This window comes from Gammaproteobacteria bacterium (assembly GCA_022450155.1).
Classification (GTDB): Bacteria; Pseudomonadota; Gammaproteobacteria; order Arenicellales; family UBA868; genus REDSEA-S09-B13.
This window is the reverse complement of sequence record JAKUQR010000001.1, coordinates 57,672-115,342: the sequence shown is the minus strand read 5'-3', so window position 1 is coordinate 115,342 and position 57,671 is coordinate 57,672. Positions and strand designations below refer to the sequence as shown.

55 protein-coding genes and 1 tRNA gene (2 of these 56 cut by a window edge) are annotated in these 57,671 nt (G+C 54.0%); 38 read left to right on the top strand and 18 right to left on the bottom strand.

Going from position 1 to position 57,671, the window contains the following annotated elements:
• Window positions 1-732: the 3' portion of a hydantoinase/oxoprolinase family protein gene (locus MK323_00555; GenBank protein MCH2480657.1), read on the top strand. The gene continues 1,386 nt to the left of window position 1, outside the view; 732 of the gene's 2,118 nt are visible here — the last part of the coding sequence; the start codon falls outside the window, past its left edge; it ends in the stop codon at window positions 730-732.
• 53 nt (window positions 733-785) lie between these two features.
• Entirely contained in the window at window positions 786-2,111 is a 1,326-nt protein-coding gene (locus MK323_00550; GenBank protein MCH2480656.1) for an aspartate aminotransferase family protein, read from the top strand.
• Between the two features lie 71 nt (window positions 2,112-2,182).
• Here the strand turns inward: MK323_00550 and MK323_00545 are convergent, their stop codons facing one another.
• Window positions 2,183-3,361 (bottom strand): PrpF family protein, encoded by a 1,179-nt coding sequence (locus MK323_00545; protein MCH2480655.1) that lies wholly within the window; start codon window positions 3,359-3,361, stop codon window positions 2,183-2,185.
• Window positions 3,362-3,484: 123 nt separating this feature from the next.
• On the opposite strand from MK323_00545, the gene prpB reads away from it, so the two are divergent.
• From prpB to MK323_00500, 9 genes are all read left to right on the top strand, one after another.
• The gene (gene prpB / locus MK323_00540) at window positions 3,485-4,426 is read left to right on the top strand and encodes a methylisocitrate lyase (GenBank protein ID MCH2480654.1); all 942 of its coding nucleotides are present in this window, start codon (window positions 3,485-3,487) and stop codon (window positions 4,424-4,426) included.
• A 38-nt stretch (window positions 4,427-4,464) separates the two neighbouring features.
• Window positions 4,465-5,247: a TIM barrel protein gene (locus MK323_00535; GenBank protein ID MCH2480653.1), complete on the top strand. Its 783-nt coding sequence runs from the start codon at window positions 4,465-4,467 to the stop codon at window positions 5,245-5,247.
• Window positions 5,244-6,512: an MFS transporter gene (locus MK323_00530; GenBank protein ID MCH2480652.1), complete on the top strand. Its 1,269-nt coding sequence runs from the start codon at window positions 5,244-5,246 to the stop codon at window positions 6,510-6,512. The genes MK323_00535 and MK323_00530 overlap by 4 nt, the downstream gene beginning before the upstream one ends.
• Before the next feature lie 93 nt (window positions 6,513-6,605).
• Window positions 6,606-7,856: a Xaa-Pro peptidase family protein gene (locus tag MK323_00525; GenBank protein MCH2480651.1), complete on the top strand. Its 1,251-nt coding sequence runs from the start codon at window positions 6,606-6,608 to the stop codon at window positions 7,854-7,856.
• Window positions 7,857-7,931: 75 nt separating this feature from the next.
• The gene (locus MK323_00520) at window positions 7,932-8,852 is read left to right on the top strand and encodes a dipeptidase (protein MCH2480650.1); all 921 of its coding nucleotides are present in this window, start codon (window positions 7,932-7,934) and stop codon (window positions 8,850-8,852) included.
• Between the two features lie 152 nt (window positions 8,853-9,004).
• The gene (locus MK323_00515; GenBank protein MCH2480649.1) at window positions 9,005-10,615 is read left to right on the top strand and encodes a hypothetical protein; all 1,611 of its coding nucleotides are present in this window, start codon (window positions 9,005-9,007) and stop codon (window positions 10,613-10,615) included.
• Complete coding sequence (locus MK323_00510; GenBank protein MCH2480648.1) at window positions 10,600-11,325, top strand: DUF3726 domain-containing protein; 726 nt, start codon at window positions 10,600-10,602, stop codon at window positions 11,323-11,325. The genes MK323_00515 and MK323_00510 overlap by 16 nt, the downstream gene beginning before the upstream one ends.
• A gap of 21 nt (window positions 11,326-11,346) precedes the next feature.
• On the top strand, window positions 11,347-12,369 hold the full coding sequence (locus MK323_00505; GenBank protein ID MCH2480647.1) for an Ldh family oxidoreductase: 1,023 nt from the start codon (window positions 11,347-11,349) through the stop codon (window positions 12,367-12,369).
• Between the two features lie 45 nt (window positions 12,370-12,414).
• Window positions 12,415-13,659, top strand: coding sequence for an MFS transporter (locus MK323_00500; protein MCH2480646.1), 1,245 nt, complete (start codon window positions 12,415-12,417; stop codon window positions 13,657-13,659).
• A 47-nt stretch (window positions 13,660-13,706) separates the two neighbouring features.
• Here the strand turns inward: MK323_00500 and MK323_00495 are convergent.
• Window positions 13,707-13,781: transfer RNA gene (locus MK323_00495), tRNA-Glu, on the bottom strand.
• A gap of 141 nt (window positions 13,782-13,922) precedes the next feature.
• On the opposite strand from MK323_00495, the gene pcnB reads away from it, so the two are divergent.
• The 5 genes from pcnB (at window position 13,923) to MK323_00470 (ending at window position 18,211) form a co-directional block, all read left to right on the top strand.
• Complete coding sequence (gene pcnB, locus MK323_00490; protein MCH2480645.1) at window positions 13,923-15,233, top strand: polynucleotide adenylyltransferase PcnB; 1,311 nt, start codon at window positions 13,923-13,925, stop codon at window positions 15,231-15,233.
• Window positions 15,230-15,763, top strand: coding sequence for a 2-amino-4-hydroxy-6-hydroxymethyldihydropteridine diphosphokinase (folK, locus tag MK323_00485; GenBank protein ID MCH2480644.1), 534 nt, complete (start codon window positions 15,230-15,232; stop codon window positions 15,761-15,763). Before pcnB ends, folK begins: the two co-directional genes overlap by 4 nt.
• 102 nt (window positions 15,764-15,865) lie before the next feature.
• Window positions 15,866-16,684 (top strand): segregation/condensation protein A, encoded by an 819-nt coding sequence (locus tag MK323_00480; protein ID MCH2480643.1) that lies wholly within the window; start codon window positions 15,866-15,868, stop codon window positions 16,682-16,684.
• On the top strand, window positions 16,681-17,394 hold the full coding sequence (gene scpB, locus MK323_00475; GenBank protein MCH2480642.1) for an SMC-Scp complex subunit ScpB: 714 nt from the start codon (window positions 16,681-16,683) through the stop codon (window positions 17,392-17,394). The genes MK323_00480 and scpB overlap by 4 nt, the downstream gene beginning before the upstream one ends.
• A complete protein-coding gene (locus MK323_00470) occupies window positions 17,312-18,211 on the top strand; it encodes an rRNA pseudouridine synthase (GenBank protein ID MCH2480641.1) in 900 nt (299 codons plus the stop codon). Before scpB ends, MK323_00470 begins: the two co-directional genes overlap by 83 nt.
• 25 nt (window positions 18,212-18,236) lie before the next feature.
• On the opposite strand, the gene MK323_00465 is transcribed toward MK323_00470, so the two are convergent.
• Complete coding sequence (locus MK323_00465) at window positions 18,237-18,749, bottom strand: pyridoxamine 5'-phosphate oxidase family protein (GenBank protein MCH2480640.1); 513 nt, start codon at window positions 18,747-18,749, stop codon at window positions 18,237-18,239.
• A gap of 90 nt (window positions 18,750-18,839) precedes the next feature.
• Window positions 18,840-19,970 (bottom strand): class I SAM-dependent methyltransferase, encoded by a 1,131-nt coding sequence (locus MK323_00460; protein ID MCH2480639.1) that lies wholly within the window; start codon window positions 19,968-19,970, stop codon window positions 18,840-18,842.
• A 254-nt stretch (window positions 19,971-20,224) separates the two neighbouring features.
• Between MK323_00460 and MK323_00455 the strand changes: the two genes are divergently transcribed.
• Window positions 20,225-20,386 (top strand): hypothetical protein, encoded by a 162-nt coding sequence (locus tag MK323_00455; GenBank protein ID MCH2480638.1) that lies wholly within the window; start codon window positions 20,225-20,227, stop codon window positions 20,384-20,386.
• Window positions 20,387-20,442: 56 nt separating this feature from the next.
• Window positions 20,443-20,790 (top strand): NIPSNAP family protein, encoded by a 348-nt coding sequence (locus tag MK323_00450; protein ID MCH2480637.1) that lies wholly within the window; start codon window positions 20,443-20,445, stop codon window positions 20,788-20,790.
• Between the two features lie 23 nt (window positions 20,791-20,813).
• On the opposite strand, the gene MK323_00445 is transcribed toward MK323_00450, so the two are convergent.
• Both MK323_00445 and MK323_00440 read right to left on the bottom strand, forming a co-directional pair.
• Window positions 20,814-21,833: an amidohydrolase family protein gene (locus MK323_00445; GenBank protein MCH2480636.1), complete on the bottom strand. Its 1,020-nt coding sequence runs from the start codon at window positions 21,831-21,833 to the stop codon at window positions 20,814-20,816.
• Window positions 21,834-21,903: 70 nt separating this feature from the next.
• Window positions 21,904-23,112 (bottom strand): mandelate racemase/muconate lactonizing enzyme family protein, encoded by a 1,209-nt coding sequence (locus tag MK323_00440; GenBank protein ID MCH2480635.1) that lies wholly within the window; start codon window positions 23,110-23,112, stop codon window positions 21,904-21,906.
• A 140-nt stretch (window positions 23,113-23,252) separates the two neighbouring features.
• Between MK323_00440 and MK323_00435 the strand changes: the two genes are divergently transcribed.
• The 6 genes from MK323_00435 (at window position 23,253) to MK323_00410 (ending at window position 29,910) form a co-directional block, all read left to right on the top strand.
• Complete coding sequence (locus MK323_00435) at window positions 23,253-24,389, top strand: amidohydrolase/deacetylase family metallohydrolase (protein MCH2480634.1); 1,137 nt, start codon at window positions 23,253-23,255, stop codon at window positions 24,387-24,389.
• 102 nt (window positions 24,390-24,491) lie between these two features.
• Window positions 24,492-25,685, top strand: coding sequence for an L-2-hydroxyglutarate oxidase (gene lhgO / locus MK323_00430; GenBank protein ID MCH2480633.1), 1,194 nt, complete (start codon window positions 24,492-24,494; stop codon window positions 25,683-25,685).
• Window positions 25,686-25,907: 222 nt separating this feature from the next.
• Window positions 25,908-26,804 (top strand): tripartite tricarboxylate transporter substrate binding protein, encoded by an 897-nt coding sequence (locus MK323_00425; GenBank protein ID MCH2480632.1) that lies wholly within the window; start codon window positions 25,908-25,910, stop codon window positions 26,802-26,804.
• Between the two features lie 78 nt (window positions 26,805-26,882).
• Window positions 26,883-27,383: a tripartite tricarboxylate transporter TctB family protein gene (locus tag MK323_00420; GenBank protein MCH2480631.1), complete on the top strand. Its 501-nt coding sequence runs from the start codon at window positions 26,883-26,885 to the stop codon at window positions 27,381-27,383.
• A gap of 27 nt (window positions 27,384-27,410) precedes the next feature.
• Window positions 27,411-29,102: a tripartite tricarboxylate transporter permease gene (locus MK323_00415; protein ID MCH2480630.1), complete on the top strand. Its 1,692-nt coding sequence runs from the start codon at window positions 27,411-27,413 to the stop codon at window positions 29,100-29,102.
• Window positions 29,086-29,910, top strand: a complete 825-nt coding sequence (locus tag MK323_00410; protein MCH2480629.1) for an aspartate dehydrogenase — start codon at window positions 29,086-29,088, stop codon at window positions 29,908-29,910. The genes MK323_00415 and MK323_00410 overlap by 17 nt, the downstream gene beginning before the upstream one ends.
• A gap of 33 nt (window positions 29,911-29,943) precedes the next feature.
• On the opposite strand, the gene MK323_00405 is transcribed toward MK323_00410, so the two are convergent.
• Window positions 29,944-30,702: an SDR family oxidoreductase gene (locus MK323_00405; GenBank protein ID MCH2480628.1), complete on the bottom strand. Its 759-nt coding sequence runs from the start codon at window positions 30,700-30,702 to the stop codon at window positions 29,944-29,946.
• 253 nt (window positions 30,703-30,955) lie between these two features.
• Between MK323_00405 and MK323_00400 the strand changes: the two genes are divergently transcribed.
• Window positions 30,956-31,927 (top strand): D-glycerate dehydrogenase, encoded by a 972-nt coding sequence (locus MK323_00400; GenBank protein MCH2480627.1) that lies wholly within the window; start codon window positions 30,956-30,958, stop codon window positions 31,925-31,927.
• Between the two features lie 12 nt (window positions 31,928-31,939).
• Here the strand turns inward: MK323_00400 and MK323_00395 are convergent, their stop codons facing one another.
• The gene (locus MK323_00395; GenBank protein MCH2480626.1) at window positions 31,940-33,715 is read right to left on the bottom strand and encodes a dihydroxy-acid dehydratase family protein; all 1,776 of its coding nucleotides are present in this window, start codon (window positions 33,713-33,715) and stop codon (window positions 31,940-31,942) included.
• 152 nt (window positions 33,716-33,867) lie between these two features.
• On the opposite strand from MK323_00395, the gene MK323_00390 reads away from it, so the two are divergent.
• Both MK323_00390 and MK323_00385 read left to right on the top strand, forming a co-directional pair.
• Window positions 33,868-34,140: a hypothetical protein gene (locus MK323_00390; protein ID MCH2480625.1), complete on the top strand. Its 273-nt coding sequence runs from the start codon at window positions 33,868-33,870 to the stop codon at window positions 34,138-34,140.
• Window positions 34,137-35,108 (top strand): aldo/keto reductase, encoded by a 972-nt coding sequence (locus tag MK323_00385; GenBank protein ID MCH2480624.1) that lies wholly within the window; start codon window positions 34,137-34,139, stop codon window positions 35,106-35,108. The genes MK323_00390 and MK323_00385 overlap by 4 nt, the downstream gene beginning before the upstream one ends.
• Window positions 35,109-35,181: 73 nt before the next feature.
• On the opposite strand, the gene MK323_00380 is transcribed toward MK323_00385, so the two are convergent.
• Window positions 35,182-36,489, bottom strand: coding sequence for an MFS transporter (locus MK323_00380; GenBank protein MCH2480623.1), 1,308 nt, complete (start codon window positions 36,487-36,489; stop codon window positions 35,182-35,184).
• A gap of 55 nt (window positions 36,490-36,544) precedes the next feature.
• Window positions 36,545-37,357, bottom strand: a complete 813-nt coding sequence (locus MK323_00375) for an alpha/beta hydrolase (protein MCH2480622.1) — start codon at window positions 37,355-37,357, stop codon at window positions 36,545-36,547.
• 338 nt (window positions 37,358-37,695) lie between these two features.
• Here MK323_00375 and MK323_00370 point away from each other — a divergent pair, with 338 nt between their 5' ends.
• From MK323_00370 to MK323_00350, 5 genes are read left to right on the top strand one after another with little or no spacing between them, the layout of a single operon-like run.
• Window positions 37,696-38,556, top strand: coding sequence for a xanthine dehydrogenase family protein subunit M (locus MK323_00370; GenBank protein ID MCH2480621.1), 861 nt, complete (start codon window positions 37,696-37,698; stop codon window positions 38,554-38,556).
• Entirely contained in the window at window positions 38,556-39,029 is a 474-nt protein-coding gene (locus MK323_00365; protein ID MCH2480620.1) for a (2Fe-2S)-binding protein, read from the top strand. Before MK323_00370 ends, MK323_00365 begins: the two co-directional genes overlap by 1 nt.
• Before the next feature lie 2 nt (window positions 39,030-39,031).
• Entirely contained in the window at window positions 39,032-41,347 is a 2,316-nt protein-coding gene (locus MK323_00360; GenBank protein ID MCH2480619.1) for a xanthine dehydrogenase family protein molybdopterin-binding subunit, read from the top strand.
• Between the two features lie 39 nt (window positions 41,348-41,386).
• Window positions 41,387-41,632 carry a MoaD/ThiS family protein gene (locus MK323_00355; GenBank protein MCH2480618.1) on the top strand — a complete coding sequence of 82 codons (246 nt, stop codon included), beginning with the start codon at window positions 41,387-41,389 and terminating at the stop codon, window positions 41,630-41,632.
• Between the two features lie 48 nt (window positions 41,633-41,680).
• Window positions 41,681-42,949, top strand: a complete 1,269-nt coding sequence (locus tag MK323_00350) for a M24 family metallopeptidase (GenBank protein MCH2480617.1) — start codon at window positions 41,681-41,683, stop codon at window positions 42,947-42,949.
• A 37-nt stretch (window positions 42,950-42,986) separates the two neighbouring features.
• On the opposite strand, the gene MK323_00345 is transcribed toward MK323_00350, so the two are convergent.
• Window positions 42,987-44,597: a thiamine pyrophosphate-dependent enzyme gene (locus MK323_00345; protein ID MCH2480616.1), complete on the bottom strand. Its 1,611-nt coding sequence runs from the start codon at window positions 44,595-44,597 to the stop codon at window positions 42,987-42,989.
• Window positions 44,598-44,807: 210 nt separating this feature from the next.
• Between MK323_00345 and MK323_00340 the strand changes: the two genes are divergently transcribed.
• Both MK323_00340 and MK323_00335 read left to right on the top strand, forming a co-directional pair.
• Entirely contained in the window at window positions 44,808-45,977 is a 1,170-nt protein-coding gene (locus MK323_00340) for a pyridoxal phosphate-dependent aminotransferase (GenBank protein MCH2480615.1), read from the top strand.
• Window positions 45,978-46,029: 52 nt separating this feature from the next.
• Window positions 46,030-47,073, top strand: coding sequence for a zinc-binding dehydrogenase (locus tag MK323_00335; GenBank protein MCH2480614.1), 1,044 nt, complete (start codon window positions 46,030-46,032; stop codon window positions 47,071-47,073).
• Between the two features lie 39 nt (window positions 47,074-47,112).
• On the opposite strand, the gene MK323_00330 is transcribed toward MK323_00335, so the two are convergent.
• A complete protein-coding gene (locus MK323_00330) occupies window positions 47,113-47,919 on the bottom strand; it encodes an enoyl-CoA hydratase (protein MCH2480613.1) in 807 nt (268 codons plus the stop codon).
• 231 nt (window positions 47,920-48,150) lie between these two features.
• Here MK323_00330 and MK323_00325 point away from each other — a divergent pair, with 231 nt between their 5' ends.
• Entirely contained in the window at window positions 48,151-49,245 is a 1,095-nt protein-coding gene (locus MK323_00325; GenBank protein ID MCH2480612.1) for a mandelate racemase/muconate lactonizing enzyme family protein, read from the top strand.
• Window positions 49,246-49,285: 40 nt separating this feature from the next.
• A complete protein-coding gene (locus MK323_00320) occupies window positions 49,286-50,221 on the top strand; it encodes a dihydrodipicolinate synthase family protein (GenBank protein ID MCH2480611.1) in 936 nt (311 codons plus the stop codon).
• A gap of 42 nt (window positions 50,222-50,263) precedes the next feature.
• Here MK323_00320 and MK323_00315 read toward each other — a convergent pair whose 3' ends face one another.
• From MK323_00315 to MK323_00290, 6 genes are all read right to left on the bottom strand, one after another.
• A complete protein-coding gene (locus MK323_00315) occupies window positions 50,264-51,256 on the bottom strand; it encodes a zinc-dependent alcohol dehydrogenase family protein (GenBank protein MCH2480610.1) in 993 nt (330 codons plus the stop codon).
• Between the two features lie 16 nt (window positions 51,257-51,272).
• A complete protein-coding gene (locus MK323_00310; GenBank protein ID MCH2480609.1) occupies window positions 51,273-52,358 on the bottom strand; it encodes a malate/lactate/ureidoglycolate dehydrogenase in 1,086 nt (361 codons plus the stop codon).
• A gap of 78 nt (window positions 52,359-52,436) precedes the next feature.
• Window positions 52,437-53,234 carry a phytanoyl-CoA dioxygenase family protein gene (locus MK323_00305; protein ID MCH2480608.1) on the bottom strand — a complete coding sequence of 266 codons (798 nt, stop codon included), beginning with the start codon at window positions 53,232-53,234 and terminating at the stop codon, window positions 52,437-52,439.
• A gap of 101 nt (window positions 53,235-53,335) precedes the next feature.
• Window positions 53,336-54,127: a hydroxyacylglutathione hydrolase gene (locus MK323_00300; GenBank protein MCH2480607.1), complete on the bottom strand. Its 792-nt coding sequence runs from the start codon at window positions 54,125-54,127 to the stop codon at window positions 53,336-53,338.
• Between the two features lie 81 nt (window positions 54,128-54,208).
• Window positions 54,209-55,315: an LLM class flavin-dependent oxidoreductase gene (locus MK323_00295; GenBank protein ID MCH2480606.1), complete on the bottom strand. Its 1,107-nt coding sequence runs from the start codon at window positions 55,313-55,315 to the stop codon at window positions 54,209-54,211.
• Between the two features lie 75 nt (window positions 55,316-55,390).
• Window positions 55,391-56,365: a D-2-hydroxyacid dehydrogenase gene (locus tag MK323_00290; GenBank protein ID MCH2480605.1), complete on the bottom strand. Its 975-nt coding sequence runs from the start codon at window positions 56,363-56,365 to the stop codon at window positions 55,391-55,393.
• Window positions 56,366-56,480: 115 nt separating this feature from the next.
• Between MK323_00290 and MK323_00285 the strand changes: the two genes are divergently transcribed.
• On the top strand, window positions 56,481-57,233 hold the full coding sequence (locus MK323_00285; GenBank protein ID MCH2480604.1) for an SDR family oxidoreductase: 753 nt from the start codon (window positions 56,481-56,483) through the stop codon (window positions 57,231-57,233).
• A 36-nt stretch (window positions 57,234-57,269) separates the two neighbouring features.
• Window positions 57,270-57,671, top strand: partial view of a DUF1932 domain-containing protein gene (locus MK323_00280; protein MCH2480603.1) — the start only. The gene runs 525 nt beyond the window's last position; 402 of the gene's 927 nt are visible here — the first part of the coding sequence; it begins with the start codon at window positions 57,270-57,272; its stop codon lies off the right edge, out of view.

Sequence of the window (57,671 nt, the reverse complement as noted above, 5' to 3'; positions counted from 1 at the left end):
GACCCCAGGGATTACGTCTTGTTCGCATTCGGTGGTAATGGGCCGCTGTTTGCAGGGGCTATGGCGACTATTCTGGGAATGCGACGAATACTGGTGCCACCCGCCCCGGGCGTCTTTTCTGCCTTTGGCCTGTTGTGTGCGGAGGTCGAGCACCATTACTCGCAGACACTCAGACGAGTGCTGCAGAGCGCTGATCCGGTCGAGTTGGAGTCGAGCTGGAAACTCCTGGAAACGCAGGCCGACAACCAGCTTTCACTGGATGGGTTCCCGCCTGAGCAACGCAGATTGATCCGCTCAGCCAATATGCACTACCAGGGCCAGATTTATGAACTCAGCGTTCCTGTGCCTGAGGGGCCGATTGACCAAGCAGCATTGGAAGTGTTGCAGGATGCGTTTGGTGACGAACACGAGAGAACCTACGGGCATCGAGCAGGTCCGGATGAGCCTGTAGAGTTGGTCAATCTGGAACTGGTCGGGCAGGGACTATCTACGGTCTCGCGTGTACCGGAAGGGTTGCATGCAGTACAAAACACGAATCAGCAGAGTAAACCCAGGCAGGCCTACTTTGGCCGGGAACATGCCTGGATGGACACACCGGTCATTGCCCGTGAGGCACTCAGTAAGTCGCATTCAGGGCCGTGTATCATCGACGAGTATGACGCGACGTGTCTCGTCCCACCCGGGGCTAAGGCCAGCCTGGATGACTATGGAAATATCGTGATCGACCTTTGAGAGTGAAGATCCGATTGAACGATTCGAACCCCGGGCAGCCTGGAGAACAGAGAATGGAAATGTCGGCTTATCTGGATCAACAGTCTGAATCCAAACGACTTTACGACCGGGCCCTTGCGGTTATGCCAGGCGGTAATTCCCGCCACACGATCGTTATGGACCCCTATCCGGTCTATGCACGATTGGGCCGAGGGTGCCGGGTAACCGACGTGGAGGGTGAGGAAAGGATTGATTTTATAAATAACTACACAGCGCTGATCCGAGGCCATTCGGACCCCGATGTAACCGCTGTAGTCAGTAAGGTGATCCACAATGGCACTTCATTTTCATTGCCGACGGAGTACGACATACGGTTGGCTGAACTGCTGGTGGATCGAATACCTGCCGCCGAGCAGGTTCGTTTTTGTAATTCCGGCAGCGAGGCTGTGCTGCTCGCCATCCGGGCGGCCCGTGCCTATACCGGTCGCTCGAAAATTGCAAAATTCGAAGGTTGTTACCACGGTATCTATGACTATGCACAGGCCAGTGATTCTTCACGGCCGGGAAATTGGGGTGCACTGGATAGTCCGCAGACGACACTGGAAACCAGCATGGTGCCAAACCTCGGGAAGGATGTGGTCACACTGCCCTGGAACCGGCCGGAAATCTGTGCCCAGCTTATTGAAGACTGTGCCGATGAGTTGGCCGCGGTACTGATTGACCCGCTGCCTGCCGCCCTGGGGTTGTTGTCGCCTGTCGAAGGCTTTCTCGAGACACTGCGAGAACTGACCCGGGAGTTCGGCGTGGTGCTGATCTTCGACGAGGTGATGTCATTTCGGATTGACTACCGGGGTGCCGGTCACGCCAATGGAATAACACCGGACCTGATGTCGATGGGCAAGATCATCGGTGGCGGCTTTCCGGTCGGTGCGGTTGCCGGCAGTACAGCAATCATGTCCGTCTTCGATCATCGCCTCGGCGAGAAAGTACACCACGGAGGCACCTATAACGGGAATCCCGTCACCATGGCAGCGGGCTACGAGACGATGCGATTGATGACCCAGGATGAGTACACCCGGCTGGCCGAACTGGGTGATACGTTGCGTGCGAGCTTATCGGAGATGCTCAAACAGCGTGGCGTTCAACATCAGGTCAACGGGCGTGGCTCTATGTTTTCTTTGTTGTTGAGTGCCCGCCGGCCGGTAGATTTTCGCGAGCTGATCGAGTGTCGGGAGAGTGGGCCGGAACTTACCGGTCTCGACCGCGAAATGCTGTCACGCGGTGTTCTGCTCGGCAGTCGCGGTCTTTTCGGCGTATTGTCGACCCCAATGGGTGAGGCCGAGCTCGATCAATTTGTCGATGCACTTGATCAGTCCTTAAGGGCCCTCGGTGTTTACTGAATTCGTTAGATGACAGACCATTCAGGGTGGCTGAGCCCTGCTGGTCTCGGCAAGTTCGGGGGAGGCTGTTTTTAACAGCCGATTGAATCAAAGTTTCCGGTATCCAGGTTGGCTGTCGACACATAAACATACCCATCCATCAGTCGCCGGGCGGTACGGTTAATGCTGGCTGAACGGGAATGCCAACCATCGCCTTGCCGGACTACCTCGGCATTCACCTCACTTACCCCGGATGGGTGCGCAATGCGAATACTTTGTGTTATTGGCCGCGTCTTAGTTAACTGATTCACCAGTGTCCCCTCGATTCGACCCGCAACAGCAGTGCACAGAGCACCGGTAACAGGCATCGCTCGATGCGGCTGGCCGACTGAAATCATCCGGAGCACCAGGTCGCAGTCGTGCTTGCGGATAGTTTCTGCTGACAAGGTCACCGAATCGGCTGGGGAAGATATAAGCGCTATTTTGGGGATTCCGGGTATTGCTGAGGCTTGATCGATGTTTTGCGCGATGCCCATGGCAACACTGGCACCGAGACGAATTGCTTCCAGCGTGTCCAGGACCTCACTGAACTGTGACAGAGTGTCGGGCAACTCACTGCCGGCCAGACCCAGATCTTGTGCTCGCACAAATACACAGGGGTTACCGGCATCCACCATTGACACCTCAAACCGGGCGCCCTGAGTCTGTAATTCGTCTGTAGGCCGTCCAGTAGGCAGAAGTTTGCCGGTACCGCCGCCACCGGGATTTTCAAATTCCAGGTGGATCGGTGCGCCTGAACCGGCGACGCCGGGCAGGCAGAGGTCACCATTGACGGCCGCCGTACCTTCATCCAGCGAGAATGTTGAACGAATCATGCGGTCCGTATTGACGTTGAAGATACGCACACAGATGCGGTCGCCATTCACCGAAACCAGGCCTTCATCCACAGCAAACGGACCAACGGCTGCGGCCATGTTGCCGCAACTTGCTGAGGAATCGACAACGCGGTTTTGGGAGGACAGCTGGAAAAACCGGTAGTCCACATCGGTATCGGGTCGGTCTGAAGGGGATATCACACAAACCTTGGATAGCGATGATACCCCGCCACCCATACCGTTCAGTTGCCGTCCGTAAGGGTCATCAGCGCCGATAGCAGATATAAACAGGTCTGGCCACAGATGTTGCTGGGCGGGCAGGTCGTGCAGATGAAACATCAGTGCTTTGCTGGTGCCGCCGCGCATAAAAACTGCCGGAATTTTATATTGGGGCATGAGTGCTATAAATAGTTGGAATTTCGGTCTCGATCGTCCATTGGGCCTAAAAGCTGACCCAAAGGCAAGTTTTCGCATATCCTTGCGCTAACGACATGAGATTCAACCGACCGAGGGAAACAGATGACGTGGCTGACTGACAACGATGTACACAAGGAAACTCCCGGCGACAGATTGACACAGCTTATTGCGCAACCGGGTATCGTTCGAATTCCCGGCGCCCACAACGCTCTTGCCGGGTTGCTCGCAAAGCGGGCCGGGTTCGGGTGTCTGTATGTGTCGGGTGCAGCAGTGTCCGGCAGCATGGGCTTGCCGGATCTCGGAATCATGACTCTGGAGGAATTGAGTAGTCATGTCCGGTCGATCTACCGGGCCACCCAGTTGCCACTCGTGGTTGACGCCGATACAGGTTACGGCGAAGCGATCAATGTGATGCGTACCGTTCAGGAACTGGAAAGTGCCGGTGCCGCAGCGATGCAGATTGAGGACCAGGTAATGCCTAAAAAATGTGGCCACCTTAGTGATAAGCGGTTGATATCGACTGAAGACATGTGCGCAAAAGTGGCCGCAGCGCGAAAAGCACGATCCCATCTCAGAATTATCGCGCGTACCGACGCAGTAGATGGCGAAGGCCTGGAATCCGCGATCGAGCGCCTGAATCGCTATGTCGAGGCCGGGGCAGATTTGGTATTCGCTGATGCGTTGAAAGATGAAGTGAGTATACGAACCATAACGCAGCGTGTAGGCGCTCCGGTTTTGGCCAACATGGCAGAGTTCGGTCGCACACCCTACTTCTCAGCCTCCGAGCTAGAAGTCATGGGATGCCGCCTGGTGATCTGGCCGGCGTCTTCATTGCGCATCGCGGCGAGGGCGATGGACCGGCTGTACCAGGACCTGGCCCGGACCGGCACCACGCATCAGTTTATCGACGACATGGTCGACCGCAGTGAACTTTACGATGTGATCGGTTATTTCGACTACGAATCGCTGGATGCATCGGTGGCGCGCAGCGTGGTCCCCGAAAAGAAGCCTGTGCCGTCAGCGCCTGACGGGGGCGTCATCTAGTTCGGAGTTATGGGCTGCACTCGACAGAATAGTCATAGATGCTGAATTTTGCGGCCAATCTCTCGATGTTGTTTGTTGAACATTCGTTTCTCGATCGGTTTTCTGCGGCGGCAGCTGCCGGGTTCACAGCAGTTGAATGCCAGTTCCCTTACGACCATAGTCCGGAAGATCTCGGGGAATGTCTGCATTCGACCGGTCTCGAGCTAATTCTGCTTAACTTTCCAGCAGGTGATCTGACCACTGGCGAACGCGGTCTCGCGGCATTTCCGGATCGTCTGGCACAATGCCGCGAGCAGATCGATTATGGCCTTGATTATGCCGTCCGGCTGGGTTGCCCTCGAATGCATCTGCTGTCAGGGCTGATACCGGCGGGTTTAGCGCACGAGGTGGCGCTGTCGACCTACGTAGACAATATTCGGTATGCCGTTCAAAGGGCCGGACAGGGCGGACCAAAAATATTGGTGGAACCGTTTAATTCAATTGATGTGCCCGATTACCTGGTCCATACGGTCGAGGACGCCAGACACGTGATCGAGTTGGCAGGTTGCGAAGGCGTCGGTCTGCAGTTTGACTTTTACCATACGCAGATGGAACAAGGAGACCTCGCGTCAACTTTCCAGCGTCACTTTGAGCTGGTCAGCCATATCCAGATTTCGGGCGTGCCGGGACGGCATGAACCTGATGACAACGAAATCAACTACGCCTACCTGTTTGGCCTGATAGATGCGTTGGGGTATGAAGGTTATGTGGGTTGTGAATACAATCCGCGCGGCAGTACGCTCGAAGGACTGACCTGGCTGGACGAACACCGGGGCAGATGAGACCACACTCATCGTCTGTGCTGCACTACGGCTGGGTGATTCTGGTACTTGCGACACTGGTCGCTTTCGGTGCCCTGGGACTGGCCAGGTTCGGATATTCCATCGTCTTGCCGGCGATGCAGGTCGATCTGGGTATGGACAATACCCAGGCAGGTGTGCTGGCGACGGCCCATGTTGTGGGCTATCTGATCGCCAGCCTGCTCGGTGGTGTGCTGGCGGCGCGATACGGCCCCCGCCGGGTCATTGCGCTGGGCCTGGGGTTGGCTGGCTTCAGTATGATCCTGACCGGTCTGGCAGACGGTTTTGTTGCGGTAGGATTTTGGCGAGGTTTAGCCGGGGTTGGCAGCGGTATGGCCAACATACCCGTTTACGGAGTGGTGTCAGCCTGGTTCTCGAGCAAACGCCGGGGAATGGCGACGGGTATAGCAGTCAGCGGTTCATCCATTGCCCTGATTGCCTTGGGTCCACTCGTGCCGCACCTGCTGGACGCTTTCGGCACATCGGGCTGGCGGGTGTGTTGGTATTTGTTTGGCTGTTTTACCCTGGTACTCGCTGTAGCAGGTGCTTTCCTGCTGCGGAATGTCCCTGCTGAAAAAGGTCTGAACCCAATAGCTGCTGATGACAGCGAAACAGCAATAGGTAAGGGGTCCGCGAATGATCGCCCGGACTGGTCGCAGGTCTACCGATCAAAGACTGCGTGGCATCTGGGTGTGGTCTACATTGCCTTCGGTTTTTCCTACATTATCTACGTCACGTTCTTTTTCAAGATGCTGGTGGCCGAGGGCGGGTACACCACAACCGGTGCCGGTCGGCTCTTTATGCTGATGGGTTGGTGCAGCCTGCTGTGCGGGCTGATCTGGGGTAGCATGTCAGATGTGGTCGGACGCAGGTACGCTCTGTTGAGCGTTTATCTGGTGCAAGCTGTCGCCTATGCGCTGGTATCCCTATGGCCAAGTAATGCGGGGTACATCGTTTCATCTGTGATGTTTGGCATTACCGCGTGGAGTATCCCGGGGATCATGGCAGCCGCCTGTGGCGATCTCTTCGGGTCCAGGCTTGCGCCGGCCGCACTTGGCTTTATCACGTTGTTTTTTGGTGTGGGCCAGGTGATTTCCCCCGGGATCGCGGGTGCTATGGCCGACGCGGCGGGTTCGTTCAGTTCGGCATTCTCACTGGCTGCAATCGTGGCTACTCTGGGGGCTGTCGGTGCACTTTCGCTGCCGGATGACAGGTCGCGGGGTGCAGCGGTGCCTGACTCACGATGACCGCTCGTGCGACGGACAATCTGGTTGTGACGTCCGACAGTGCCGAGTATATTGCGCTCACGTTCTTCGGGTCTTTATAGAGATTTTTTACATATGCCAATTGAGTCTGTTGCGGCTGCAAAGCAGTCCCATAAATACCGTCAACACGGTGCGATGGAATACACTCAAGCGCCCGTTGACCTCGACACAGTGCGCCAGTACAGGTTGGGACGCCTGCGGCAGCAGATGGTATTAGCGGATGTTGCCGGGTTGCTGTTGTTTGATCAGATCAACACCCGTTATGCAACTGACGCCACCAACATGCAGGTCTGGTGTTCGCATTACGAGACCCGTTGCGTTTTTGTTGCATTGGATGGTCCGGTTGTGCTGTTCGACTACGCAAATCATCCTCATCTTGCCGAGGGGTTACCCGGGATCGATGACTATCGGACAATCCCAGCATTCTATTTCTTCGCAGCGAGCTATCTCAGTGAGTCTCGGGCGAAAGTGTTTGCTGACCAGATTGTCGATCTGATGCGCAGTCATGGGGGTGGAAATATGCGCCTTGCTGTTGACCGGCTTTCGTTCATTGCGACCGATGCACTGCGCGAAAAAGGCCTGGAACTGGTTGACGGCGAAGGGGTTTCTGAGAAAGCGCGGGCCGTTAAATCGGCTGAAGAAATCGAACTGATGCGCGCATCGATGGCGGTGTGTGAGGCGGGCTGCCGCGCCATGGAAGAGGCCCTGGAACCGGGCATCACCGAGAATGCCCTTTGGGCAAAGCTGCATGAGACAAATATCCGGCTGGGCGGCGAATGGATCGAAACTCGGTTATTGTCCTCAGGACCGCGAACGAATCCCTGGTTTCGCGAGTGTTCGATGCGTGAGATCGAGCGTGGCGATCTGGTCAGCTTTGATACTGATCTGATTGGGCCATACGGTTACTGTTCAGACATGTCCCGATCGTGGTTATGTGGCGAGCAACCCAGCGATGAGCAGCGTCGCCTGTATGCCGCTGCCTATGAGCAGATCGAAACCAATATTGCAGCTCTCAAGCCAGGCCTGACGTTTCGGGATGTATCTGAACGGTGCTGGAAAATTCCCGAAGAGTTTCTGTCGAACCGCTATTCGGTCCTGATCCATGGGGTCGGCCTTGCGGATGAATACCCCAGTATCAAGCACTGGGTGGATTTCGATGACAAAGGCTACGATGGAGAAGTACTTCCGGGCATGACTTTGTGCGTCGAGTCTTTTATAGGCTCCGACGGCGGACGGGAGGGGATTAAGCTCGAAGAACAGGTGATCGTTACCGGAACAGGCGTCGAACGCATGTCAATATATCCTTATCAGATCGACTGGTTGTAGGAGATTGTTTTGAGTACAGCGGTCACTATTGATTGTCTGCAATACTGCAACTGGTCCCGGCCTATCTTTGATCAGATGGTGCAGGGCGGCGTTGATGCGGTGCATGTCACCATCTGTTACCACGAAGATTTTCGGGAAACCGTATCGAATATCGAGACCTGGAACCGGTATTTCCAGGTTTATTCGGACCGGATCGTGCCGGGTCGTACGGCCCAGGACATAGTTGACGCAAACAAGAACGGGAAGACCGCCATCATATTTGGTTTTCAGAACTGCTCACCGATTCTTGACGATATCGGGCTGATTGAGATTTGTCATCAACTGGGTGTTCGGTTCATGCAGTTGTCCTATAACAACCAGTCTGTGCTGGCAACAGGTTGTTACGAGCAGGAGGATCCGGGTATCACGCGAATGGGGCATCAGGTGATTAAGGAGATGAACCGCGTTGGCCTGGTAATCGATATGAGTCACTCTGCGGAAAAATCTACACTCCAGGCCATAGAGTTGTCTGAGCGTCCGATAGCGATTACCCATGCCAATCCATCAGCCTGGCACCCAACACTTCGTAATAAGTCAGATCGGGTGCTAATCGCTTTAGCCGAAAGTGGGGGAATGCTGGGTGTCTCGCTTTACCCCCACCATCTGAAGGATGCAGGCGAGTGCACATTAGACTCGTTCTGTCGGATGGTTGCAGAAACGGTTGAAAAAATGGGTATAGAACATGTCGGTTTGGGCAGTGATCTGTGTCAGGACCAGCCTGACAGTGTCGTGAACTGGATGCGCAATGGGCGCTGGACCCGCGAAACGGACTATGGTGAGGGTTCGGTATCGGCGTCAGGGTTTCCATCGCAGCCTCAGTGGTTCGGTAACAATGCCGACTTCCAGAATATCCGAAATGGCCTGGAAAGCGTTGGTTTCACCGGTGCAGAAGCAGACAGCATTATGGGCGGCAATTGGCTCGATTTTTTCCAGCGCTCGTTTGGTCCTGGCGGCTGACCCGCTGGCCACTGGGGTAACGGAGTTCGCTTAATCGTATGGTGCAGAACGAGACTGAGACGCTTTCTACGACCGCTGTCCCATTGCGCCCCCCCGCGACGGTGGCTTCTCTAGCAAGAATGGGGTCGAGTTTCCCAAGTTGTCTGAGTTTTATGCGGTCACTGGTTCGTCGGCTGCACAGCGAGGCGTGGTCGGTGGGGCCTTCGCGCATCGAGCTCGATGATCAAGGCTACGGTTGCATGGTGTATACCGCACACGGTCCGGAGAGGCGCTACAGTCTGGTTGGCTTTTCAAATGCACTCAATGACGACCAGCGTACAGACCGCGTGATCGCAACCGCCTGGGACGCATCCTTTGTTCTTTTCGATGGTGAACCCGGCCACGACGATATTGATCGACTCAGGGATTCGGTGCCTAAACAGGAAGCAGGCCGGTTTGAAGCGACAGAGCTGGTATTGGCAAGGGCCAACCGCAGTATGCGTCTGTTTGAGCATGTCTGCGAATCGTTAGCCAATGGGCGGCAGCCGGATATCAGACTGATCAGTGAAATCGGTTATCTGATGCGAACAACTGCGGTTTACGGAAACGGGAAATTCGGGGTTGCCGATCGGAGCCGAATAGAAACAAGAGCGGAGCTGGCAGGTCCTTTCCAGGCCGAGATGCTCACGCTCTATATGATACGAATGTTCACCACCGACTTGGTTGAGCACATTGCCCGGCGACGTTCGCCAGTTAGTTATGTGCCTTTAGACCGCTCGCTCAAGCGTCATCTGGGTATCGGTAATGCGACTGGCCTGGGAATGGCGCCTTTTTTGGTGACTCACCCACGGCTGCTGAATAACTGGTTGATGGCCAAGGAGACTGCGCTGGCGCGAGTGCGTTCGGTGAGCGATGTGGCGCCCGATAAGACAGAGCGTTTGCACGCTCTACTGGTGCGGGCGAGACAACATGTTGCTGAATGGCGCGTCGATGATAAGCGCCAAAGCGAGCGCATCGATCAGCTCGTATACGATCTTGAAATAGTTACCAGCTGGTTAGGCGAAGAAGAGTTACAGAAAGGGACAGACAAGCCGTGGAACTTGGTTTATGAAAAATCCGTACAAAGTCTCAGTCTTGAGGGCCAAGAACTTCTGGTCAGTCTTCTGATCGAGACTTATCCCGAGTACTGTCAGGACCTGGTTCACAAGATGGCAGCTGATGAGACCTATAAACTGGATGCAAGTGACACGGTGGAACAGATGACCAAACGTCTTAAGTATCAATATGACTGGGCTCTGAACATCGACTTTGACTCTAGATCGCAAACCTGCTATTTCTGGTACGTCTCTGAAAACAAACTCGAGCCCAGGTTTGGACTGCGCTACGAAGAAGCAGGTGCTGATCGCGAGATGCCGCTGGCAGTCGCGCGTGACATTAACTTGCTTTATCAGGATCTGCAATCTTGTTTGCCGATGCAGTCGCTGGCCGAGTTTCTCCTCACCTATCCTCAGCACAGGCAGATTGTAAGGCGGGTACAATCCCTTGATGGTTATCCCTATGGGGAAATACAGGATAACCTGATTGGCAGTGAATGCCTGCCGCTCGATATCCTGCGTTTCAAACTTGCGTTTTTTGGTGCAGCCAAGTTTGATCCCAAGTCAGATTTATGGACCCGGATTACCTTGTACCAGGGCGCACCCCTGTATGATGAACTGGATAAGGCAGACGCAGATGACTGGTGGCTACCGGTATCCCCCGGATCAACTGGATGCGTCAGTCACTAGGTGAGCTGTACAGTACGGTCCGGAAAGCGGCTGTAGGTCGCGGTGTGCCGCATGGAATCGCGGAAGACCTCGCTGATGCGGTGTGCTGGCTTGATTCGCTGAGTCTTGACGGCGTATCCTGTGCCGTGGACTGCCTGTCGCAGTGGCCGTCAAATACGTCAGCAATCCAACTGCAGCATAGCGAGAGCGGGCTGGTCCTTGAGACCGCAAAACCCGATACTGCTGCCTCCGCGTTATTTGCAGGGCCAGCATTGGGCGATCTCTTGCAGGCAGGTGCTGTTCCGGATACCGGGTCCAGCCTATCGGTCGATGTGCCGTTGCTGGTGCTGGCGGCAGTGGCTCAGACCTGCGATCGACTGAATCGACGCGCCTGGCTCATGATTCACTTACAAGGCCAGATTGCGATTGCAGACTGTAGCCAGGAAACCTGTCAGCTGGGCACCGTGAGCCAGCAAAAATCGGTCACAGCACACAAGGCGTCCGAGGTGACCCTTTGGTTATCCCAGCCTGACCAGGGCAGGCGGACCTTGAACTGTCTACTCAGCAAGGAAGAGTTCAGCCGGTGCCGTAGCAGGACTCTCGCAGAAGGGCTGGAGGTGTGCGGCCGCTCGTTAAAGCAGCTCGAGGCCTGGGCTGCGCTGACACTGGTGGCGGAATCAGATCGTTCCCGAGAGTCGGGTGCTGGTGCGGGGTTGCTGGACAATGACTGACCGTTAACAAGGAGTAGTGCTATGGCCAAGATACCGTTGAGGCTGGAGGAGGTGTTTGAACTGGCGCAAGACGCATTACTCGCCAGCGGCGCGTCAAGGACAGCTGCCAGCTCTTTAGCGCACGCCGTTGTGGCCGCTGAGCGCGATGGGATACGCAGTCACGGACTTGTTTACGTACCGATCTATTGTGAACACTTGAGATGCGGCAAAGTTAACACCGATGCTGAACCCGTGGTCCTGTCGCAGGACGGCTCGGTAATCGCCGTCGATGCAGATTCCGGGTTTGCTCACCCGGCAATTGATATTGGCTTTGACAAGCTCGGGCCTTTGGCCAAAGCGATGGGTTGCGCAGTGTTGACTGTGTGCAATTCCTACAATTGTGGGGTATTGGGGTATCACGTTGAACGCCTGTCAGCAAATGGACTGGTGGCAATCGGATTTACGAACGCACCGGCATCCATCGCACCTGCGGGCGGGCGGCGGCCTGTCGTAGGGACAAATCCGGTTGCACTGGCCGTGCCCGGTGTTTCTGGTCAAGCTGCATTTGTGCTGGATCAAAGTGCCAGCGTGGTGGCGAGAAGTGAAATCATGACCCGGGTCAGGGAAGGTCGTTCCATTCCTGAGGGCTGGGCGTTGGATGCTGAAGGCCAGACGACCACGGATCCGGCACAGGCGTTGAAAGGGTCAATGGCGCCCAGTGGCGGTTATAAAGGGTTCGGAATTGGATTGCTGGTTGAGGTGATGGCCGCGGCGCTGAGCGGTGCAACACTGGGCATAGATGCCAGTCCGTTCTCCGGTACTGAAGGCGGTCCTCCAAGAACCGGCCAGTGTTTTCTGGCTTTATCGCCGGACGCGTTCTCTAAGGGTACTTTTAACGATCGGATACACGCACTGACCAGGGCGATTGACGACCAGGACAACGCACGACTGCCGGGTTCGCGTCGGCTAGAAAATAGGCGCCGTAGTGAGTCTGACGGCGTTGCGGTCGACCAGAGTCTGGTCGACAGAATACACAGCATAACGGCTGGGAATGATACGCAGTGAGCCCTCTAGCCTAAGTTGAGATTTGAGTAAATCAAGAGCAGATGAGTGTCAGACCCCAACAGTGGCACTAGACTAGAGTCATACAAGGGCCGCTGGTGGATGCTCCTGGGCGTATGGCTGTTGTATGTTTCTTTTGGCCTCAATATCGCAGCGCTTGCACCTCTGGTTCCGGTGATCGAGTCCGATCTCGGGATGAGTCACTCGGCAATGGGTCGGGTGCTCGGGGCCTGGCAGTTCGTTTTTATTCTTTCAGCGATACCTTGTGGGATTTTGCTCGATCGGCTTGGTCCTCGCTGGGCGATGCTGGGTGGTGCGCTGTTGATGGCTGTATCCGCTTTCTGGCGCAGCATTGCGACTGATGGAATCAGCTTGCTGTTTGCTGTGGCTGTGTTCGGACTGGGGGGGGTGATCATATCTACGGGGGCACCTAAGATTGTCAGTGCCTGGTTCGAAAGCAGGCAGCGTGGGCTGGCCATGGGTATCTATGTCACCGGTACGGGAATCGGTGCAATCGTCGGCTTGCTGTTGACCAATGCTGTTTTGCTGCCCGCGCTGGACAATGACTGGCGGCAGGTTTTGAGGTTATGGGGATGTTTTACCCTGGCCGCCGCACTGGTTTGGTCTGTGATTTCAGCTCGACTGACCTTGGCACCATCGGATCTCCGAAAGTTTCATACAACTGATCTTGGTCTCCTGCCTTTGCTGCGTCAGCCGGTAGTGCGCCTGCTTCTGTTAATGAGCATCGGCGTATTCACAATCAATCATGGTATAGGCAACTGGTTGCCTGAGTTACTCAGAGCAAGTGGCCGGACGATCACTCAGGCTAGCCACTTAGCTGCACTGATGGTGTTGGTGTCGATTTTGAGTGCGTTGACGATTCCCCGTCTGGCGACCCGTCAGTATCGTTTGATTGTTCTATTTATGTTGTGTTTATCCAGTGTCTGTGCGACGGTGCTGCTCAGGGTGCCTACGGGTATACCGCTATTTGCAGGTCTGATTTTGCAGGGAATTGCGACTGGATCGATGATGACGATCATGATGCTGATACTATTGGAAACCCCAGGGATTGGCGAACGGCGCGCAGGAACAGCCGGGGGGCTGTATTTTTCAACGGCTGAGATTGGCGGGGTGAGTGGCCCCGTCATGCTGGGTGTTGTTTATGATGCGACGGGCGGTTTTGGTACTGGACTTGCAGTCTTAAGCTTCATAGGACTTGCCCTGACATTTTGCGTGTGGGTACTTCGGTACTTTGTGGGAAAGGTCACTGCCGCACCCGCTAGAACGGGCTAATGGGCGGACGGATTCAGCAGCGGAATCTCAAGTACGGAAAAATGAAATGGCGCTCCCTAGGGGAATCGAACCCCTGTTACCGGCGTGAGAGGCCGGCGTCCTGACCGCTAGACGAAGGGAGCACTTGGACTGGATTGGCGAGCCTGGAATGCTACCATACGCGCTTACGATGCCACAGTTAATCATGGGTTCGCTTCTGCGCACCAATGGTGCGCGGTTCGAAAAAATAAGTACACACCCTAAATGATGATGCTGTTATAGACATGTCAGTGGCTAGATCCAGTGCGGGGCTTCATGCGCGTCGCGTTCCAGCATCTGATTTAGGGCTGTCAATTTCTGATATCTCTCCTGCTGCAGTATCGATTGTCCAGACCCTCCAGGGCCGGGGGTTCCAGGCCGAAATGGTTGGCGGGTGTGTACGAGACCTGCTTTTGGGATGGTCACCCAAAGATTTCGACGTGGTGACCGACGCGACACCCGAGCAGATCAAGAAACTGTTCCGACGGGCTCGCGTGATCGGTCGGAGATTTCAGCTCGTGCACGTTCGGATAGGGCGCGACGTGATCGAAGTCTCTACCTATAGAGGCAGTGATACAGCCCGTCCGGAGCAGCGCAGGGGTCGAGCGAAAAAGAAGATACTACCCAATAATGTGTTTGGGCGACGGGATGAGGATGTATTGCGCCGGGATTTCACGATTAATGCGCTTTACTACGATCCGGTCGAAGAGGTGGTGACTGACTATGTTGGCGGGCTCGGTCATATCCAGGAGCGGCGGCTTGAACTCATTGGTGATTCCAGGCAGCGTTTCAGCGAAGATCCTGTGAGAATGCTGCGTGCGGTACGCTTTAAGGCCAAACTGGATCTTAGACTGGACGCGAAAATGGAGGAACTGCTGCCCAGGATGGCCGGGGCACTGACAACGGTATCCCCACCTCGCCTGTTTGAGGAGATTATTAAGGTACTGCACAATGGGCATGGTGCGGTTGGCTTCCAGGCGCTGGACCGTTACGGACTTCTGCAATCGCTGTTTCCATCGGCGACCCAGCATTTCAGCGAACAAGACCTAAACAAAAAGAACGGACTCATACCTTGTGCACTCCGGAACACCGATCAAAGGTTGGCAGATAGAAAGCCCGTGATTTCGCCTTTCCTTTTTTCTGTTCTGCTGTGGCGGCAGGTGCAGCAGTACTCGCGCATGAAATCAGGTGGAAATCACGCTATTTTTGAAACCCTGCATCAATCGGCAGACAGAGTGTTACAGGAACTCCATCCCACTGTCAGAATTCCGCGCCGGATCAGTGCTGTGATGATAGAGATCTGGGAACTCCAGATACGACTCGAACAGCGTCGACCCCGCACCATCAAGCGCTTGCTGTCACACAGGCGCTTTCGGGCTGCCTATGACTTTCTGCTTCTTCGTGCCGGTGCCGGTGAGGTCTCGGATTCTCTCGCCGACTGGTGGACCGAGATACAGGAAATGCCACCTGCTGACGTCCAACGGATGATTCAGGAGCTGGGAAAAAGTGGGTCGCAGCGCAAGATAAGCGGTCAAAAAAAGAGAAAACGCACATGACGATCAGTCCGTCGGGTGTTGTGGTCTGGATTGGGCTTGGCTCGAATATGGGCAAAGCGACTGATCAGGTCGAGCAAGCAATCGACGCGTTAACCGATGAACCCGGATTAGAACTGACAGGTAGATCATCACTGTACCGGACCGCGCCAGTGGGTTATCCGGATCAACCCGATTTTATCAACGCGGTTGTCCGTGCAACGTGCGGGATAGGGTGCTATGTCTTGCTCGAGGCGCTTCAGAAAATTGAGAAGCGCTTCGGTCGGAATCGAAATGGTGAGCGATTTGGACCGCGTTCTCTGGATCTTGATCTTTTGATGTACGCAGATCAGACAGTCTCCTCCCCCCAGTTGGAACTGCCGCACCCCAGAATGCATGAGCGGCTTTTCGTATTGGAACCACTGGCTGAAATCGAACGGGATATGACAGTCCCGGGCCGTGGGCGATTGAGCGTGCTGCGACAGGCATGTCTTGATCAACGTGTGGAGCGACTCGGCGATGATGCTACCCTGGGGGCTGCTAGAGGTGATTAAGGTTTCGATAGCGGACGTAGAAGCGGGTACAATTAACGGTCGTGAGTGCAATCTCCTATACAGTACGTCCAAGCACGCTTGAAATCTTTACCTCTGTTCGATATGACTGAACAGCCAGGACAATCGACTGCAGACCCTAAGCAGAGCGAACGGTCGCCTGTGCTGGTTGCGGGCGAAGCACTCCAAAGCTGGCCCGAAGATCTTTACATCCCGCCTGACGCGCTTGAGGTCATTCTTGATGCATTTCAGGGTCCACTGGACCTACTGCTTTATCTAATCCGAAAGCAGAACATCGACATACTGGATATCCCGGTTGCAGAGATCACCCGCCAGTACATGGAATACGTAGAGCTGATGCGTCGACTGCACCTTGACCTTGCGGCGGAGTATCTGGTGATGGCGGCAATGCTGGCTGAGATCAAGTCGCGAATGCTGCTGCCCCGGCCCGAGGTTGAGGATGAAGACGGCGAAGATCCCCGTGCCGTACTTGTTCGTCGTCTGCAGGAATATGAGCGGTTTCGTAGTGCGGCAGAGCAGCTGGATTCCCGTCCTCGTCTTGAGCGGGATCTTTATATCGCCTACGCCCGGATCGATGACCCGGACCCACCAAAGATTGAATCGCTGGTCGATCTGGATGACTTGGTCGAAGCAATGAAGGCGGCCATGCTCAGTGCCCACCGTCGCAAGCACTTACAGTTGGTGCCGGAAACGCTTTCCGTTCGAGATCGTATGGGCCGCATAATGGAACGGGTCCGCAGTGGAGAATACGTTGATTTAAAAGAGTTTTTCGATCCAGACGAAGGAAGGATGGGGCTGGTGGTGAGCTTTATTGCAGTGCTCGAACTGGTGCGCGACGGGGTGCTCATAATTATTCAGAATGATCCCGGCGCGCCGATCCATGTGAAATCAAAAGACAGATGAAGAATAAATTGGAAATCAGTAACACAGTTGAAGCAGCGCTGTTTTCAGCCGAAGAACCGTTATCGATCAAGGATCTACGGGGAATGTTCAAGCCCGAGGATGCCCCAACCACGGATGAGCTCAATGCTATCCTCGATCAGCTGACATCCGATTACCACGGCCGAGGTATAGAGTTGGTCAGCGTTGCAAACGGCTACCGTTTCCAGACGCAGGTTCAGTATGCGACAGCTTTACGCCGCTTAAGGGAGTTGCGGCCGCCCAGGTATTCCCGAGCGTTGCTGGAAACACTGGCTATTATTGCCTACAGGCAGCCAGTGACTCGTGGTGATGTCGAAGAGATCAGAGGTGTAGCCGTGTCGACCGATATCATGCGGGTTTTATTGGAACGCGGGTGGGTAAGGCAGAGGGGTGAGCGGGAAGTACCGGGCCGACCAGTGCTCTATGGTACGACCACAGATTTTCTTGAGTATTTCAATCTCAAGTCGATCCAGCAGTTGCCGGAACTGGCTGATCAGCGGGATCTCGCTGAAATCGCGAGAGATCTTAATATCCTGCTGCCAGAACCCAGACACTCGTCCTCAGAAGAGTCAGAGCCTGCCGAAAGTGACGCCGAGGATTCGACCGATAGTGACGAGAGTCCAGTCACCGATATCGACCGACCAATCAAATCAGATACGTCAACGCAGTCTGCTGCTGACCGTATTGGCTGAAAGAATTCAGAAGTATCTGTCCCGTCGGGGGTTGGGATCCCGGCGGACGATTGAAGGTTGGATCCGAGAAGGACGGATTGAGGTTGATGGTCGAAAAGCCATTTTGGGTTCAACGGTAAGTGATGGCGATCTGATTGCAATAGACCAGCAATCACATCGCGTTAGAGTCGGTCGACGAACAGCACCTCGTATCATCATGTATCACAAGCCAACCGGCGAAATATGCACGCGCGCCGATAGTAAGGGACGGCCAACTGTATTCGATCACTTGCCCCGGTTGCGTTCTGCGCGCTGGATCAGCGTGGGTCGACTGGATATCAACACGTCTGGCCTGCTTCTTTTTACCACCGATGGCGACCTGGCGCATCAATTGATGCATCCCTCGGGTGGATTGCAGCGTGAATACCGGTGCCGCATTCATGGTGAGGCGAGCCGGGAGCATATCGATCGCTTGCGAAAAGGTATCACCTTGTCGGGTTACCTGTGTCGTTTTGAACGAGTTCGAGTACGGGATGGTCACGGAACCAACCGTTGGTACGACGTCGTGGTTCGGGAAGGCAGGTACCGGGAGGTGCGGCGTATGTGGTCGGCTATCGGGTGTACGGTTAATCGCTTGATCAGGATACGTTATGGCGGTCTCAACCTGCCGCTGGATCTGAAACCGGGACACCACCGCCCGCTACACGCCGACGAACTTTCGGCGCTGTTACGGGACGATTCAGTTGAGGAAAGTTCACCTCGGTCCGTCAGAGCAAACAGCAGACGCCAGGCTAAATCGACCCACCGAAAACAGTCGGCAGAAAATAACCGAGCCTAAAACCAGTATGAAGCAGGCTGCCAGGTCAGCTGCTTGACGTATTGTCGGCAGAACTTCCACCCAGGTGTTCGGGTTCTCGAAAGTCCATTCCGCTGAACCCGTAGGCGCGACCAAATCCGGTCACCCACCTGCCTTGGGAGGGCTGAAGTTGAAACAGCACAAAATCGTTTAAACCTGTCAGTGTGTCGATAATCGGGCCAAAGTGGCTTCGGAACAGAGGTATCAGAGTCTGCCAGGTTTGGTCGTCCCGTGTACAAGGCTGGGCTGAACAGGACAGGCTTAATCGTCGACGGGCGTAGATCTGCTCTGAATCCCGCTCATCCTGTATGAATAACAGCGCTGCGGTAGGGCGCTGATACAGGTGCCGTGTGTGGGCGGAAAGTTGGCTGATCAAAATATAGAACATGCTGTTGTGATAGATCACCGGCGAATAGCTCAGATCTGGTTCTCCAGTGCTATCGCTGGTGCCTATCAGTACGGAATCGAACTGGCAGATAAATTCCAGGCACTGATCCGCAAGTTCTTTACGTGAAATCATGACCAAACGTTGAAGTCTTTGATTTTCAACAGTTCGCGCATACTGAGACCCCATCTAGGATAAATGCAGAATCGGTAGCTCTGCTGCTTTTCAGGGAATTTTTTCGATGGCAAGATAGCAGTGAACATAGTCCATTGCATGGCCGATCGGATCAGCGGCGACCCGATCTTCATAGCGCTGATAGAACAGGTCAACCAGTGTTGCACGTTCATCCTCGGGTCGCGCAGTATCCAACGCAGTGGCAAACACGGTTTCACTCCAGGACCGCAAAGTAGGAATATAACTGACGGCAAATTCCTGGGCCGACATGGCTTCACCGGCTGCTTCATAAGCAGCGCGGTAGGGGCACTTCACAACGCCCGTGTGGGCGGACACCAATCGGAGCCCTGACTGGTAAACCCCAGAAGAGGGCTCCACCAGCGGCGCACAGAATTCCTCCCGGGTTCGGTAAAACTGTGAAAAGGTCGCATCAGCCAGCTCGTCGCCGGTAATTAGTCCCTCTTCGTGGAGCCCACACCAGATCTCGCTAAAAGTGTTGAACATGTTGATACCACCAGTATTGCCAAGGTAACACCCATCTTCGTCAATACCAAAGTTCATGAATACCAACCGCCCGCCTGGCTTAAGTTCGGCCGACCGTGACAGCAGAATCCGGTTCCAGTCGTCCCTCGCCTGCAGTGAAAACGCATCGAGTGCATCGCCGGACGCACCAACCATATGCACATGGTTGGGAATTTGGCAGGGCTTTTCAGATATGTAATGCATTGCAGTCGCTGAAAACCCGATATCCAGAGTCTGGTCCGGCATCAACTGGCTGTGGAAGCCGGTGCCACACGCGTATACGAAGACATTGTCAAAATCTTTGAGGTAGTTGTTCCCATCGTCGTCGTTAACGCCGGTGACGTTTCGGAAAAGCGTGGAGTAGTCGTTACCAGGAAGATCGGAGTACGTGACTGTGATCTGATGATGAGGATAACGATCTTTCAGGGCAGATATGGTTCGATAGATGGCGTGTTTTGAGGTTCCACCGTCTGCAGCACCGTAGTCAGCGATCTGGATACTGTGTTCGCCTTCACGCGCAGGCAGCGCAGACACAGCATCCTCCAGCATGCCTACGGCATTATCGATTACATCCTTGGCACCGCGCGTCCTTTGGCTGTAGTAACCCCCGCCTTTCATAGAGACCGTGGCATGGGTGCTTTTGGATGTACGGACAGTCATATTGATAGGTTACCTGCCGATCTCATTGGTCGTGAGCTCATGTCGTGGGATTCTACGTGAATGAAATTGAAGTGGTGTGTTCGTCATAATCTTCGCTTCCGGGACTGACCATGGGAAGTGTTTCTGTTTTCAATTCTTGAACCCAGAGCGGGAACTCGGTTACCCTGACGACCCCTAGACACCATGAAGATAAGCAATCATTCAAAGCATGTTGTTTCCAGTGTCTACTCAGGAACTTAAACAAGGTAAGGGATATGCTTAACGGTACTACACTGGCTTGCTTGAGCTTTGCACTGGCTGTGATCGCTTTGATGATAACGGATGACAAACAGTGGCTCTATCTGGGTTTTGGTATTGCTGTTGTCTTGGTTGTTTTCCAAATGGTCAGAGATAAGCGCGCGAAGTACAAAGAATAAACCAAAGTCCAGGCAGACAGATATTTTCCTGGTTCTAAAACTTAAGGAGAATGAAAATGATATTTGATCATAGGACGTATACGGTTAAGGCGGGTACCATCAAGAAGCAGCTTGAACTGTACGAAGAACATGGCTGGGCGGTGCAGACCCGACACCTGGGTCAGCCGATCGTCTATGCAGGAACTGAAGTGGGTAACGTGAATAGTTATGTCCACATCTGGGCCTATGCCGATGTTACTGACAGGGCTCGGAAACGCGCTTCGATGCAGGCCGATCCTGGATGGCAGAAGTACCTGCAGATCAGTGCAGAGGCTGGTTGTCTGATCGCCCAAGAAAACCAAATCCTGGTTTCGGTGCCGTTCTATACGCCACCCGCTGAATTCAAGGCGCTCGATGACGCGTGAATGTTAGGGTCGGTGGGGTCCGGTCAGTTCAAACGGTAGACTTTTAACGCAGTATCGTGAAAAAGCTGTGACTTCTCTGTAGGTGAACAGGCAGCCGTCAACTTTTTGAATGCGTTCCACAACACATTGTAGCTGCAACTGATTCGGTCGACGGGAAAATTCGATTCGAACATACAACGATCAGCCCCAAACAGATCGATCGTGTGATCATAGTAACGGCGGGTGGCTGTGAGGAGTTCTTCACTCCCTGGCGGTTTATGACGAGTGTGCCAGCCAAAACCATTGATCTCCATGTTCAGACCACCGAGTTTGGCATAGACGTTTGGGCGCTCCGACAGTGGCCGAATGACTTTGCACCATTCAGAAAAAACATCATCCGGCCGGTCAGCGTAGCGCCCAACGCCCAGTGGTCCGCCAAAGTGGTCCAGAATGATCGTGGTATCCGGAAAAGCACTTGCCAGTTGGGTCAGTTCCGGAATCTGGGTATGGTAGCACCACCCTTCGAAACTCAGGTTGCGTGGTGCCAGATGGGCAAAACCCGCTTGAAAAGTTTTGTCCGTGTACAAGCCTCGACGCGGACTGGTTCTATGATCAGGCACCAAGAGATCATCATCTCTTGCCGCTGCCTGCCGGATGCCCTTGAAGCGGCTTCCCCCGGCCGCTAACTGAGCATCAAGTACTGAGGCAACACCGTCCCCAGCGGTCAGGTAAGCGGTGCCAACAATCGCTGCCGCGACCCGTGTTGACCCGTACAGCCCGGAAGCACTCATCGCCGCCATGCCATTGGCAAACTGAGTCTCGCCGACCGGCCGCAAGTCAAAAGGCCCATCGACACTGAACATTGTGCCGCATTCGATAAATACAGTAGCTACGATATTGTGTTCACCGGTATCGATGTCGGAGAGAAAATCATCCAAAAGGTAGGTGTCGGGTACGCTGTTTGGCCGATGATCCCACAGATGGTGATGGGGGTCACAGATCGGCAAGGTGGGATCGATTGTTTCTTCCTGGGTGAGGGTCAGCCAGCCGGCAGTTGGGTTCATCTCGAATAAGCCTGCCTTAGCGTGGTCTCGACGGGTTCATCTGAAGCCAATGGGTCGACCTGCAATCAGATCAACCCATTCCCCGCTCAAAATTTTCACGGCCTGAAGGCGTGGCGGGGTGCTGATGGATCGCGTCGTCGTTCAGATCCGTGCCCCAGCCGATTCTCTCGGAGAGCTTGAGTTCTCCATCCACAATATTCGGGGTGTGGGTAACGATCTCGTCTTTCCAGGGCACATCATCAATGTCGATTTCCATAATCCGGAAATTCGGAATTGCAGCGCAGAAGTGGGCGCTCATCAGGGTCGACAAATGGCCATAAAAGTTGTGTGGCGCCACATTGACCTCAAAGCTTTCAGCCAGTGCTGCGATCTTCAAAGACTGCCATATACCGTTCCATGGCACGTCCACGATTGCAACATCCATCGCTTGGTGTTCAAAGAACGGGCGATAGCCTCGAAGTCCGAACAATGACTCGCAGGATGCGATCGGGGTTCTGACGGACCTGCGGACCAGTGACAGTGCTGCTGGATCATAAATATCAATCTCGAACCACTCTAAGTTCAGGTCATCCAGTGCACGGGTAACCGCGAGGTAGCCCTCGGTGCGGTAGTTAAAGTTGAGGTCGAGCATGATCCCGATATCCGGGCCAGTTCCAGCTCGAAACGCTTCGAGTTGGCTCCGAAGGGACTGGATGATTTGACGATCGGCATTCAGTGCCGGCCAGCCCGGCGCTCTGGCGAACCCCGGCTGATGCATCCGTGGCGTGCCGTCAAAAAGAAAAATATTTGTTTTCAGGGCGCTGAAACCCGCAGCTGAAACTTCTGCACCCAAGCGGGTCAGATCGTCCAATGAGCTGACCGGGGGGCTGTCGAGATGGTGCGCTGTTTGCGCGAGCCGGTAGGTGCCGCAGTGGGACCAATACAGTGGCAGTCTCTCCCGCATCATGCCGCCCAGAAGTTCATAGACCGGCACCTTCAGGTGCCGTGCTTTAAGGTCTATCAGGGCGTTCTCAATGGCCGCAATCGCTTGCTGGGCGATGCCCCCGTGTGCTTGCCGTGTACGCGCATAGAGTTCGGCAGAGATCCGCTCGTGTGCCAGCACATCCTTGCCGACGACCCATTGCAGTAGCCCTTCGATGACCTGCGTGAGGCCTGGACTGCCGTAGGACTCGTTGTATTCGGAAATCCCGGTTGTACCATCCAGTGCCACTAACCGTAGAAATGAGAATTTTCGCCAGCCAGCGTCGCAATGCAGTGTTTCATAGGAATCAAGAATCATGTCAAACTCTCCCTTGAACAAACGAAATAGCCCCACGGCGTGTTGGACGACTGCACAGATGGCTGTTTTTACGGGATATATCCGCCTGTAATTTTACACACTGTGCATCAGACAGCCCACCCGGGCAGGGAGACCCATCGATGTACGATCTGGTTTTGAAGCAGGCACGGGTGATCGATCCCCAGGCCGGTCTCGATGAGGTCTGTGATATTGCGTTCAAAGACGGCTCTGTTGCCATTATTCAGGAGTTTATCCCTGCCAGCGAGGCACTGGAGAGTTATGACCTGACGGGCCGGCTGGTTGTCCCAGGGCTGATTGACCTGCACACGCATGTTTACTGGGGTGGTGCGGCGATCGGTATTGAGCCGGACGCGTATGCAAAGGCGTCCGGCTTGAGCACATTGATTGACGCAGGAACTGCCGGTCCGGGGAACTTTATCGGTTTTCTGAAGCATGTCATCGAACCCGCCGAAACGAGAATTCTTGCGTTTCTCAATATTTCGTTCCCGGGCATATTCGCGTTCAGCAGGGAGGTCATGGTCGGGGAGTGCGGCGATCTGCGACTGTTGAATCCCACCGCATGCCTAAACGTTGCGTCGCTTTATCCCGACGATATCGTCGGGATAAAAGTCCGGGTGGGTATGGGCGCGAGTGACGACCAAGGTGCTGCGCCTCTGGATCTGGCACTGGAAGTGGCAGACGAGTTGGGTTTGCCGGTGATGTGTCATCTCGACCTGCCACCGCCCAGTCGCCTGGAAGTCGTCTCCCGCTTGCGCAAAGGTGATATTCTGACCCATTGTTTTCGCCCGTTTCCTAATGCACCTGCCAGAATGCGAGATGGTGCGGTTCGGGAAGAAATCATCGCGGCAAGGGAACGGGGAGTGATATTCGATATTGGGCATGGACAAGGCTCATTCGGGTTTGTCACGGCAGAGGCAATGATCAATGCTGGTTTTCTTCCCGAGTGCATTTCAAGCGATGTGCATGTGTTGAGCATTGACGGTAGTGCGCAGAGTCAGCTCAACACGTTGTCAAAGTTTCTGGCGCTGGGGGTCTCTTTGAATGAGGTCATCGCAGCCAGTACCAGTGGTCCAGCTGCTGCCATCGGCCGACCCGAACTGGGATCTCTAAAACCAGGCAGTCCGGGCGATGCGACCGTTTTGAATCTGGATGAGGGCAGTTTCGAGTTCACCGATGTGGAAGGTCTCATCCGTACAGGCAATACGCGGCTGACCGGTGATGCAAGGGTGCTTGGTGGGCGCTGGCACAGTGCCTGAATCTTGCACTGTAGTGCTCTCAGAGGGCACCCTTCTGATTCACAAAGCTTATTGAAAGCGGTATGCAGCAGTACCTGTACCGATTAGCCCGAGGGAGGGTTTGTGACGGATTATGATTTTCTGCTGATAGGTGCAGGTATCCTGGGTCTGAGCACGGCACGGGAACTACAGCAGCGCTATCCCGGCAGTCGGGTCTGTGTTGTCGAAAAAGAGCAAGTACCTGCGTATCACCAGACCGGCCATAACAGTGGTGTGATTCATGCGGGTGTGTACTATACGCCCGGTAGCTTGAAAGCGCGGTTTTGTTTTGAGGGAAACCGTGCCATTAAATCCTTCTGTCGCGAACATCGCATCGAATTCGACGAATGTGGAAAACTCCTGGTCGCGACTAACCTAATCGAAGTTGAACGTATGCAGGTGTTGATCGAGCGGTCCAAACAGAACGGGCTGACTATCGACGTTCTGGATCATAAGCAGCTGGTTGAGGCCGAGCCGAATATTTCCGGGCTCAGCGCAATTCGCGTACCCTCCACAGGCATTGTGAGCTACAGCGCGATCTGTCACAAGCTCGCTGAACTGATTGAGTCCGACGGCGGTGAAATTCTGTATGGGAGCCACGTAGATGACCTGACTGAATCCGATAATGATGTCATCGTCCGCAGTAACGCCCGCAGGATAACGACCCGCAAGTTGATTGGGTGTGGTGGTGTGATGGCAGATCGCTTGGTTCGCTCGCTGGGAGGCACGCCGGATTTCCAGATCATCCCGTTTCGTGGTGATTATTATCGTCTGGCGGCGCATCATAACCAGATCATCCGGCACCTGATCTATCCCATACCTGATCCGGCATTACCGTTTCTGGGCGTCCATCTGACGCGGATGATTGACGGTTCTGTGACGGTGGGTCCTAATGCCGTGGTCAATTTTTCACGTGAGGGGTACAGCCGGTTTGCATTTGACAGCGGAGATGCACTGGAGATGGTCAGGTTTCCCGGTTTCCGCAGGGTTGTCTGGAAGAACCTCTCCGCTGCAATGCAGGAACTCAAGAAAGGCCTGTGGAAACCGAGCTTTCTCAAAGAGGTGCAGAAGTACAGCCCCGGTGTACAGTTGGGTGATCTGCAGCCTTATCCACCGGGAATTCGCGCCCAGGCGGTCAGTGCTGATGGACGATTGGTCGACGATTTTCTGTTTTATCACACCGGTAACAGTTTGATCGTGTGTAATGCACCGTCACCGGCTGCCACCTCGTGTTTTCCGATCGCTCGCCATATAGTCGATCAGTTGTCTGACCAGTAGGGAACGCCTTATGCCTTGCATCACAGACCAAACTTGTCAACAATGGCACTTATGTCGGCTGGCTAGCGCAGTACAGTAGCCGGCAAGGAGAATAAGGTTCCAGCAAACGCAAAACGACCGCGGTCAAGGTCGTAACTAATGGAGGACTGTTTCATGAAAATTTTAGTCAGGTGTTTTTGTTCAGTGGCAGTTGTTGCTATGGCCTGGGTATCGGGACCAACAATGGCCGCAGATATTCCTTGTAAGACAGCTAAACTCATCGTTCCATGGAAAGCGGGCGGGGGCACCCATGTCATCTTTTCAATATTTGAAAATACGATTCAAAATCTCGATGTCACGCCTAAGATCAAAGTAGTTACTGTTTCTGGCCAAGGTGGTAACAAGGGTGCGAAGGAGGCTCGAAAGGCAAAAGCTGATGGTTGTACGTTATTTGCAATACATCAGAGTGCTATCACGAGTTACCTAAACGGTCGGATCGATTTCAGCTTTGAGGCATTCGACACAGTCGCCTTATTGACATCCACTCCGGATATCATAGGCGCAGCCGGTAGCGCACCCTGGAACACCCTGGCGGAGTTGGATCAGGCAGCCAAAGCGGCGCCAGAAACCATTCTCACGGGAGCCACGTTCGGTTCAACGAGTCAGTTTATGTGGCTGATTCTGGAAGATCTGACCGGGATGAAATTCAAGTACGTGCCTTTTGATGGAACACGTCAGCGGATGACAGCATTGCTGTCCAATGCTATTCAATTGGGCACACTGAATGTGGCTTCAGGCCGCAAGTACCTTGAGAATGGCGACCTGAAAGCCTACGGCATAGCCGCGGAGGAACGTTCAAAGCACTTGCCTGATCTGCCGACTCTTCAAGAACAAGGTGTTGATCTTGTCTATGCCCTAAAACGGGGAATCGTAGCGCCTAAAGGCACGCCAGCCGATGTGATCGAGCATTGGTCTGGTGTGTTTAAGGCCGCAGCTGAAGATGCCGACCTTCTGGCTCAGATGGATGCGAAGGGTACAGACATTAACTGGGTTGGCCCGGCGGGTTATCGCGCCTGGGCGGACAAAGCCTATGCTGATCATGAAAAGGTAGCCATCAAGATCGGAATGTTCAAGAAGTAATTGCACGACCTCAATGTGTGATATGCGCGGCACGGCGATCGTCGTGCCGCGCGTCTTTTATGACGTTGCCACAGTGGTATGAATCGACTAAACCGGGATACTGTCATTGCCATCATCTTGATGGTTTTCTGCGGAATATTTTTCTGGGCCAGTTTCTCTATCCGCGAACCGGACTACGGTGTGTTGCCGCCGTCGGCATGGCCGCGCGTTGTCTTGGTCGCGTTGTCGGTCCTGACAGTCCTTTATTTTGTTCAATCGATTCGGCGCACCAGGACGTTTGACGATTCATCATCAACAGCTGGCAAGGGATTAAAACACTGGTTTTCGATCTGGCAGAATCCGATCTGGTGTTTTGTCCTGTTTTTCGGTTATGTTGCCAGCTTGCCAGTACTGGGTATGCTGATCGGTGGTGTGACGTTTGTTTTCCTGCTGCAGTGTGTACTCGGAGGATGGTCGCCTCGCAATCTGGTTGTCCACGCGCTTGTTGCACTCGCCACTGTTGGTGGCATGTGGTGCATTTTTACCTTTGGACTGGGTGTTCTGCTTCCGCCGGGCGAGATCTTTAATCCATTTAGGTAGCCCGACAGGACGCATCCTCCAGTAGTTATGATCATCGATAATATCCTGGGCGCTGTGGCTGAACTTGCCACGCTGCAGACAGTAATGCTGATGGTGATTGGTGTCGCTGGCGGGTTGATTGCAGGTGCCATTCCGGGATTTACCATCGCGATGGCCATAGTGTTGACCCTCCCATTTACCTTCGGTATGCCTGCATCACAGGGTTTAGCGACTATGGTCAGTGTATTGGTGGGGGGTCTTTCCGGGGGGTTGATGGCCGGAATCCTGACTGGTATTCCCGGTACACCGTCATCCGTTGCGACGACTTTTGATGGATTTCCGATGGCGAGAAGAGGTGAGCCAGGGCTTGCCCTGGGCATCGGTGTGTGGTCGTCGTTCAGCGGCGGTATCATCAGTGCCGTCCTGTTGGTGACTCTAGCGCCGCAACTCGCCAGGATTGGTCTGGAATTCAATCCCTGGGATTATTTTATGCTGGTGATGTTTGCGTTGACCATTACCGCCAGCCTGGCAGGCAAGGACCTTATCAAGGGACTGATCGCCGGTGCCGTGGGACTGCTGATCCGGACAGTCGGTGAGGACGAAGCGGTGGGCATGGCACGCTTTAATTTTGGCTCTGATGCGTTATTGCAGGGGTTTGATTTTATTGCGGTGTTGATAGGTTTGTTCGCGTTTAGTCAACTGCTCAGTGATGTCCAAGATCGCTCGGCGGCGAGAAAGTCCCTGAGCCAGAGGGGAACTGTTCACGTCCGAATCGAGCACCGGCGGGCGATCCGCGAGGTGCTGAAACGCTGGACAACGGTCGTTCGTTCTTCATTGATTGGTGTGTTTACTGGCATTCTCCCGGGTGCGGGCGGCTCGATCGCCAACATCCTCGCTTATGATCAGGCGAAGAAGGTCTCCAAGCATCCTGAAAAATTTGGAACCGGTATTGCCGAGGGCATCATCGCACCGGAAAGCTCTAATAATGCAGTGGAAGGGGGGGCACTGATTACGATGATGGCGCTGGGTATTCCCGGTGACGTGACAACGGCCGTGATGCTCGGTGCGCTGCTGATACACGACGTGATCCCGAGCCCCACGTTCATCGCAGAGGAGCCGGTTCTGGCCTATTCGATCTTCCTCGCGTTTTTTGTCGCGACGTTTCTGATGCTGGGCCTGCAGTCTTTCATGCTCAGGGCATTCGTACTGGTTACCAAGGTACGAATGTACATATTAGCCAGTGTAATTCTAGGGTTTTGCGGTATTGGGGTTTTTGCAATCAATAACGTCGAATTCGACCTTTGGACCCTGTTGTGGTTTGGGATCCTGGGATTGGTGATGCGGCATTTTGGCTTTCCCCTGGCGCCGATGATTCTTGGCGTCGTGCTGGGCAATATTGCTGAGCTCAATCTGGCCCGGTCCTTTGCGATAACGACAGATCTGTCGCCATTTGTGACTCGCCCGTGGTCACTGCTTTTCTTGGTGCTGGCTCTTTTTTCGGCTATTTTCCCGCTGTACCAAAGTAGCCAGTTCAGGCGCCGGTGGACCTTAGCCTACAGCCCTTGCATGACAGCAGCCATATCGATTCCGGTCTTTATGATGGGGGGAGCTGTCAGATCCAGTATGGGTGTCATATTGCTTGCGATCAGTGGATACCTGGTTTGGCGAAGGGTGCGCTCGGGTTGGCAGTTGCCGACCAACGAACTAGTGGGAGTTGCGCATCGTGAGAACACAGCATAGAGCCCCACTAAAGGTTGGCATTGGTGGCCTTGGCGCTATCGGCCTGACGCTGGCACGCCGTCTGGATGAAGGCTTTGAAGGTTTGACGCTGACTGCAGTATCAGCGCGTGACAAAGACGCAGCCCGACTGAGATTGAGTGGCCTGCGACAGCAGGTTCCAGTCGTAACATTACCTGAACTTGCGAAAGACTGCGATGTGGTGGTCGAATGTGCACCTGCTGCAGTGTTCAGTCAGGTTGCCGAACCGGTAGTACGGCTGGGAAAAGTATTGATTCCGGTCAGTGTGGGGGGGTTACTTGCTAACTGGCATCTGGTCGAAATGGCCCAGATTACTGGTGCCCGTATCAATGTGCCCAGCGGCGCTGTGTTGGGTCTTGACGCCGTACGCGCCGCCGCGCTCGGGGACATTCAGCGGGTCACCATCGTTACCCGAAAACCGCCCGCAGCCCTGGCAGGCGCCCCGCACATCGAAAAACAGCAAATCGATCTGAACTCTGTTGATCAGCCGCTCAAAGTGTTTGAAGGCTCCGCAAGAGATGGCGTGACGGCGTTTCCTGCCAATGTTAACGTGGCCGCTGCTTTGGGGCTGGCCGGTATCGGACCGGATCGGACCTGGCTTGAAGTTTGGGCCGACCCGGCAGTCAATCGAAACACACACTTGATCACAGTGGAATCGGACAGCGCCCGTTTTGAACTCAAGATAGAAAATGTTCCAACCGACGACAATCCCAGAACCGGCAGGATTGTGGCGTTGAGCACACTGGCGGCGTTGAAAAGACTGGTAGATCCGCTGACTGTCGGAACGTGACGATTCAGGACTGCGCAGATACGTGGGTGTCGTTCAACCGCGACCAACAAACGGCATGTTGGTCGCCATCACCGTCATAAAAAGTACGTTGGCATCCAGGGGCAATTCAGCCATATAGACGACAGCGCGTCCGACATCATCGACGTTCATCGTCGGTTCCACCGCAACGCTGCCATCGGCCTGCTGAACACCGGAGGACATTTTTTCTGTCATCTCGGTGAGGGCATTGCCGATATCAATCTGTCCGCAGGCGATGTTATAGGCACGACCATCCAGTGACGTCGAACGGGTCAGCCCACTGATCGCATGCTTGGTGGCCGTATAAGGTGCGGAGTTCGGTCGTGGTGCGTAAGCGGACACCGATCCGTTATTGATGATTCGACCGCCGCGAGGTTGTTGTGCCTTCATCACCCGAAATGCTGCCTGTGTACACAAAAATGCGCCCGTCAGGTTGACATCGACAACGCTCCGCCATTCCTCGATGGTGAGTTCTTCGAGCGGAACAGGTCGCGCACCGAGTCCGGCATTATTGAAAAGCACATCAACGCGGCCAAACTGATGGCGGGTGTTTTCGAATAAATTTTTGACCGACTCAGGATCACTGACATCGGTGGGCACGACCAGGATGCGTTCGCCGTCGTCCTGGGCGAGTTCTACTGTTGTATTGAGCGTGTCAGATCTGCGCCCGGCGAGTGTCACGGCATAGCCTTGCGCATAGAGTGCCAGTGCTGCGGCCCGGCCGACGCCAGACCCCGCCCCAGTGATGATTGCTGTCTTCTTGTCAGAACCCATATTGATAACCCCGGATTGTTGGTTGAGCTAGGTGACCGTGCACGAATGCTCCACTGTACCTGAACCGACGTGCCAGGCAAGGTTTCGAGATTGGCTGTCATCCGGCCAGTTTGCAAATGGTGCTAAATTTTAGTTACAGTGCTGCGCAATCTACCAGGTGAAGCCCCGCCGTACTCCGTCCAGCTAAGTTGATACGCTCGATGCATTTTAATCCGTACAGCGGCTGAGATATGACCGTAGACAGGAGAGAGGAATGACGACACCGGTGGTTGTGGCGACTCGCAGATGGACACAACGCGCCTGCGATGAATTGGCCAGGCAGTTCGATGTACGCCTCAACCAGGAGGATCACCCACTTTCATTGGACGAGGTTCGATCACGCTGTGAGGGGGCCACTGTACTGTGCCCGTGGGGCGGTGACCGCCTGGATGCGGAATTCATCGCGAGTCTCCCAGACACCATAAAGCTGATCGCTTGTATCAGTGCGGGCACCGAACATGTCGATATCGCAGCGGCAACGGCACGCGGAATCGTGGTGGCCAACACCCCGGACGTTGTAACAGAAGAAACTGCGGATATGACATTTGCTCTGCTGCTCGGCTTGTGCCGCCGCCTGGTCCATGGCGACACCCTGATCAGAACCGGCGGCTGGCAAGGTTTAAGTATTGATGACCCTAACTCCGGGAGCAGGGTCTGGGGGAAAACATTGGGTATTATCGGGCTGGGCGGAATCGGGACTGCTGTTGCACGCCGCGCCGCGGCTTTCCGGATGACCGTGGTTTACCACAGCCGGACTCCAAAACCTGAGGCTGAAATGGCGTGCGATGCACGATATTGCGCTACCCTGGATGAACTGCTGCAAATAGCCGATATCGTTTCTTTGCACTGTCCGCTGACGGAACAGACCCGGAACCTGATAGATGCCAACGCATTGTCCAAAATGAAATCTGGCGCGGTGTTGATCAATACGGCACGGGGCGCGGTGGTGGACGAAGCAGCACTGTCTGACGCGCTTATTCAGGGCAAGATTGCCGGCGCCGGCTTGGACGTTTTTCTCACCGAACCGGGGGTTGGCGAGCATCTGACCAGTCTTGACAATGTCCTGCTGTCACCTCATGTGGGGACGGCCACGACTGAGACACGTGACGAAATGGGTCTACGCGTCATCGAAAACATTAAAGCCTTTCTATCGACCGGCCAACCTCGCGACAAAGTCGAACGCTGAATACTGTGTCGGTTAATGTGAGTGACGGGGGATAATGTTTCTCAATTTCTGATATTTTGTAGCCAGTTCAATAATGCCGCCGCTCGATAGTTGTCCTACAGTATCGCGGTAGATCTCCTGCCAGGGTGTTTGATGTTCAGGAATTCGGTTTTCAAGCACAGCAGCGCGTGTCGCAAGTTCCTCATCCGGAATAAGAACATCCAGGGTACCCTGGTTGAGGTCAATTTTCAGAGTATCCCCTGTCTCCAGCAAGGCCAGTCCACCGCCAATGGCTGATTCAGGAGAAGCGTTCAGAATCGATGGACTACCGGAGGTGCCGCTCTGGCGGCCATCACCCAGGGTGGGCAGTTCACGAATGCCTTCCCGGATTAGAGCGTCAGGCGGTTGCATATTGACGACTTCCGCTGATCCGGGATACCCGACCGGACCACAACCGCGGATCACGAGAATGCAGTGTGCATCTACTTTCAGGGCCGGGTCGTTGATTCTTTTGTGGTAATCCTCCGGACCTTCGAAGACGATTGCACGAACTTCAAAGACGTTTTCCTGCCCCGGTTCTGAAAGATAGCGTTGTCTGAATTCATCACTGATCACAGAGATTTTCATAATTGCAGCATCACACACGTTGCCTTTGAGGACAACAAATCCGGCGTTCTCCATCATTGGGTTTGCATACAGTCTGATTACATCGGGATTCAGCGATGGACTATTGGCACAGTTCTCTTCAACGGTCGATCCAGCTACCGTCATGGAACTGCCGTGCAGTTTTCCAGCTTTTAGTAGCTCGTGCATAACGGCCGGTACGCCCCCCGCCTGGTGGTAGGCTTCGCCAAGGTATTCGCCCGCGGGCTGCAGGTTAACCAGCAAGGGAACGGCCAGCCCCACAGTTTCCCAGTCACTGATATCGAGCTCAACATTGGCGTGACGGGCAATCGCATTCAAATGAATGGGAGCATTGGTAGAGCCACCGATTGCCGAGTTAACAACGATTGCATTTTCGAACGCTTCTCGGGTCAGAATCTTTGACGGCGTTAGATCTTCTTCTACCATTTCGACAATACGACGGCCGGTTTTATAGGCTGTTTCGGCCCGTTCTTTATGTGGTGCTGGAATGGCAGTACTGCCTGGCAAAGACATGCCGAGCGCTTCGGCAAGCGAATTCATTGTCGTGGCAGTACCCATTGTGTTGCAGTGGCCAGGAGAGGGGGTGGCATCAGCGACCAACTGTATGAACTCTTCGTCATCGATTTCACCTTCAGCCAGAAGTTTTCGGGCTTCCCATAAGATGGTTCCGGATCCCGCGAGTTTCCCACGCCAGTACCCGTTGAGCATGGGTCCGCCAGACAGTGCGATTGCTGGAATATCCACAGTTGCAGCGCCCATCAGCATAGCGGGAGTGGTTTTGTCGCAGCCAGTTGTCAGCACCACACCATCGAGTGGATAGCCGAACAGGACCTCGACCAGACTGAGATACTGCAGATTCCTATCCAGTGCCGCCGTCGGCCTTTTGCCACTTTCCTGTATAGGATGAACAGGGAACTCCAGGGCAATGCCGCCGGCTTCCCGGATGCCGTCGCGAATCCGGGGTATTAAATCGACATGTATCCTGTTGCAGGGCACCAGATCACTACCGGTTTGTGCGATTCCGATAATTGGGTTGCCTGAGCGAAGCTCCGCGGCGGAAATGCCGAAATTGGTATACCGTTCAATGTGGGTGGCGGTTGCACTGGGGTTGCCGGGGATATCAAACCACTCGCGGCTCCTGAGGCGTCTGGGTGCTCCTGTCATCGATGCTCTCCGTGGGATATTGTTCAGATCGTCGCAGCCGTGCTGGTGAATCAGAGTACATCCTGCGCGCTGTGTTTAGTATAGATCAACAGTACAATAGCGCTTAGTAGACGAGGCTGGGACCTGACCGCTGGCTATATTCTGCCTGACTGATGAATACAGACGATCTTCGGCAAGCTGCACAACTGCTTGTTCCAGCCCATCAGGATGAGCGGCGAACGACAATGTTGCCACCGGCAGCCCAGCCCGCTGATCCTGAGCAAGGTTATCAGATACAGAATATCGTAGCTGCCCGAGAAGCGCGTGGTGGAAACCCTCCGCCCGTAGGGTCTGTTGTTCATGTTGAGGTTGAGAGCTACGGCAGGGTCGAGGTCAATCTCTTACACGGCAGTCAGGCTGCTTCTGATCAGGAGAAGCTATCATGAAAAAGTACTCGCTCGGCAGGACCGGTCTGCAGATTTCAGAACTGGTTTTTGGTGGCGGATTCGTTGGTGGGATTCTGCTGCACGCCAGTGATGAGACTCGGCGGGACGCGCTTCAGGCAGCAGTTCAGGCTGGTATCAACTGGATTGATACGGCTGCTTCATATGGAAACGGCCAGTCGGAAGAGGTCGTTGGCTGGTTGCTGAGTGAACTGCCGGATAAGGATCGTCCTCAAGTTTCTACCAAGGTAGCGGTCGACCCAGAGGGCGGTGATTACACGGGACAGATTCGACAGTCACTGGAGCAAAGCCTGCGCAGATTAAAAATGACGTCGGTGCCACTGCTTCAATTGCACAATAAACTGGGAAGTGGTGATCACCAGCTACCTCTGAACGAGGTGATGAGATCAGATGGTGTGCTCGATGCGCTTGATCGAATCCAGGCGGAAGGTCTGACCGAATTTGTCGGTTTCACGGCTTTAGGTGATGCCAGTGCCTGCCGTGCAGTGGTTCAAAGCGGTCGGGTAGATACCGCACAGGTGTATTACAACCTGATCAACCCCAGCGCAGGATGCGACATTAAGGGGCACTGGCACAGCGAGGATTACACAGGCCTGCTCAACGCGTGTCAGCAATCTGATGTCGGCGTGTTGGGTATTCGGGTATATGCCGCCGGAATCCTTGCCAGTCGGGTGCGGCATGGACGGGAGATACCAGTGACTCGAAATTCGGACTATGACAGCGAGCTAAAAAGGGCGGATATGGTTCGCGAGGTATTAGCAGAGATGGACGGGTCTGATGCTCAAAAAGCGCTGCGTTTTGTACTGGATCAGGATGCGATCCATGGGGCGGTAATTGGGCTCGCAGAGTTGTCTCACCTGAAAGAAGCCATAGAAGCAACACAAATGAGTCCTTTGTCAAATTCGGTGACTGAAGCGTTGCAAGCACTCTGGAACCGGAATTACTGCTGAGGCAGTTGAGAATCCGATAGTTTTGGCGGATTGTTGTTTGTTACGCCGGTGATGTCTGATCACGCCATCGTATTCAGTGACCGAAATCGCCTTTGGGTTCACGAAGGAATAAAGCGACACCTGCAAAGACCAGGGGCATCAGCGCCAGTACTCTAAGGGTGACATCGAGATCCCACGCACGGTCGTAGGCGATGGCATACGGAATCGCTCCAATCGAAGCGCCTACAATACCCACCATCTGTCCAATACCCTGGATGCTGCCAAGATGCCGTCGTCCAAAATAACGCGGCCATAGGAAACCGAAAAATGTCATTGTGACACCGTTGTTAATGCCGAAAATAATCGCAAAAACGACCGCACTGGGTAGGTCACTGACAAAAGTAACCGAGACCAGGGACGCGACCATCACCAACAGACCGCCGCAGAACATCCAGTCGGTGCGGAACTTATCCAGCATTTGACCCACAATGGGCATTGAGACAGCTGCTGTGATTCCAGTAACAGTAAACATCAGTGTGGCGGTCTGTGGCTCCAGACCATGACTGGTCAATATGCCTGTAAAAAATACATGCAGGGTGGTGACCAGCATGGACAATGCAGTCAGGCCGGCGGTGATGATATAAAACGTTGATGTGCGTAAGGCCTCGCCCCGAGTCAGGCCCCAGATTTCTGGTTCTTTCCCGGATTCTGAAGCAGTACCGCTGTTTGTACTGGCGCCATCGGGTTTAAGGCCGAGCAGTTCAGGTTTGCTGTGCGCCAAAAGCAGGATCGGCGGCAGAAATAATACCACGGTGCTAATACCCAGCCATACCCACGAGGTTCGCCACCCGACGAGATCGATCAGCGACTGGCAGATCGGGGGATGCATAGCCATAGACAGCGGAAATCCTAGCGACATGATCCCCAGTGCGAATCCCCGCCTTTGGTCGAACCATTGCGAGACCAGGTTGACGCAGGCCAGCATCAGAGAGCCCTGACCCAGAAAACGCAGAAAACCGAATGCAATAGCAACCACAGCCCACTCACGGGCCAGGCTGAAAAGTGTTGCTGTAACAGCCAGGCCCACGATGACTAGAGAAAGAATTACAGTCGGACCATAGCGATCGAGCAATTTTCCCACATAGGGCAGGAGGAACGCGGCCAGGAAAGTAGCACCACCATAAGCGAAGGTGATCGCTGTCTGACGGTTACTGCCCATCCAGTCGGCAGCAAACGAAAAGGTCATTTCGCGGCTGATGTCTTCGAAATAAAGCCCGATCAGGTGCGACTGGCCAGGTCCGCTGGCAATCATGGCAAAGCAGGTGACTAGGAGAATTACCCAGCCGAAGAAAAATCGGCGATTGATAATGTGAAACAGGGACGTGCGCAGTGAACTTAGCATCAAGGGGTTTATGTAGACAAATAGACAGTGAGGGCTTTGGTGATTCGCAACCGGATTACAGATTGTTTGCGAACTGTTCGAGTTCCCGTATAAGGTCGGCAGGTGCTTCCAGCGGCAGCATATGCCCCGCATCAGGAATGTCTACACGCCGGACGTCTGCTATACGTCGCATCAGTTGGGCAACGACCTCAGCATCGTAGAAGACACGATCCTGAAGACCCATCACCACAAGAACAGGACAATCGATATCTTCATACTTCACATCCCAGTCGGCCGCACCCATGTTGCTGAGCAGATTGTAGGCACCCGAGTTTTTGTCCAGGGGGGTGTAGTCAGCTTCGTCCTGAAGGAAATTACTTCGATTGGCAGACAGCCACGCCGGTCCCCAGATCAGGGGAGTCATGATGTCACCCATCAGTTGTGGTCCGCCGACTTCCATCGTCCGTACCACCGCATCATTGATCCACGCGATCCTGGGGCCGATGGTTCTGAGAGTATTCAGCAGTACCATGCCTGTTGCACCAACGCCGCTTAAGTGTGCCTGCAGTGCAAACAGACCGCCTATAGACAGACCGACGAAAATCGGCTGGTCGATCTCCAGTGTGTTTACCAGATGTGATAAGTCCCCTGAAATCAGTTGGTCGTTAAGGACTGTGCCTTCCTGATAGGAGCTGTCCGCCTGGCCGCGGAAGTTATAGGCCAGCGTACCGTAACCCGCATCACGCAGCGCTGGTGCCACTTCTGCCTGCCAAATATCAACACTGCCCGTAATCGGATTAACAAAAACGAAGGTTGGCGCGCCTGTTTCAGTGGGGTGGTCATGTTCGTAATAAAGCCCGTCGTTCGGGCCAAGTTCGAGCAAAGGCATGAGATTCGGCCTGCGGCAGTGTGGATTATCCGAGCAAGGTGCTGGCGCTAGCTAGGTTCGACCAAGTCCTGGCAACCGATGTTGCTCACAGCACACCTGTTCAATCGGCTCAGATAGCCATTATTGATCCTGACTTCACATGACTACAAGCGGCCAATGGGAATGGTAGGACCAGTTTGGGTGATGGTTTTCTACCAAAAGCCAATTTACGTGGCCGTTGTCCAGGTAGAGCGTTGCAATCGTGTACTTCATCCCTGTGTGGTCGGTAGAATATAGCGCAATCAAGTAAAATAGCTTCAGTGCCGTGTGTTGAAAGAAAGGTTAAGGAAATAACTACCATGCGCTATGAGACACCTGAAACAATCGGTGAGGCGGTGTCGCTCCTCGCGATCGCGGAAGGGAGCGGCCGGGTACTGGCAGGGGGAACTGATCTGCTTGTCCAGTTACGCTCGGGTGTAGTTGAACCTGGGGTCGTCGTCGACATCAAGAAAATAGCCGAGACCCGGGAGATTACCGCTGAGAATGGCGGGTTCAGAGTGGGCGCAGCGGTTACGGGTGCAGAGCTCGATGAGCACAAGGCGCTTAAGAAGTTGTGGCCCGGTGTCGTGGAGGCTGTAGAGCTGATTGGCTCCACGCAGATTCAGGGTCGTGCATCTATGGGCGGTAATCTGTGTAATGCGTCGCCCGCTGCGGACAGTGTGCCAGCGTTGATTGCAGCCGGGGCACTGTGCCACATTGCTGGACTGGACGGGGAGAGAACACTACCAGTTGAGGGGTTCTGCACAGGGCCTGGCATGACTAACTTGAAATCGGGGGAGTTCTTGGTTTCATTTACGCTGCCTTCCAGGCCGCCATATTCTGGCGACGCTTATCTTCGATTTATTCCGCGAACGGAAATGGACATCGCTGTTGTCGGTGTCGGTGTCAGTCTAACGCTCGACTCAAATGGAAACTGTATTCTCGCAAGGGTCGGCCTCGGTGCTGTTGCAGCGACCGCGTTGCTGGTGACAGAAGCGGCAGAGGCATTGATTGGAACAAGCGTGGATGAAGCGGCCATTGAAAACATGATCTCTGCAATTCGTGCTGCTTGCCGCCCGATTGACGATAAGCGCGGTACGATTGCCTATCGCACGCAAGTTTCCGGTGTACTGGCTGGCCGCGCCTGTCGAATTGCATTACAACGAGTGGAGCAGGGTTGATGGCAAAAAAACACATTACTACGACCATTAATGGCGACCCTGTCGAGTTTTTGTGTGATACCGAGCAAACGCTTCTGGACGTGCTCCGAGACGAACTTCGCCTGACCGGCAGTAAAGAGGGGTGTGCATCGGGTGACTGTGGTGCCTGTAGCGTAACGCTAGATGGACGTCTGGTGTGCGCCTGCCTCGTGCTCGCAGCCGAAGTCGAAGGCCACGAAGTAACCACGATTGAGGGTATGGCGGTTGGTGATCAACTACACCCACTGCAACAAAAATTCCTGGATCACGCTGCACTGCAGTGTGGCGTGTGCACGCCGGGGTTTTTGGTGGCCGCAAAAGCTCTGCTGGACCGAAATCTCGATCCCACAGAGGCAGAAGTCAGGTACTGGTTGGCAGGGAACCTGTGTCGCTGTACAGGTTATGACAAAATCGTGCGCGCTGTGCTGGACACAGCCGTAGAAATGAGGGGATAAACATGGTCGCTGCAGTAGAAAAAATATTCAATGACACGATAACGGACCGAGAAACCCGGGAAAAAACCCTGAAATGGGTGGGTACTCGGGCGCCCAGACCAGACGGTGTCGATAAAGTCACGGGCCGGGCCAAGTTTGGCGCCGACACCTATCTGCCGAACATGCTGCACGGCAAGGTGCTCAGAAGCCCGCACGCGCATGCTCGAATCAAGTCTATAGATGTTAGCAAGGCACTCGCACTGCCGGGTGTCAAGGCGGCAGTGACCCGCGACGACTTTCCCGATCAGCCCGCGGGAGCGGTCCAGCCAGCCGGGGAAATGGTGATCAACTACCGGGACATGACCCGGAATATCATGGCCCGCGAAAAAGCATTGTACGAGGGTCACGCTGTCGCAGCGGTGGCTGCTGTCAATGAACGTGTGGCTCGTAAGGCTTTGTCTCTGATTGAAGTTGACTACGAAATTCTGCCCCATGTAATTGACGTAGAGGAGGCGATGAAGCCGGGGGCCCCGCTGATACGCGAGGACCTGATTACTGAAGGCATGGAGCCCGCGCCCAAGGAGCCCTCAAATATTGCCAAACGTGTTGAATTTGGACATGGTGATCTTGACGCCGGGTTCGCAAAAGCAGATGTGGTTATTGAGCGTACCTTCAAGACGCAACCGGTACACCAGGGCTATATAGAGCCGCATGCCTGCCTGGCGAGTTTCAGTGAAGACGGTCAAGCTGAGTTGTGGTGCTCCACGCAAGGTCATTACGTTGCCCGCGGGCACTGTGCGACCTTGCTCCAGATAGATGTATCAAAGCTTCGAGTGACCTCTTCCGAGATCGGCGGTGGGTTTGGTGGTAAAACCGTGGTTTACCTCGAGCCTGTGGCCCTGGCGCTGTCCCGTAAAGCGTGCCAACCGGTGAAAATGGTGATGACCCGTGAAGAAGTTTTTCGGGCAACCGGCCCCGCCTGTGGCTCGAGCATGAAGGTGCGCATTGGGGCGACCCGGGATGGGCACATCACCGCCGGTGAGGCTATCCTTAACTTTCAGGCTGGTGCTTTTGCAGGTTCACCGGTACCAGCCGCTGCGCAGTGTGCGTTCGCACCGTATGATCTTAAAAACGTTCGAACAATCGGTTTTGATGTCTTGTGTAATCGACCGAAGGTGGCTGCTTACCGTGCACCCGGTGCACCGCTTGGCGAATATGCGGTGGAGTCGGTTATTGATGAGCTGGCCAAAAAACTCAACATGGACCCACTCGAGTTTCGTCTGAAAAATGCCGCGAAAGAAGGGTCTGAGTCATCGTACGGACCCAAATTTGGACCCATTGGTTGTGTTGAAACGTTAGAGGCAGCCCAAAAGCACGATCACTATCTCTCACCCCTGAACCCCGGACAGGGACGTGGGGTTGCGAGTGGTTACTGGTTTAATATCGGTGGACAGACATCAGCAACGCTTAATTTATGTGAAGATGGGTCTGTCGCACTGGTGGTGGGAACCCCGGATATCGGAGGTAGCCGAGCGTCATTAACGATGATGGCGGCCGAGTCCCTCGGTATAGAGTTGGACAAGGTGAGACCAATAATCGGCGACACCAGTGCGTTGGGTTACAACATGCTGACGGGGGGTAGCCGGGTTACTTTTGCTGGCGGTATTGCGGTACACGGTGCTGCAGAAGATATGATCCACCAACTGCGCGAACGTGCTGCTGCCACCTGGGATATTCCCATAGAGGATATCGAGTGGCATGAAGGCCAGGCGGTGGCGCTAAATGGACATGCCGATCAGGAAGCTCCACTATTCATGCTGGACCTTGCCAAGGATATGGCCAAGAGTGGCGGCCCAATCGTCGGCCGGTGTTCCACCAACGCTCAAGGGGCAGGCCCAAGTTTCGGTTGTCATATTGTCGACGTTGACGTTGATAAGGAAACCGGGAAAGTGAGCGTTACTCGATATACAGTGATCCAGGATGCAGGTAAAGCGGTTCATCCCAGCTATGTCGAGGGTCAGTATCAGGGCGGTGCGGTCCAAGGAATTGGCTGGGCGCTCAACGAAGAGTACATTTACGATGAAAACGGAAAAGTCGAGAACCCTGGATTTCTGGATTACCGCGTACCGGTGTGTTCCGATGTGCCAATGATCGATACCGTGATTGTGGAAGTTCCGAATCCTGAGCATCCGTACGGGGTACGGGGGGTGGGTGAAACCCCACTGGTACCACCATTGGCGGCGATCTCCAACGCGGTCGAAAATGCTTTGGACATACGCTTTACCGAACTGCCGATGTCCCCACCCCGGGTGCTTGCTGCGATCGAATCCGCAAGTTGAGGATTCGAGCTGAGCTGATCGCCTAAGCAATAGATTGCAATGGCAAGGATTGTCCTGACAGGCAACCTGAAGCTGTATACCGGCGGCGTAACGGAGCTGGAGCTTGAAAGTCGATCTATACGGAGTCTGATCCGGGATCTCCGTCGCCGATATCCTGATATCCCCCAAGATATTGAGGATGAGCTGGCAATTTCAATAGATGGCGTACTTCATCAGGATGACTGGTTCGCAAAAATCGGACCAGACAGCGAAGTCCATTTACTACCTCGAATCGCCGGAGGTTGAGATCGGTCATCCACAGTACACTGATCCTTATCTGCTGGAACGCCTCTCATGATCCCATATCCTCCACGAGCGCTTCCTGAACAGTTATGCAATATCGAACGGTTAGTCGACGCGTTGACGATTCGAAATCTGGACGGTGTCGTCGTGTCTTCTCCGTACAATATGTACTATCTCTCAGGATTCAAGGGGATTGCCCACAAGTCAGATGAACCGCGCCCCTATGCGGTGGTTTTCTCGCGCCATCAACCGGATCACCCAATATTGGTAGTAGCCGACTACTATGTGGGGAGCCTGATTAGTCAACCCACCTGGATTGAGGATATCCGCGCTTTTCGGGCTGTGATGCTCCCACTGGATCTACCGCCTCAAGATAGAGATCTGGAACGTTTTCTCCCTACAGGCATAGATAGTACGTCATGGGCAGGTAATCTACGCGCCCATTATGCCAATAATATTGCCCAGTCTTGTCGTGAGGCGATGGCCGACCTCGGTCTGAGTTCGGGTAGGGTCGCGTTTGACGATCTTCGATTTGGCCAGCAACTGGGGATGGAAACCATCGAAGTAGTCGATGGGTACGATCCAATGATGTATGCCCGCTGTGTGAAAACTGATGTTGAGATTGAGCTCCTAAAAAGAGCAACGACTGTCAACGAAGAAGCAATCTGCCGATCAATCAACGCTTGGAGTCGGGGGATGATGTGGCAGGATTTCAACCATGAATACCATAAATCTGTGGTAGAGATGGGTGGCTTTGTACGAGATCCTGGTGCAATGGTTTGGGGCCATCCCTGCGGTGGGGATCCGGCCGTAACATTGCATTCCAGGTTAGACGATTTTGTGATGGAACCCGGCATGAATATCTTATTTGACTGCCACGGGACACTCGATCTTTATTGCTGGGATGGTGGTAAGACCTGGGTGGTTGATGGAGAAGCAACAGGTGATGCGAAACAGTATGCGAATGCTACTGCGGATGCCGCAACGGCGGTGATGGAGGCAATGCGTCCAGGGGTAACGATCAGCGATCTACAGCGAGTCGGTCGAGCAGTGTATCGAACAAGCGGAGTCGCAGGTGCTGACGACGTTTTAATATTTTTCCATGGACTGGGTCTCAGTCATATGGAGCTCGAACAGTTCGGCGCCGACGGTGTGCCTAACTATGACTGGCGCCTTGAAGCGAATATGGTGGTACCGCTACATATTCTATACCCGGGAGATGAGCATCACCGTATCTGGATAGAGGAAGTGGTTCGAGTGACACCTGATGGTGGAGAGCCGTTTTTTAGTTGGGGCCTTGACCCCTTGATCACCGTCTAAGAGGTAAAGTCTTACGCTGCAGGAAATCTGGGGTCGGTCAGCTACCGGGTCCCGGTTCGACCATCACCTCCAGAAGTGATGGCCCGGTACTTTTGAGACTTTCCGAGAAACAGGCGATGAACTCCTCAGGTTTGTTGATCTGCTTCCCGGGAGTGCCAAGTGCAGTTGAAAGTGCTGCCATGTCAATCGGTGGATCCTTGAAGTCCATACCAATAAACCGTTCGTCGCCATGAAAAGCAATGAGACGCTCTTTTAGAATTCTGTAGCCTCGATTATTAAGGATCACAAAAGTGATCGGCAGCTGTAGATGAGCTGCGGTCCACAGCGCCTGCGGGCTGTACATTGCACTGCCATCTCCAATTATTGCAACAACCCGCCGATCCGGTTGAGCTAACTGGACGCCGATAGCAGCCGCAATGCCCCAGCCGATACCGCCACTGACCATGCCGAAATAACTATAGCGATCGCGCAAGGGCATAAAATCGAGCAGCGACTTGGCGGCTGTAAGGCCCTCATCAACCACAATGCAGTTTTTTGTGAGCTGACTGCTCAACGCCATCATGAGCCATTCTGGCTCGATAGGATGGGTATTAGCATCTTCAGTGGCCTGCTGCATTTTTGCAGCTCGATTTGTCGACCAGTTAGATGATGTTAACGATTCCATTCCTGCAGATGCCCGGTCTTTCAGATCTTGTCCGCCTCGTTGGATCAGAAGAGGCACCAGTGCGCCCAGCGTTTCACTGACATCGTGGCGCAGAGCAATTTTTGCCGGATAGTTTTTCCCCATTTCCCAATCCCGAAGGCCGATCTGTAGGATTTCAAGCTCTGGAGGTAGTGGATCAGTAGGGCTCCAGACAGACATCTGCAAGATGTCACAGCCGATTGCGAGCATCAGATCAAAGGGCGCTAAAGTATTCCTGACCCGCTGCTGATCTCGGGTAAGGCTGCCCATAAATGCAGGGTGTTCAGAGATGAAGTGGGCGCCACTGGGCACCGTCTGCTGGTAGACAGGTGCGCCAAGTGTCTCTGCTAGGCTGGCTACCTCATTTTGAGCATCGCTGGAGACTACTTCGCTACCAGCAACGATTACGGGGCTATTTGAAGCAAGAATCGTGTTAGTCAGCTGTTCTAAAGCATTTTCAGATGGTCGTCCTACGGTATCAACCCGAGTGGGAACGCCGAGTTCGATCTGGCTTTCCTGATTCAGAATATCACCCGGTAGAGAAAGAAATACCGGACCAGTTGGAGCTGTAGTCGCAATTTTTGCGGCTCGGTGAATGATCCGAGGCATATCTTCAATACGAGATATTTCGTGTGCCCATTTGACGACGGGTCGTGCCATGTCAATCATCGGCCCGTACAGCAGGGGTTCGGTCAAGCCGTGGCCTTGTTCCTGCTGCCCGGCAGTGATGATCAGCGGTGAGCCGCTCTGGTACGCGTTGTAGATCGAGCCGATTGCGTTACCTAGGCCGGGTGCAACGTGTACATTGCACGCTGTGACAGTGCCTGAGGCGCGGGCGAATCCATCCGCCATCGCCACGACGACGGATTCTTGCAACCCCAACACGTAGGATAATTCCGGGTGATCATTAAGAGCGTGCATGATCGCCAGTTCGGTTGTTCCAGGATTTCCGAATAGATGAGTCACACCTTCCTGTGCCAACAAAGACAGGAAAAGGTCACGGCCGTGAGGGTTTAGATTATCGATTGCGACTTCTCCAACAGAGTATTCCAGACAATGGTGTATGTTCAGTTGGAATACAGTCTAAAACAATCACTGGATGAGTCATAGAGTGTTTGCCAGCCTGAGTTTGAAGGTATGATTCAGCATTGGTGACCGTTGACAGGAAATTAGGTAATGCTTCAACTTTCGGAAAAGATGAACAGGCTCGGCACTGAAACCGCGTTCGAGGTTCTTGCGCGGGCTGAAGTCCTTTCACGCGAAGGGCGAGATATCATTAATCTGGGGATCGGTCAGCCGGATTTTAAGACGCCGGCGCATATTGTTGAGGCAGCCATAAAAGCGCTACGAGATGGTCATCATGGTTATACCCCGTCTCCGGGCATACTGCCGTTGCGTGAAGCGGTTGTGACTGATCTGCGCCTGAGGCGCGGGATTGAGATTAGTCCAGAACGGATTGTTGTGGTGCCCGGTGGTAAAGTGACGATGTTTTTTGCCATCTTGATGTTTGGCGAACCGGGTGTCGAAATACTTTATCCAAATCCAGGTTTTCCGATTTATGAATCAGTAATTCAGTTCTCAGGCGCGACTGCGGTGCCCACACCATTACTGGAAGAACGGGATTTTTCGTTTGATGCCGAGGCTGTACTGGATCAAATCACACCAGATACCCGTCTGTTGATCCTCAACTCACCCACGAACCCGACGGGTGGCGCCATGTCCCGTGATGAAATCGATAAACTCGTTACGGGGCTGGTTGACCATTCACATGTTGCGGTGCTCAGTGATGAGATCTATTCGCGAATCAGTTACGATGGACGGGAACATGTTTCTCTGCTGGGCTACCCCGAGATTGCAGATCGGCTCATTCTCCTGGATGGTTGGAGCAAGACCTACGCAATGACCGGATGGCGGATAGGTTACGCCGTGTGGCCCGAGGCACTGGTAGAGAGTGCAACTCGACTGGCTGTTAACTGCCACTCGTGTGTTAATGCAGCAACGCAGTATGCCGGTATCGCCGCGCTTGAGGGTCCCCAGGATGCAGTAGACGATATGGTGCGCGCTTTTGACCAGCGTCGCCAGGTCATTGTTGATGGTCTTAATGCAATACCAGGATTCCGATGTCGTACGCCAGGCGGTGCGTTTTATGCTTTTCCGAATGTCGAGGGAACAGGGCTTGATGCACGTTCGCTTCAAAGAAGACTATTGGAAGAAGCGGGTGTGGCTACTGTAGCCGGGACAAGTTTTGGTCATCTGGGAGAAGGGTACATACGTTTTTCCTACGCCAACAGCATCGACAACATAAAGGAAGCCCTGACACGGATAACATCTTTGCTGGCAAATTAATTTACGGGACAGTCGTTCGTATTTCTCAGAATCAATCTTAGGAGGCATCGTTATGCAAGGTGTTGTATTCATGGGAGATCGCAAGCTTGAGTTCATGGAGTTTGCCGATCCAGAACCTGGTCCAGATGAGGTAATTTTAGAGATTAGAGCGTCCGGAATGTGTGGTAGTGATCTTAAGTTTTACAGGGTCAGCGGTGGTGCGGCGGCACTGGGATTAGGGGGCGATGGTAGTCCGGTGATTGGCGGCCATGAACCCTGTGGCGATATTGTGGAGATTGGAGGCAACGTCGATCCCGGTCAGGCAAAGGTGGGGCAGCGGGTGATGGTTCACCACTATAAAGGCTGCGGTGTGTGTGGGCACTGTCAGGACGGTTGGGGGCAGTTGTGTCGAGAAGGTATTGTGGTCTACGGTGCTACAGGCCATGGAGCGCATGCGCAATATATGAAGGTACCGTCGAGCACCTTGGTTCCATTGCCGGATGCTCTAACCTACTCTGAAGGCGCTGCAATTTCCTGTGGCACCGGTACAGCTTACGCTGCACTGGGGCGATTGGAAATTTCAGCTGGTGATACGATTGCAATTTATGGGCAGGGGCCGGTAGGACTCAGTGCGACTCAACTTGCCACTGCTATGGGCGCTCGTGTAGTCGCGATTGACATCAGTGCGCAAAGACTCTTACGTGCAGACCAGTTTGGCGCTGAGATCCTCATCGACCCGGCTCAGGAGAATGCCGTTAATCAGATTCGGGAGTTAACCGATGGAGCTGGCGCGGATCTATCGCTGGATTGCAGTTCAGCCTCTTCAGCCAGACTGGCAGCGGTTCAGTGTGTGCGGACCTGGGGCAGAGCTTGCTTTGTGGGTGAAGGCGGTGAGGTCACAATCAATGTCAGCAACGACATGCTGCGACGTCAGGTGACCGTCATCGGGTCATGGACATTTTCAACATCAGGGCAAGCAGAATGTGCCCAGTTTATCGTCGATAAAGGGGTCGACGTCGACGCGTTGTTTACCGATCGGTATGCGCTGAGCCAGGCTGAAGAGGCCTACTCATTGTTCGATGAACAGCAAACCGGCAAGGGGGTATTTGAGTTCTAGTTGAGCGGTGATTTGAAGCAGGAGATGGGCCCATCAGATTTAGTGGCCTTTGAAAACCGGTTTTCTTTTTTCCATGAACGCTCGCCTGCCTTCGATGTAGTCTTCACTGCTAAAGCAGTTCTCGACCAACTGTTCACAAAGTGCCTGGTCAAAACCTCCAGGTTTGGAAATCTGCCCAACGATCTGTTTGACGGCAGTAATTGTGAGCGGTGCATTGGCACCGATCGACTGGCAATAGTCCTGGACTATCGCTTCCAGTTCCTGATCCGGGACCATTCTGTTGATCAATCCCATGGTCAGGGCTTCCGGGGCCGGTACTTGGCGGGCTGTGAAGAAGATATCTTTGGCAGCCGAAGGCCCGACCAGGTCAACCAGTTTTCGAATACCGCCGTAGCGGTAGCCCACGCTCAGCTTCGCAGCCGGGATACCAAATCTGGATGCCTCTGTTGCAATACGCAGGTCGCAGCTCACAGCAATGCCTGCACCACCGCCAATACAGTATCCTCGGATCATCGCGATCGTCGGCTTAGTGCAGCTGTATAGCCTGTCTGTCGCGGTATCTGCGATATCCTCGTAGTGTTTAGTCGCGGACTCTGAGGACCGGACCTGTTCAAACTCCGAAATATCTGCGCCAGAGATAAAGGCCTTTTCGCCAGCCCCTTTGAGCACCACCACTTTGACGGCGTCATTTGCTTCAAATGTGTCCAGTATCTGGGGAATCGCCTCCCACATTTCCGCCTTGACGGCATTGTGTTTGTCTGGATTGTTGAAAATCATCCAGCCGATATTGCCTTCTGTTTCGGCGATCATGAAGGGTGTTGATGACGCCAGCCTTTGTTTGGGCATGGTTGCTTCCTTTTTAGGGCGCTGGTTTAAGAATGTCTATGCTACCTGAGCAGGGTGTATGGATTCTAGAGTAATATTGCCAACATGAACTGTGGCAGTCTAGCATGAGTGGTGCTTAATAAATTTCTGCGTTGGGTTCTCAACATATAAAAAGTTCCGGTTGCGCACCGACTTTTCATTAACGGACGTCGAGCAGTGATTAGGCCTCCTAGGAAAGATAAGAGTAAAGCTGTGAAAGTTAGCAGTGTCGACGCGATACCTCTGAAGATCCCGTTTACACACGGGGGCCCCTCGATCGCTTGGGCAGGGAACGACTGGCAGGCCCTGGATATTGTTCTGGTGCGTCTGGAAACCGATGCGGGGCTGGTGGGTTGGGGAGAAGCTTTCAGCTATAACTGTCGTCGGGCAGTCGTCGCCATGATTGAAGATGTGGCCGGACCGATGGTGTTGGGCAAGCAGTTGTCGGATCGGGAACAGGTCATTCAGGAGCTGCAGGTTCAGATGCATCTGTGGGGCCGATACGGGATCTCAATGTTCGCTATATCCGGAATTGATATCGCACTGTGGGATCTAGCTGGCAAGGCGGCAGAACAGTCGTTAGGTCAATTGCTTGGCGGAGATAAGAAAAAATTACCTGCTTATGCCAGCCTCCTCAAGTACCACGCCCCCGAGATCGTTGCTGAACAGACAGCTCATGCCATGGCAAATGGATATGGACTGATTAAACTACATGAATCAACCCCTGAACCTGTGAAGGCAGCGAGAGAAACAGCCGGTGCCGAGGTGCCGATCATGCTGGATGTCAACTGTGCCTGGTCGGTCTCGGAAGCTCGGCATATGATCCCGCAATTAGGTGACTGCAATCTGCACTGGCTGGAAGAGCCGGTCTGGCCGCCTGAGAACTTTGCTGCTCTGGCAGCTTTGCGTGCAGATTACAACATACCGATTGCGGCCGGAGAGAATGCGTGTACACACTGGCAGTTCGAATCGATGTTCGATTCTGGTGCTGTGGATTTTGCACAACCCAGTGTTACAAAGGTCGGTGGCGTCACTGAATTTTTGAAAGTCGATGAAGCGGCCCGAAAGCGCCAAGTCTCCGTGGCGCCTCATTCACCTTATTTTGGTCCGGGCTTTCTCGCGACGGCCCAGTTGATCTCGGCTATGACCGGAGACATTCCTATTGAGCGGTTCTACATGGAACCGCAAGCGAGCCTTTATGGGGCGGCCATCGATCCGGTCGATGGGGAGTTCCGAGTTCCTGAAGGGCCGGGACTCGGACTGGATCCCGATCCTGATGTTATCCGTGAATATCGGATAAATGACTGATTTTAGTTACACAATCTATGAACAGCCGGGAGGCGTAGCGATGAGTAGTCAACGATTTAGTGGTGTACTGGTGCCGGTGATTACGCCGTTTAAGAATGATCTGTCTCCAGATGTCGAGGCGTTTGTAACTCATTGCAAGTGGATGCTTGGCCAGGGCGTTGATGGGCTCGCGATTTTCGGCACGACCAGCGAAGCCAATTCGCTGACGGTTAATGAGAGGACTCAATTACTGGATGCGTTGGTTGAAAGCGGTGTACCCGCTGCCAGACTGATGCCCGGTACCGGCGCCTGCTCAATAATGGATGCCAGTGTATTGACTGCTCATGCGGTCAATCACGGTTGTGGCGGTGTCCTGATGTTGCCACCGTTCTATTACAAAGCCGTTGATACGGAAGGTCTGTATGCCAGTTTTGTGGAGGTGATACAGCGTGTCGGTGATGATCGCCTCAAGATTTATCTGTATCACATACCGCCTGTTGCCCAAATTTCTATCGGTCTTGATCTGATCGAGCGATTAATCAACGCTTATCCGGATACCGTTGTTGGACTTAAAGACAGTTCAGGTGATTGGGACAATACAAAGGCTATACTGGATCGTTTCCCGGGTTTCTCAACCTTTGCGGGATCGGAAGGATTTCTTCTCGATACATTACGTCACGGAGGCGCCGGCTGTATCACGGCGAGTGGTAACGCCAATCCGGCGGGAATCCGTAAGGTTTATAGCGCCTGGAAGGAAGGTTCGGCATCTGCAGAGGCGCTTCAGGCTCGTATCAGTCAGATCCGAGTGACACTTCAGACCTATCCCATGATCCCGGCGCTCAAGGCAATGACGGCGCGATTCACGAAGCGACCCAGCTGGGCCTTAACCAGACCTCCGTTGGTGCCGTTGTCTGACAAACAAGCTACAGCGTTGTTGTCTGACCTGGACACAATCAGCTTTGATATTGAGACCAATGGAGACTGTGTGAACGCTTGAAGAGGTCATCCTCCTTGTTCGTGTAGACAATGGAAGGGTTCGTCAGGACATGTTGTTCGGCAGAACCAGGACTTTACCGCTCCTGCCTTCGCGGCCCGCATGAGCCAGAGCATCCTTAATGTCTTCGATGTCGTATGTTGCTTCTATAGGAACATGGAGTACACCCTGAGCGATGTCATCGATAAGTTCCTCGTAGAGCGTTTCCATGCGATTCCGGGGCATGTCCCTGAGCCGTGTCGCGAGCCAGAATCCGGTCAGGGTGAGGTGCCGAAAGACGATCCAGTCGGGCATGATCATGCATGGTTCGCCGCTCAACATGCCGTAGTTGACCATCACGCCACCGTCGGCGAGACAGCTGCCAAGGTGCAGGCTTGTTTCCCCGGCAACGGCGTCGATAGCCAGCCGTACACCGGTGCCATCGGTTATTTCCTCGACTCTTTCAGAGAGGCTGTCAGTACCAACCAGCACCACATCAGCTCCGAGGGTTCGCAACGGGGCACTGAGTGTCTCCCGGCGTACGACGTTAATTGTTTTGATCCCGGCCTTCGCAGCCAGGCGTATTACGCAGTGCCCAACTCCGGAATTTGCAGCGTCCTGAATTATCCAGTCGCCCGGTTCCAGTTTCACATATTCCCGTAGCATAAGGGCGGCGGTGGCCGGGTTTACTTTCAGCATGGCGAATTGAAGAAGGTCACCAGAGTCAGTGTTTATCTTTAGAAGTTCGGTTGCTTTGACTTTTCGTTTCTGGGACCAGTTCTCCCGACTCAGCAGTAAGACTAGGTCGCCCGGTAGAAAGTCGTTAACCGCGCTGCCCACTTCGCCGACATGCCCGACGGCTTCGGCACCGGGCGTATAAGGCAGCGGGGGGCGGGTCGCATATCGGCCTTCAATCGTCAGCAGGTCTGCCGGATTGATCGGAAATGCAGCCACATTGACAATGACCTCATCGGGTGCCGGTGAAGCGGGATCGGGGAGCTCGGTACAGTAGGCAACCTCGTTTGGGGTTCCATGGTAGTCCATCCGTACGGCTTTCATGATACTGGTCTCCAGGTTATTGGGTTGATGCGAGGATGTCTGAATTTGAGAGCCCAACGTCACGAGCAGTGTCAAGGATCGCGCGCCATACGTCTTCGGATAATTCAATACCATTTGCTGTACGCTCTAGACGCCGCTGGCGTTCCATATCTCCCGGCACGAGTACGTTGCCATCTGGTTCGGCTGGCTTGCTGGTCTTGAAAAATGCGATGTATTGTTGCGCCTCTTGCAAGAAGACCTGGTCTGTGTCTAGATGGTCCGGTGAGATATAGATCGAAAGCATGCCGTTTAAGATATACGGCTTGTCCGGTCCCGCGCAGCCACCGCCAGTCAAAGCACCGGCCAGTACCTCGCACATCAGTGCCAGACCTGATCCTTTATGTTCACCCATCGCCCGAATGGCACCGTCCCCAGCTCGAACATCGTTGGTGCGTGCGGGATCGGCCTCTCCGTAGAGTGCTTTTGGATCGTCAGTGGGTTGCCCATCTCCCCTGATCAGTGAACCCGGCGGCAGCGGTTTGCCACCCGTTGCCGCAACCAGAACCTTGCCCTCGGCCACGCTGGAGGTTGCGAAATCGAGAATCAACGGCTCACTGTCTCCCAGCGGTACACCAATCGTGACAGGGTTAGTTGACATCCGCCTTGATACGCCGCCAAAGGGAGCGACCAACAGGCTGCCGGCCACATTGACAAAATGAATGGAAATCAGTCCAGCCTCTATCGCGATTTCTGCCCAGTCACCGATCCTTCCAAGGTGTCCCGACTGTCGCAATGCAACGATAGATATACCGCTTCTAAGGGCCTTGTTGATCCCAAGCTGTACAGCCTGTTCACCGATAGTTTGCCCAAACCCACGGTTGCCATCGACGACCGTGATCAGGTCGGTTTCGCTGATTATGGTGAGATTCTGTCCAGCTCTGAGATTGCCCGATTCAAGCCAACTGACGTACCTGGGCACTCGGATGACGCCATGACTGTCGTGACCTGTGAGGTTAGCCGATGCCAGGTGTCGGGCGATGCGCTCACTTTCCTCTGGACTACAGCCCGCTTTAGCAAAAATATCGGCGACCAAAGATCGAAGCAGATCAACCTGAATCAACATGCCAAAGTCTCCGCTGTGTAGAAGATGAACGTATCTATTTGGAACTGTTCTCGTGCTGACCGTTGATGCGCGCAGGGCTCAATGGCCAATCTGAAAATCATTGTTGCTTCGATCTTTTCCCCGCAGTAACCACAACGGTCTTGTCGCAAAATTGACCAGGTAGCCTGAACCATCGCTGGTTTCGTAAAGCGAGCGATTGAAGTGGCTGGTTGCTGGCATGTAGCGGATAGCGACACCAGCCCGACGTTCATTGGAGGTATTTGGATTGGAGCCGTGGATCATATAGACGTCGTGCAGCGAAAACTGTCCGGGGCTAAGCTCGACATCCACGGCGTTTCCGATATCAACACGTGGATCGTCCACATGCTGGTTCAGCACCAGATGTTCCCGGTCCGATTTCGAATGCTGATAGTAATGCTGACCTGAATGCGAACCCGGAATGACGCGAAGACAGCCATTACCAACATTGCTGTCATCAATGGCGACCCAGGCTGTACAGGTTGCAAGCGGCTGAATCGGCCAGTAGTGACCATCCTGGTGCATGGGCACTTCCATGCCGTCAGAAGCGGGTTTGCAGAACACCTGGCAGCCCCAGAGAATGATGTTAGGTCCGATTAACTGTTCTACCCGATCCAGGATTTCCGGGTTTTGGGCAAGGTTCAACCATGCACTGTGACCTCGTATGCCTTCATCATTCAGGCGGTCGATATGAGCGCTGACCAGGTGTTCAGGACGTACCGAAGGATTAGAAACAATTGTTTCCTCCAACGCAGAGTCAAGCTCCGCCATCTTTTCGGGTGGCAACGCGTAGTCAGGCACGACGTATCCATCGTGATGGTAGCGCTCGATTTCTGTGTTGCTTAACAGGTCAGTCATCGCCGGTTGCTTTTCGTGTCGAGCAGTGGTCCGCGTTACTCAGGCCGGCAACGCTTAAATCGTATGGATTGGCGCAAAAGAATGCACGGTGCCACTTTCGTTCACCAACTGTTGCGAAGCTCCCTGAGCTTCACAAAGACAGTCTTGGGGTCAGGGTCGTCTGGCAGGTCGAGAAACTGTTCTTTGAGTCGATTGATTACTGTCGGATTTTGGAGCCGGAAAAATGTATTGATTTCCTTTTCCAGGCCGAGCGTGGAAACCAACGCGTGCTCTGGATCCTGCGTACCGTTGTCGTTTCTCAGGTCGCGGGCTTTTTGGTTGTCCGGTTCACGGTCAAGGGTGAAGTCGAGGTTGTTCTCCCAGTAATCGTGACCAGGGTAGACCCGGGTGTCGTCCGGTAGTTTTGAAAGTTGAGTAGCGAAGGTGTCGTAGAGTTCTTCTGGGTGTCCACCATTGTGGCAGTTTCCGGCGCCTGCATTAAACAGCGTATCCCCACAGAAAATTGCGCGGTGGTCTGAACGAGATAGAAGACAAACATGGGTCATGGTGTGACCGGGCGTATCCAGAACCTCCAACTCAACAGTTTTCCCGACCTTAACCACGTCACCTGCTGTCAGACCCTGATCCATGTCTGGAATCGAATCCCGTGCATTGGCGTGAGCGATGATACGGGCGCCGGTTGCGGCAACCATCGGCGCGTTACCCCCGATGTGATCACCATGTTCATGCGTATTGAGAATCTGTGTAATTTCCCAGCCCATCGACTGAGCTTTGGCTAAGCATTTGTCATGATCAAGCGGATCTACTGCAAGTGCTTCACCTGACTCAGGGCAAGCGATAAGGTAGTTGAAATTACGCCAGGCATTTGCGGTCCAGATTTGCTCAACGATCACAGTGTCGTCCTCATGGTTTGTGTGGGTTGAATGATCAGTTTGGCTTAACGTGTTGGCTATAAATAATGATTCTACGGAGTCTCAGTCCAAAGCGGGCAGCTGATCGGCGTACTGAGACAATGTCGGCGTGATGTCTTCGGCCAGTCGTTTCATCGATGATCGCCATAAGGTTGGATCATCCCAGTCCTGGGCAACCATCACCAGTGTGCCAAATCTGCCCAGTGTATCAGTCATCTCAATCAGTCGTTCGAGCACGGTCGACGTGGATCCTGCGATCACACAATCGACCAGTGCTTGAGGAACCTCAAGCAGCTCATTGAGTGTTTCAATCGACTCGGTTTGTTTGTCTCGGAATTCTTCGATCTGACGTACGCCTCGAATGTAGCGATAGTAGAAGGCAAACGTACCGTCTGGGTCAGCGAGTATATCCTCGGCCTGAGAGTCGCTATCGGCCACGAGTATGTTCCGGCAGACCCGCCAAATTCGACGGTCAGCCGGTTTACCCAGATTCTGCCGAGTCCTGGAGTAGTCCCGCCATTGCGCAACCACATTTTCGATGGGTACAAAATTTGCCGATATCGGGATGAAAGACCGTTCGGCAATTGTCTGAGCGGTTAGTCCACCGGGTCCAACCATAGCAAGAGCAATTGGGGGATAGGGCTGTTGGAATGGTTTAGCCATCGAGCCCACCCCGTGACTCAACCAGACACGCTGTTGTAAAGAAAAATCATAGAACTCGCCGCTGTGGCTCAGTGGTGCGTCTTCCTGCCACAGCTTGATCATCAGTTCGAGCCCTTCGAGGGCGATGCGGTAACGTTCTGGCATTTCCTTGCCGCCAAAAAGTTCGGCATCGCTCATCAAACCACCGGGCCCGATCCCAAGAATCAGGCGGCCGCCGCTGAGCTGATCAAATTGAGCGACTTCTGCTGCGACCACAACTGGGTTGTGGTACGGAAGATTGATTACGCCGGTTGCGAAGCGTATTGACGGGGCATCTTTGAGTAAGGTGGCCATGAACATCAGCGGGGACGGAATCTGTTCCGTCTTGGTTGTGAAGTGTTCGCCGATCCAGGCTTCTGAGAAGCCTAGCTGGTCGGCCAGGATGATAGCTTCTCGATCCTCGGCCAATGCCTTTGACCAGGGTTTTTCGGGGCGATGTACGGGTTGTGCAAAAAGGCCAAGTTCCATGTGAATTCCCAATGTTGTGTCTGGCGGTTGGCTCTGCCGACTGGTGTCGATAGAGATCTGCGAAAACAATGATGGTCAGATTACCTGGTTTACGAGATCAGATTGATTGTTCCACAGGCGCTGCAGGTTCTGCCACAGTATATCGATCACGTTTTCCTCATATTTCCGGGTCTCACCGCCGGTGTGGGGTGTAATGATCAAGTTATCGAGAGCCCAGAATGGTGATGAAACCGGTAGCGGTTCATCATTGAAGTGATCAATTGCGGCGCCAGCGATCGTTTTGCGGGCGAGTGCTGATAGAAGTGCAGGTTCGTTGACGCAGCCGCCACGCGCCACATTGACCAGATAGGCCGACTTTTTCATCGCGTTGAACGCACCGTCGTTCATCAGTTCACGAGTCTGGTCGGTCAGCGGGCAACAAAGAACAACGACATCTGCGCGAGCCAGTTGATCAGGAAAGCGCTCTGGGGACACAACTTCGTCGGCAGGACCACTGTAGTCATCGATGTTGCGCTTGACGCCGACCACGGTCATGCCAAATGCCTTGGACAGCGCTGCCAGGCGATTGCCGATGGCGCCAAGCCCGACAATCAGCACGGTATGGCCACAGAGATCGTCTTCGCGGGCGCCGAGATCGGAGATCATACTGCGCCAGATTTTCTGTTTCTGATTATCACGGCCGAAGTGAAGTTGTCGGTAAAGGGCAAGAATAAGGCCCATCGCATGCTGGCTGACCGCATCCGCGTTGACCCCGGTCGCGTTGGCGAGGTTAATGCCACGGGCTTTCAGTGTATCCAGTGGAAACTGGTCATAACCTGCACCAATCGACTGGATATACCGAAGACGGTTAGCGTGATCGAGGTATTCGTCTTGCCAGAATCCTGAGATAACCAGTACATCCGCCTCAGGCAATTGAGCCTGAGTGTCTTCTGTCGACCATGCCTGAGAGTGACTTATCTGGGTGTTGCGCAAGGAGAAACAATGGGCCATCTGGTAAGCCGCGTGCGAGAACAGGATACGCAGTTCGCTTTTGTCAGGAAATCTGTCCATATCCTACGGTGCTGAAAGTCATGATTGAGGGCATTAAATCAACACGTAAATATGGACGTTGGGCGTACCGCCTGCAAGCGCCAACTGCAAAGCCGTTTCGCGCTAGAATGATGTCATGAATAGTATTCAGCCTGTGTCGCGCACAGCTCTGGTTACCGGCAGTGGGCGAAATATCGGACGATCGATCGCTGTAGCGATTGGGGAACAAGGCCACAATGTGGTGATTAATGGTTCAGAAGATCGGGTCGCGTGTGAGGCAGTCGCAGCCGAGGTCGAGCAAGCGGGTGGCCGAGCTGTTGTGGCCATGGGAGATGTTGGTAGACGAGAATCATTTGATCACCTGATCGAAGTCGCTCATGATGCGTTTGGCTCGGTTGATATTCTGGTCAACAATGCGGCCATCCGACCGGAGAAACCTTTTCTCGATACCACTGACGCGGATTGGCATCGCGTGCTGGACGTGGACCTCAACGCGGTCTTTTATGGTTGTCGAGCTGCATTGCCTGGGATGGTCAGCAACAACTGGGGTCGAATAATCAATCTGACCGGAATGAATGCGATTCACGGCTATTCTGGTAGAGCGCCGGTCTCCGCTGCCAAACATGGTGTTTGGGGCTTAACCAAGGCCTTGGCCAAGGAATTTGGACCCAGTGGAATTACGGTCAATGCCATTTCACCGGGTCCAATTCGTCCAGAGCATGACGACCCGATACAGTCTCAGCATCTTCATGGGCAAGTAGGACGAATTCCCTTGGGGCACCTGGGTGAGCCCCGCCATATCGCGTCGTTGTGTGTGTATCTGATTTCTGATGGGGGTGGGTTCGTGTCCGGGCAAATGATTGCCTGTAACGGCGCAGCTGAAACCTGAAGCCAATCCCTTTAGCAGTTCGGATGATAATTCATGATGGTGAAAAAGATTGCAATATTGAGTCCTGGCGATATGGGGCATGCCGTAGGTCAAGCGTTATCTGAGCACGGCTTCGAGTTGTTGACGTGCCTGGCAGGGCGCAGCGATCGAACCGGCGCGCTGGCGCGGGATGCGGGGTTCCGGGTCAGCGAGACGCTGAACGACCTGATGGTCGAGGCTGATCTTCTGCTGTCGATACTGGTGCCTGCAAATGCAGAGACGGTGGCACAGGAGATCGCCCAATCACTTCAGGAAACAGGTGAATCCACACTGATTGCGGACTGCAATGCGATTTCACCTATGCGGTCAGAATACATTAGTCGCATCATAGAGTCTGCCGGCGGTAGGTTTATCGATGCTTCCATTATTGGCCATCCGCCCGGGCGAGGTGTACCGCCA

Bases quoted from the DNA above. Each gene is read 5' to 3' on its own strand.
- MK323_00550 (MCH2480656.1), top strand. From the start codon at position 786: ATGGAAATGTCGGCTTATCTGGATCAACAGTCTGAATCCAAACGACTT.
- MK323_00545 (MCH2480655.1), bottom strand. From the start codon at position 3,361: ATGCCCCAATATAAAATTCCGGCAGTTTTTATGCGCGGCGGCACCAGC.
- prpB (MCH2480654.1), top strand. From the start codon at position 3,485: ATGACGTGGCTGACTGACAACGATGTACACAAGGAAACTCCCGGCGAC.
- MK323_00535 (MCH2480653.1), top strand. From the start codon at position 4,465: ATGCTGAATTTTGCGGCCAATCTCTCGATGTTGTTTGTTGAACATTCG.
- MK323_00530 (MCH2480652.1), top strand. From the start codon at position 5,244: ATGAGACCACACTCATCGTCTGTGCTGCACTACGGCTGGGTGATTCTG.
- MK323_00525 (MCH2480651.1), top strand. From the start codon at position 6,606: ATGCCAATTGAGTCTGTTGCGGCTGCAAAGCAGTCCCATAAATACCGT.
- MK323_00520 (MCH2480650.1), top strand. From the start codon at position 7,932: ATGGTGCAGGGCGGCGTTGATGCGGTGCATGTCACCATCTGTTACCAC.
- MK323_00515 (MCH2480649.1), top strand. From the start codon at position 9,005: ATGCGGTCACTGGTTCGTCGGCTGCACAGCGAGGCGTGGTCGGTGGGG.
- MK323_00510 (MCH2480648.1), top strand. From the start codon at position 10,600: ATGCGTCAGTCACTAGGTGAGCTGTACAGTACGGTCCGGAAAGCGGCT.
- MK323_00505 (MCH2480647.1), top strand. From the start codon at position 11,347: ATGGCCAAGATACCGTTGAGGCTGGAGGAGGTGTTTGAACTGGCGCAA.
- pcnB (MCH2480645.1), top strand. From the start codon at position 13,923: ATGTCAGTGGCTAGATCCAGTGCGGGGCTTCATGCGCGTCGCGTTCCA.
- folK (MCH2480644.1), top strand. From the start codon at position 15,230: ATGACGATCAGTCCGTCGGGTGTTGTGGTCTGGATTGGGCTTGGCTCG.
- MK323_00480 (MCH2480643.1), top strand. From the start codon at position 15,866: ATGACTGAACAGCCAGGACAATCGACTGCAGACCCTAAGCAGAGCGAA.
- scpB (MCH2480642.1), top strand. From the start codon at position 16,681: ATGAAGAATAAATTGGAAATCAGTAACACAGTTGAAGCAGCGCTGTTT.
- MK323_00465 (MCH2480640.1), bottom strand. From the start codon at position 18,749: ATGATTTCACGTAAAGAACTTGCGGATCAGTGCCTGGAATTTATCTGC.
- MK323_00460 (MCH2480639.1), bottom strand. From the start codon at position 19,970: ATGACTGTCCGTACATCCAAAAGCACCCATGCCACGGTCTCTATGAAA.
- MK323_00455 (MCH2480638.1), top strand. From the start codon at position 20,225: ATGCTTAACGGTACTACACTGGCTTGCTTGAGCTTTGCACTGGCTGTG.
- MK323_00450 (MCH2480637.1), top strand. From the start codon at position 20,443: ATGATATTTGATCATAGGACGTATACGGTTAAGGCGGGTACCATCAAG.
- MK323_00445 (MCH2480636.1), bottom strand. From the start codon at position 21,833: ATGAACCCAACTGCCGGCTGGCTGACCCTCACCCAGGAAGAAACAATC.
- MK323_00440 (MCH2480635.1), bottom strand. From the start codon at position 23,112: ATGATTCTTGATTCCTATGAAACACTGCATTGCGACGCTGGCTGGCGA.
- MK323_00435 (MCH2480634.1), top strand. From the start codon at position 23,253: ATGTACGATCTGGTTTTGAAGCAGGCACGGGTGATCGATCCCCAGGCC.
- MK323_00425 (MCH2480632.1), top strand. From the start codon at position 25,908: ATGGCCGCAGATATTCCTTGTAAGACAGCTAAACTCATCGTTCCATGG.
- MK323_00420 (MCH2480631.1), top strand. From the start codon at position 26,883: ATGAATCGACTAAACCGGGATACTGTCATTGCCATCATCTTGATGGTT.
- MK323_00415 (MCH2480630.1), top strand. From the start codon at position 27,411: ATGATCATCGATAATATCCTGGGCGCTGTGGCTGAACTTGCCACGCTG.
- MK323_00405 (MCH2480628.1), bottom strand. From the start codon at position 30,702: ATGGGTTCTGACAAGAAGACAGCAATCATCACTGGGGCGGGGTCTGGC.
- MK323_00400 (MCH2480627.1), top strand. From the start codon at position 30,956: ATGACGACACCGGTGGTTGTGGCGACTCGCAGATGGACACAACGCGCC.
- MK323_00395 (MCH2480626.1), bottom strand. From the start codon at position 33,715: ATGACAGGAGCACCCAGACGCCTCAGGAGCCGCGAGTGGTTTGATATC.
- MK323_00390 (MCH2480625.1), top strand. From the start codon at position 33,868: ATGAATACAGACGATCTTCGGCAAGCTGCACAACTGCTTGTTCCAGCC.
- MK323_00385 (MCH2480624.1), top strand. From the start codon at position 34,137: ATGAAAAAGTACTCGCTCGGCAGGACCGGTCTGCAGATTTCAGAACTG.
- MK323_00380 (MCH2480623.1), bottom strand. From the start codon at position 36,489: ATGCTAAGTTCACTGCGCACGTCCCTGTTTCACATTATCAATCGCCGA.
- MK323_00375 (MCH2480622.1), bottom strand. From the start codon at position 37,357: ATGCCTTTGCTCGAACTTGGCCCGAACGACGGGCTTTATTACGAACAT.
- MK323_00370 (MCH2480621.1), top strand. From the start codon at position 37,696: ATGCGCTATGAGACACCTGAAACAATCGGTGAGGCGGTGTCGCTCCTC.
- MK323_00365 (MCH2480620.1), top strand. From the start codon at position 38,556: ATGGCAAAAAAACACATTACTACGACCATTAATGGCGACCCTGTCGAG.
- MK323_00360 (MCH2480619.1), top strand. From the start codon at position 39,032: ATGGTCGCTGCAGTAGAAAAAATATTCAATGACACGATAACGGACCGA.
- MK323_00355 (MCH2480618.1), top strand. From the start codon at position 41,387: ATGGCAAGGATTGTCCTGACAGGCAACCTGAAGCTGTATACCGGCGGC.
- MK323_00350 (MCH2480617.1), top strand. From the start codon at position 41,681: ATGATCCCATATCCTCCACGAGCGCTTCCTGAACAGTTATGCAATATC.
- MK323_00340 (MCH2480615.1), top strand. From the start codon at position 44,808: ATGCTTCAACTTTCGGAAAAGATGAACAGGCTCGGCACTGAAACCGCG.
- MK323_00335 (MCH2480614.1), top strand. From the start codon at position 46,030: ATGCAAGGTGTTGTATTCATGGGAGATCGCAAGCTTGAGTTCATGGAG.
- MK323_00330 (MCH2480613.1), bottom strand. From the start codon at position 47,919: ATGCCCAAACAAAGGCTGGCGTCATCAACACCCTTCATGATCGCCGAA.
- MK323_00320 (MCH2480611.1), top strand. From the start codon at position 49,286: ATGAGTAGTCAACGATTTAGTGGTGTACTGGTGCCGGTGATTACGCCG.
- MK323_00315 (MCH2480610.1), bottom strand. From the start codon at position 51,256: ATGAAAGCCGTACGGATGGACTACCATGGAACCCCAAACGAGGTTGCC.
- MK323_00310 (MCH2480609.1), bottom strand. From the start codon at position 52,358: ATGTTGATTCAGGTTGATCTGCTTCGATCTTTGGTCGCCGATATTTTT.
- MK323_00305 (MCH2480608.1), bottom strand. From the start codon at position 53,234: ATGACTGACCTGTTAAGCAACACAGAAATCGAGCGCTACCATCACGAT.
- MK323_00295 (MCH2480606.1), bottom strand. From the start codon at position 55,315: ATGGAACTTGGCCTTTTTGCACAACCCGTACATCGCCCCGAAAAACCC.
- MK323_00290 (MCH2480605.1), bottom strand. From the start codon at position 56,365: ATGGACAGATTTCCTGACAAAAGCGAACTGCGTATCCTGTTCTCGCAC.
- MK323_00285 (MCH2480604.1), top strand. From the start codon at position 56,481: ATGAATAGTATTCAGCCTGTGTCGCGCACAGCTCTGGTTACCGGCAGT.